This window comes from Colwellia sp. F1 (assembly GCF_056238625.1).
Map to the genome: position 1 here is coordinate 57,672 of NZ_JBWDLI010000001.1, position 57,671 is coordinate 115,342.

The 57,671-nt window shown below is 40.3% G+C and carries 59 protein-coding genes and 2 tRNA genes (2 of these 61 cut by a window edge); 51 read left to right on the forward strand and 10 right to left on the reverse strand.

The window, feature by feature from the left end; genetic code table 11:
• The 33 genes from AC0UA9_RS00275 to AC0UA9_RS00435 all read left to right on the forward strand — a co-directional run.
• Positions 1–76, forward strand: the 3' end of a protein-coding gene (locus AC0UA9_RS00275) for a gp16 family protein (RefSeq protein WP_475655700.1). It extends 548 nt beyond the left edge of the window; only the last 76 of its 624 coding nucleotides appear in the window; its start codon lies beyond the left edge, outside the window; its stop codon occupies positions 74–76.
• Complete coding sequence (locus AC0UA9_RS00280) at positions 73–591, forward strand: hypothetical protein (protein ID WP_475655701.1); 519 nt, start codon at positions 73–75, stop codon at positions 589–591. Before AC0UA9_RS00275 ends, AC0UA9_RS00280 begins: the two co-directional genes overlap by 4 nt.
• On the forward strand, positions 588–1,007 hold the full coding sequence (locus tag AC0UA9_RS00285; protein ID WP_475655702.1) for a Mor transcription activator family protein: 420 nt from the start codon (positions 588–590) through the stop codon (positions 1,005–1,007). Before AC0UA9_RS00280 ends, AC0UA9_RS00285 begins: the two co-directional genes overlap by 4 nt.
• 55 nt (positions 1,008–1,062) lie before the next feature.
• Entirely contained in the window at positions 1,063–1,419 is a 357-nt protein-coding gene (locus AC0UA9_RS00290; RefSeq protein ID WP_475655703.1) for a hypothetical protein, read from the forward strand.
• Between the two features lie 316 nt (positions 1,420–1,735).
• Positions 1,736–2,620: a DUF4760 domain-containing protein gene (locus AC0UA9_RS00295; protein ID WP_475655704.1), complete on the forward strand. Its 885-nt coding sequence runs from the start codon at positions 1,736–1,738 to the stop codon at positions 2,618–2,620.
• A 46-nt stretch (positions 2,621–2,666) separates the two neighbouring features.
• The gene (locus AC0UA9_RS00300; RefSeq protein WP_475655705.1) at positions 2,667–3,233 is read left to right on the forward strand and encodes a glycoside hydrolase family 108 protein; all 567 of its coding nucleotides are present in this window, start codon (positions 2,667–2,669) and stop codon (positions 3,231–3,233) included.
• On the forward strand, positions 3,226–3,498 hold the full coding sequence (locus tag AC0UA9_RS00305) for a hypothetical protein (protein ID WP_475655706.1): 273 nt from the start codon (positions 3,226–3,228) through the stop codon (positions 3,496–3,498). Before AC0UA9_RS00300 ends, AC0UA9_RS00305 begins: the two co-directional genes overlap by 8 nt.
• Entirely contained in the window at positions 3,495–3,899 is a 405-nt protein-coding gene (locus tag AC0UA9_RS00310; RefSeq protein ID WP_475655707.1) for a DUF1353 domain-containing protein, read from the forward strand. The genes AC0UA9_RS00305 and AC0UA9_RS00310 overlap by 4 nt, the downstream gene beginning before the upstream one ends.
• Entirely contained in the window at positions 3,896–4,144 is a 249-nt protein-coding gene (locus tag AC0UA9_RS00315; protein WP_475655708.1) for a hypothetical protein, read from the forward strand. Before AC0UA9_RS00310 ends, AC0UA9_RS00315 begins: the two co-directional genes overlap by 4 nt.
• Before the next feature lie 2 nt (positions 4,145–4,146).
• The gene (locus AC0UA9_RS00320; protein WP_475655709.1) at positions 4,147–4,377 is read left to right on the forward strand and encodes a TraR/DksA C4-type zinc finger protein; all 231 of its coding nucleotides are present in this window, start codon (positions 4,147–4,149) and stop codon (positions 4,375–4,377) included.
• Entirely contained in the window at positions 4,374–4,673 is a 300-nt protein-coding gene (locus AC0UA9_RS00325) for a DUF2730 family protein (RefSeq protein ID WP_475655710.1), read from the forward strand. Before AC0UA9_RS00320 ends, AC0UA9_RS00325 begins: the two co-directional genes overlap by 4 nt.
• Positions 4,674–4,702: 29 nt before the next feature.
• A complete protein-coding gene (locus AC0UA9_RS00330) occupies positions 4,703–4,996 on the forward strand; it encodes a VpaChn25_0724 family phage protein (RefSeq protein ID WP_475655711.1) in 294 nt (97 codons plus the stop codon).
• Positions 4,997–5,006: 10 nt separating this feature from the next.
• Complete coding sequence (locus tag AC0UA9_RS00335) at positions 5,007–5,285, forward strand: hypothetical protein (RefSeq protein ID WP_475655712.1); 279 nt, start codon at positions 5,007–5,009, stop codon at positions 5,283–5,285.
• Positions 5,272–5,844 carry a DUF3486 family protein gene (locus tag AC0UA9_RS00340; RefSeq protein ID WP_475655713.1) on the forward strand — a complete coding sequence of 191 codons (573 nt, stop codon included), beginning with the start codon at positions 5,272–5,274 and terminating at the stop codon, positions 5,842–5,844. The genes AC0UA9_RS00335 and AC0UA9_RS00340 overlap by 14 nt, the downstream gene beginning before the upstream one ends.
• On the forward strand, positions 5,844–7,439 hold the full coding sequence (locus tag AC0UA9_RS00345) for a hypothetical protein (RefSeq protein ID WP_475655714.1): 1,596 nt from the start codon (positions 5,844–5,846) through the stop codon (positions 7,437–7,439). Before AC0UA9_RS00340 ends, AC0UA9_RS00345 begins: the two co-directional genes overlap by 1 nt.
• Positions 7,439–9,067 (forward strand): DUF935 domain-containing protein, encoded by a 1,629-nt coding sequence (locus AC0UA9_RS00350; protein WP_475655715.1) that lies wholly within the window; start codon positions 7,439–7,441, stop codon positions 9,065–9,067. Before AC0UA9_RS00345 ends, AC0UA9_RS00350 begins: the two co-directional genes overlap by 1 nt.
• Positions 9,067–10,467: a phage minor head protein gene (locus AC0UA9_RS00355; RefSeq protein ID WP_475655716.1), complete on the forward strand. Its 1,401-nt coding sequence runs from the start codon at positions 9,067–9,069 to the stop codon at positions 10,465–10,467. Before AC0UA9_RS00350 ends, AC0UA9_RS00355 begins: the two co-directional genes overlap by 1 nt.
• Positions 10,467–10,697 (forward strand): hypothetical protein, encoded by a 231-nt coding sequence (locus tag AC0UA9_RS00360; protein WP_475655717.1) that lies wholly within the window; start codon positions 10,467–10,469, stop codon positions 10,695–10,697. The genes AC0UA9_RS00355 and AC0UA9_RS00360 overlap by 1 nt, the downstream gene beginning before the upstream one ends.
• Positions 10,697–11,134 (forward strand): phage virion morphogenesis protein, encoded by a 438-nt coding sequence (locus tag AC0UA9_RS00365; RefSeq protein WP_475655718.1) that lies wholly within the window; start codon positions 10,697–10,699, stop codon positions 11,132–11,134. Before AC0UA9_RS00360 ends, AC0UA9_RS00365 begins: the two co-directional genes overlap by 1 nt.
• Before the next feature lie 26 nt (positions 11,135–11,160).
• A complete protein-coding gene (locus AC0UA9_RS00370) occupies positions 11,161–11,649 on the forward strand; it encodes a hypothetical protein (RefSeq protein WP_475655719.1) in 489 nt (162 codons plus the stop codon).
• 253 nt (positions 11,650–11,902) lie between these two features.
• Positions 11,903–13,072 carry a phage protease gene (locus AC0UA9_RS00375; RefSeq protein ID WP_475655720.1) on the forward strand — a complete coding sequence of 390 codons (1,170 nt, stop codon included), beginning with the start codon at positions 11,903–11,905 and terminating at the stop codon, positions 13,070–13,072.
• Positions 13,072–13,983, forward strand: coding sequence for a Mu-like prophage major head subunit gpT family protein (locus AC0UA9_RS00380; RefSeq protein ID WP_475655721.1), 912 nt, complete (start codon positions 13,072–13,074; stop codon positions 13,981–13,983). The genes AC0UA9_RS00375 and AC0UA9_RS00380 overlap by 1 nt, the downstream gene beginning before the upstream one ends.
• A gap of 110 nt (positions 13,984–14,093) precedes the next feature.
• Complete coding sequence (locus tag AC0UA9_RS00385; RefSeq protein ID WP_475655722.1) at positions 14,094–14,609, forward strand: HI1506-related protein; 516 nt, start codon at positions 14,094–14,096, stop codon at positions 14,607–14,609.
• 5 nt (positions 14,610–14,614) lie between these two features.
• Positions 14,615–15,037 carry a gp436 family protein gene (locus tag AC0UA9_RS00390; protein WP_475655723.1) on the forward strand — a complete coding sequence of 141 codons (423 nt, stop codon included), beginning with the start codon at positions 14,615–14,617 and terminating at the stop codon, positions 15,035–15,037.
• A gap of 24 nt (positions 15,038–15,061) precedes the next feature.
• Positions 15,062–15,496, forward strand: a complete 435-nt coding sequence (locus tag AC0UA9_RS00395; RefSeq protein ID WP_475655724.1) for a phage tail terminator protein — start codon at positions 15,062–15,064, stop codon at positions 15,494–15,496.
• Between the two features lie 23 nt (positions 15,497–15,519).
• Positions 15,520–16,263: a phage tail tube protein gene (locus AC0UA9_RS00400; RefSeq protein WP_475655725.1), complete on the forward strand. Its 744-nt coding sequence runs from the start codon at positions 15,520–15,522 to the stop codon at positions 16,261–16,263.
• Positions 16,264–16,388: 125 nt separating this feature from the next.
• The gene (locus AC0UA9_RS00405; protein ID WP_475655726.1) at positions 16,389–20,267 is read left to right on the forward strand and encodes a tape measure protein; all 3,879 of its coding nucleotides are present in this window, start codon (positions 16,389–16,391) and stop codon (positions 20,265–20,267) included.
• Positions 20,264–20,626, forward strand: a complete 363-nt coding sequence (locus tag AC0UA9_RS00410; protein WP_475655727.1) for a hypothetical protein — start codon at positions 20,264–20,266, stop codon at positions 20,624–20,626. The genes AC0UA9_RS00405 and AC0UA9_RS00410 overlap by 4 nt, the downstream gene beginning before the upstream one ends.
• 52 nt (positions 20,627–20,678) lie before the next feature.
• The gene (locus AC0UA9_RS00415; protein ID WP_475655728.1) at positions 20,679–22,859 is read left to right on the forward strand and encodes a hypothetical protein; all 2,181 of its coding nucleotides are present in this window, start codon (positions 20,679–20,681) and stop codon (positions 22,857–22,859) included.
• 71 nt (positions 22,860–22,930) lie between these two features.
• A complete protein-coding gene (locus tag AC0UA9_RS00420; protein ID WP_475655729.1) occupies positions 22,931–23,905 on the forward strand; it encodes a hypothetical protein in 975 nt (324 codons plus the stop codon).
• Entirely contained in the window at positions 23,905–24,207 is a 303-nt protein-coding gene (locus tag AC0UA9_RS00425) for a hypothetical protein (protein ID WP_475655730.1), read from the forward strand. The genes AC0UA9_RS00420 and AC0UA9_RS00425 overlap by 1 nt, the downstream gene beginning before the upstream one ends.
• Positions 24,208–24,225: 18 nt before the next feature.
• A complete protein-coding gene (locus AC0UA9_RS00430) occupies positions 24,226–26,097 on the forward strand; it encodes a hypothetical protein (RefSeq protein ID WP_475655731.1) in 1,872 nt (623 codons plus the stop codon).
• A 2-nt stretch (positions 26,098–26,099) separates the two neighbouring features.
• Positions 26,100–26,324 carry a tudor domain-containing protein gene (locus tag AC0UA9_RS00435; protein WP_475655732.1) on the forward strand — a complete coding sequence of 75 codons (225 nt, stop codon included), beginning with the start codon at positions 26,100–26,102 and terminating at the stop codon, positions 26,322–26,324.
• 401 nt (positions 26,325–26,725) lie between these two features.
• On the opposite strand, the gene AC0UA9_RS00440 is transcribed toward AC0UA9_RS00435, so the two are convergent.
• Positions 26,726–26,801 (reverse strand) — tRNA-Asn (locus tag AC0UA9_RS00440).
• A 146-nt stretch (positions 26,802–26,947) separates the two neighbouring features.
• Positions 26,948–27,023 (reverse strand) — tRNA-Asn (locus AC0UA9_RS00445).
• Positions 27,024–27,590: 567 nt separating this feature from the next.
• Between AC0UA9_RS00445 and AC0UA9_RS00450 the strand changes: the two genes are divergently transcribed.
• Together AC0UA9_RS00450 and uvrB are read left to right on the forward strand one after the other, a co-directional pair.
• Positions 27,591–28,979, forward strand: a complete 1,389-nt coding sequence (locus tag AC0UA9_RS00450) for an MATE family efflux transporter (protein ID WP_475655733.1) — start codon at positions 27,591–27,593, stop codon at positions 28,977–28,979.
• A complete protein-coding gene (uvrB, locus tag AC0UA9_RS00455; RefSeq protein WP_475655734.1) occupies positions 28,976–31,003 on the forward strand; it encodes an excinuclease ABC subunit UvrB in 2,028 nt (675 codons plus the stop codon). The genes AC0UA9_RS00450 and uvrB overlap by 4 nt, the downstream gene beginning before the upstream one ends.
• A gap of 149 nt (positions 31,004–31,152) precedes the next feature.
• Here uvrB and AC0UA9_RS00460 read toward each other — a convergent pair whose 3' ends face one another.
• Entirely contained in the window at positions 31,153–31,365 is a 213-nt protein-coding gene (locus tag AC0UA9_RS00460) for a hypothetical protein (RefSeq protein WP_475655735.1), read from the reverse strand.
• Between the two features lie 224 nt (positions 31,366–31,589).
• On the reverse strand, positions 31,590–32,279 hold the full coding sequence (queC, locus tag AC0UA9_RS00465; protein ID WP_475655736.1) for a 7-cyano-7-deazaguanine synthase QueC: 690 nt from the start codon (positions 32,277–32,279) through the stop codon (positions 31,590–31,592).
• Positions 32,280–32,395: 116 nt separating this feature from the next.
• Between queC and queE the strand changes: the two genes are divergently transcribed.
• Complete coding sequence (queE, locus tag AC0UA9_RS00470; RefSeq protein WP_475655737.1) at positions 32,396–33,067, forward strand: 7-carboxy-7-deazaguanine synthase QueE; 672 nt, start codon at positions 32,396–32,398, stop codon at positions 33,065–33,067.
• Positions 33,068–33,208: 141 nt separating this feature from the next.
• Here queE and alr read toward each other — a convergent pair whose 3' ends face one another.
• Positions 33,209–34,291, reverse strand: a complete 1,083-nt coding sequence (alr, locus tag AC0UA9_RS00475) for an alanine racemase (RefSeq protein ID WP_475655738.1) — start codon at positions 34,289–34,291, stop codon at positions 33,209–33,211.
• A gap of 167 nt (positions 34,292–34,458) precedes the next feature.
• Between alr and murQ the strand changes: the two genes are divergently transcribed.
• The 14 genes from murQ to AC0UA9_RS00545 all read left to right on the forward strand — a co-directional run bounded on the left by murQ (position 34,459) and on the right by AC0UA9_RS00545 (position 51,141).
• Positions 34,459–35,409, forward strand: a complete 951-nt coding sequence (gene murQ, locus AC0UA9_RS00480; protein WP_475655739.1) for an N-acetylmuramic acid 6-phosphate etherase — start codon at positions 34,459–34,461, stop codon at positions 35,407–35,409.
• 15 nt (positions 35,410–35,424) lie between these two features.
• Positions 35,425–36,657, forward strand: a complete 1,233-nt coding sequence (locus tag AC0UA9_RS00485) for an exo-beta-N-acetylmuramidase NamZ family protein (RefSeq protein WP_475655740.1) — start codon at positions 35,425–35,427, stop codon at positions 36,655–36,657.
• A 291-nt stretch (positions 36,658–36,948) separates the two neighbouring features.
• Positions 36,949–38,538 carry a serine hydrolase gene (locus tag AC0UA9_RS00490; protein WP_475655741.1) on the forward strand — a complete coding sequence of 530 codons (1,590 nt, stop codon included), beginning with the start codon at positions 36,949–36,951 and terminating at the stop codon, positions 38,536–38,538.
• A gap of 89 nt (positions 38,539–38,627) precedes the next feature.
• On the forward strand, positions 38,628–41,735 hold the full coding sequence (gene ydiJ, locus AC0UA9_RS00495; protein ID WP_475655742.1) for a D-2-hydroxyglutarate dehydrogenase YdiJ: 3,108 nt from the start codon (positions 38,628–38,630) through the stop codon (positions 41,733–41,735).
• 65 nt (positions 41,736–41,800) lie between these two features.
• Positions 41,801–42,061 carry a hypothetical protein gene (locus AC0UA9_RS00500; protein WP_475655743.1) on the forward strand — a complete coding sequence of 87 codons (261 nt, stop codon included), beginning with the start codon at positions 41,801–41,803 and terminating at the stop codon, positions 42,059–42,061.
• 143 nt (positions 42,062–42,204) lie between these two features.
• On the forward strand, positions 42,205–42,369 hold the full coding sequence (locus AC0UA9_RS00505; protein ID WP_475655744.1) for a periplasmic nitrate reductase, NapE protein: 165 nt from the start codon (positions 42,205–42,207) through the stop codon (positions 42,367–42,369).
• 18 nt (positions 42,370–42,387) lie between these two features.
• Positions 42,388–42,990 (forward strand): ferredoxin-type protein NapF, encoded by a 603-nt coding sequence (locus tag AC0UA9_RS00510; RefSeq protein WP_475655745.1) that lies wholly within the window; start codon positions 42,388–42,390, stop codon positions 42,988–42,990.
• A 69-nt stretch (positions 42,991–43,059) separates the two neighbouring features.
• Positions 43,060–43,380, forward strand: coding sequence for a chaperone NapD (locus AC0UA9_RS00515; RefSeq protein WP_475655746.1), 321 nt, complete (start codon positions 43,060–43,062; stop codon positions 43,378–43,380).
• A gap of 125 nt (positions 43,381–43,505) precedes the next feature.
• Positions 43,506–46,004, forward strand: coding sequence for a nitrate reductase catalytic subunit NapA (gene napA, locus AC0UA9_RS00520; protein WP_475655747.1), 2,499 nt, complete (start codon positions 43,506–43,508; stop codon positions 46,002–46,004).
• Positions 46,005–46,013: 9 nt separating this feature from the next.
• Positions 46,014–46,511 (forward strand): nitrate reductase cytochrome c-type subunit, encoded by a 498-nt coding sequence (locus AC0UA9_RS00525; protein ID WP_475655748.1) that lies wholly within the window; start codon positions 46,014–46,016, stop codon positions 46,509–46,511.
• An 11-nt stretch (positions 46,512–46,522) separates the two neighbouring features.
• A complete protein-coding gene (locus AC0UA9_RS00530) occupies positions 46,523–47,110 on the forward strand; it encodes a cytochrome c3 family protein (RefSeq protein ID WP_475655749.1) in 588 nt (195 codons plus the stop codon).
• Positions 47,111–47,399: 289 nt separating this feature from the next.
• Positions 47,400–48,395, forward strand: coding sequence for a phenylalanine--tRNA ligase subunit alpha (pheS, locus tag AC0UA9_RS00535; RefSeq protein ID WP_475655750.1), 996 nt, complete (start codon positions 47,400–47,402; stop codon positions 48,393–48,395).
• Between the two features lie 10 nt (positions 48,396–48,405).
• On the forward strand, positions 48,406–50,844 hold the full coding sequence (gene pheT / locus AC0UA9_RS00540) for a phenylalanine--tRNA ligase subunit beta (protein ID WP_475655751.1): 2,439 nt from the start codon (positions 48,406–48,408) through the stop codon (positions 50,842–50,844).
• Between the two features lie 3 nt (positions 50,845–50,847).
• Entirely contained in the window at positions 50,848–51,141 is a 294-nt protein-coding gene (locus tag AC0UA9_RS00545; RefSeq protein WP_475655752.1) for an integration host factor subunit alpha, read from the forward strand.
• Between the two features lie 175 nt (positions 51,142–51,316).
• Here the strand turns inward: AC0UA9_RS00545 and AC0UA9_RS00550 are convergent, their stop codons facing one another.
• The gene (locus AC0UA9_RS00550; RefSeq protein WP_475655753.1) at positions 51,317–52,030 is read right to left on the reverse strand and encodes a TetR/AcrR family transcriptional regulator; all 714 of its coding nucleotides are present in this window, start codon (positions 52,028–52,030) and stop codon (positions 51,317–51,319) included.
• A gap of 133 nt (positions 52,031–52,163) precedes the next feature.
• Positions 52,164–54,590 (reverse strand): acyl-CoA dehydrogenase FadE, encoded by a 2,427-nt coding sequence (gene fadE, locus AC0UA9_RS00555; protein WP_475655754.1) that lies wholly within the window; start codon positions 54,588–54,590, stop codon positions 52,164–52,166.
• Positions 54,591–54,765: 175 nt separating this feature from the next.
• Between fadE and AC0UA9_RS00560 the strand changes: the two genes are divergently transcribed.
• Positions 54,766–55,557 (forward strand): class II glutamine amidotransferase, encoded by a 792-nt coding sequence (locus AC0UA9_RS00560; RefSeq protein WP_475655755.1) that lies wholly within the window; start codon positions 54,766–54,768, stop codon positions 55,555–55,557.
• 321 nt (positions 55,558–55,878) lie between these two features.
• Here the strand turns inward: AC0UA9_RS00560 and AC0UA9_RS00565 are convergent, their stop codons facing one another.
• The 3 genes in view from AC0UA9_RS00565 to purM are tightly spaced (at most 52 nt apart) and all read right to left on the reverse strand, a layout consistent with a single transcriptional unit that may run on beyond the window.
• Complete coding sequence (locus AC0UA9_RS00565; RefSeq protein WP_475655756.1) at positions 55,879–56,673, reverse strand: DUF3108 domain-containing protein; 795 nt, start codon at positions 56,671–56,673, stop codon at positions 55,879–55,881.
• Between the two features lie 52 nt (positions 56,674–56,725).
• Entirely contained in the window at positions 56,726–57,385 is a 660-nt protein-coding gene (gene purN / locus AC0UA9_RS00570) for a phosphoribosylglycinamide formyltransferase (RefSeq protein WP_475655757.1), read from the reverse strand.
• A 41-nt stretch (positions 57,386–57,426) separates the two neighbouring features.
• Positions 57,427–57,671 carry the 3' portion of a phosphoribosylformylglycinamidine cyclo-ligase gene (gene purM, locus AC0UA9_RS00575; protein WP_475655758.1) on the reverse strand. 796 nt of this gene lie beyond the right edge of the window, so the window shows 245 of its 1,041 coding nt (coding positions 797–1,041); its start codon lies beyond the right edge, outside the window; its stop codon occupies positions 57,427–57,429.

The window sequence follows — 57,671 nt, forward strand, 5'->3', positions numbered from 1 at the left end:
AAGCCCTAAAGGCGAAAGCTATCAAAACCTTTGTTTTATTTACAACGAAGCCACAGGATTAAGTAAAGAATTATGAAGTTAGGACGATGCCCAACATGCCATAGTGCGCTACACCTTGACGCCATGGTGCAAGACGAAGCAGGCCGCGAGTTAATGGCAACCCTCGCCAAACTAAACAGCAAAATATCCAGTAGTGTTTTGCAATACATTGGTTTGTTTCGCCCAGCAAAAAGTGATTTAAACAACGGTAGAGCGTTAAAACTATTAACCGAAACCCTTGAATTAACGGCTAACTTGCAATTGTTAGCGGCAGGTTGTGATGCCACGGTAAGAAATATTCATACCAAAAGGCAGCAAGGTGAAACGGTTAAGCCATTAGCCAACCACAACTATTTAAAACAAGTATTAACAGGGCTTAAAGAGCAATTTAACCACCCTGTAAATGGCATGAAAAGTAGTAATGGCTCTCGTGATATGGGACGAGCACAAATAAAACAGTCTCATCAATTAAGTGATGAAGAAAACGAGCGTTTAAGACAAGAAATGCTCGCTAAATTTAAGTTAAATAAACCAACAGGAGCAAGCGCATGAGCCAGCAAGAATTATTAGATCCTGATTTAATCCCTACCGACAACCTAAATGATTTATTAGCCCATAGCGACACCTTGGCCAATGATGAAAAAGCATGGCCTAAAATGCTAGCTGACTTAATAGCCATAAACGTAGCAGAGCTTAAAGAAGATGGCTTTGAACATAATGAAGCGTGGCGTATTGCCAAGCGTTTAATTATACGCCAAAGCCACTTTTTAGGCGGTGGTATGGTGTATTTACCGCGCAACGACAAGCTTAAAAAAGCCCTGCGTGATGCTAATTTGTATCACGATTTTACCGGGCAAAACATTCGCGAATTGATGAAAAAATACAACCTTACTCAGCAATCGGTTTACCAAATATGTGCAGAGCAACGCCAGTTGTTTATTGCTAAACGACAACCGCAGTTGTTTTAAGTAAATATACAAGCGTGACAGTCACGCAAAACACAAGAATTAACAAGGTGTCACGATGAAAAAAGAACATGCTGAACAGCAAAAACTAAGAAGTCGAGAGCAAGCACGCTTACGCAAGCAAAAGCAACGAGCTAAAAAAGCAGAATTAGCCATTAAATCATTAGTAATAAGCGCAAGTAGCACAGAAGAACAGCAACTTAATAGCCAAGCGCTCACCCGTGGCTTTGACAGTGCCAGTGAATATTTAATGACCCTCATGCGAATAGATGGTGACCGTATTAAACACGACCAAGCGGCTATTGGTACTTGTACTAGTTGCAACCTGCCTTTACCACAAGGCTGTAAGGCAGTGTTTAAAGGGCAATTTGATTGCAGTTATATTCATGGCTTGCCGTTGGTGAGTGTAAAATAGTTATAATTTCAACTTTGATTAAGTGTAACTATTTGTTGTTGAGCCTTGATCTTTATGCGCGGTTAATGGTAAATATATATTAAGTACTTAATATATATTTACTAACAAGTGTTTAAATAATTAATTATTAGGTTACTAGTTTATCTTGTTTTCTTGGCTATACTTTAGTAAAGTCCGCCGCGATTTTTACTAACTGTTTTAATATCTTTGGAGGTTCTTATGTATACTATTCATGGTTGGGGTGATGGTTAGCCTTATTCGATTTAAAACTAAAGCTTGCAGTAATGCAGGCTTTTTTTATTTAAGGAAGAAGTAAATGACAAGAACACAAGGTATTGTAGCTATTTCCATTGCTATTTTTAGCTTAATTATTGATGTTTTATTGCGGATATTCCATCCAGGATTAGCTTCTCATGTATATCATATAAGCGAAGCTTTTATTTTAATTCTTATACTTGCCGGTGCTATTCCCGTCATAAAAGCTAAGTGGGTAGGTGAAAAAAGTGATTTAGTTAAAGCCTATCCAATAATAATCAACGCCTCTATAGCATGTATAATTTCGGGTTATTATGTGTTGCGTTATGATCAAAAGCTACTGTTAGCTTTATCAGTATTAGTTTCTTCGGTTTTGATTTCAACAGGATGGTTCACGCAGGCTGTTTTACAAAAAATAGCACATCGCAGACAACACACTGTTAACACCCTTATGCAATCTAGATTAAGTGACACATATCAATCACGGCTAAACAACTTGCAAAAGAAGGTTAAAGGACAAATGTATATATCTGAAGCTACTGCTATTGCATTTTGTAAATTAGGAGTGAGTGGTGGAGCTGATCTTAATGAAGATGATGAAGAATTATTAAGGGACAGTTTATATATTGCTAATTATTTTGAATATTTGGCTATCAGTATTAAGCGCAACGATCTTGATAGTGAACTTCTTTATGATTGTTGGAGTGGTGTGTTATCTAATATAGAAAGAAAATTATTTTATTTATTGGTTAATCTTAGAAAGCGCGATCAAGATATTTTCAATCACTTTGCTTGGCTAAGTGAATATTGGCACGGAAATGAATCGTTACTTTTTAAATATAAGAAAAATTCAAGTAGTGTTACGCCTGAAATGTTAGGGACACCATATGATGGATTAAAAGTGACGGACACTAAAAATAACAATAAAAGTAAAACACAACATTAACCCCGTTGAATCTCACCTAAGTTAACCATGCCGCCATACTGGCGGCATGAACAAGAATAACCAACCCCAACAAATAATCATAGTCGATGACTCGCTACCAGCTGTAGCACGTCAGGCCATTGTACGACTTCTTGAAGAAGAAGGTGGCTATGTTTGCAACCCCGTTGATCAAGGCGGCGAAACCAAATACGGCATCTCTAGCCGTTGGTATCCGAACCTTGATATTAAAAACCTTACCACAATCAAAGCATCGCAAATTTATTACCGTGATTATTGGCGCTTTAATCAATGCCATAAACTGCCGCAAGACATTGCCTTTGTGCTATTTGACATGGCTGTTAATCAAGGTGGAACTTTTGCCCGTAAAGCGTTGCAACAAGCACTTAACGTTAAGCAAGACGGTATTATTGGCAGTAAAACCATTGCTGCCGCTTTTGCTGCACCTAGCCTGTTTTTAATTACTAAATTAACCCGTATTCGCTGCCAACATTACACCAACTTAGTGCAAAGTGACCACAGCCAAATAATCTTTATTGAAGGTTGGATTGATCGCGCGTTAGACATTCTTGTTGAGTGCCAAATGATAGCCGCCTTTGGTGGTTCAAATGCCTAACGGTACAAGTACGTCTTTAACACCAAGCAAAAGGCGCTACCGCGAAGGTAGGCAAGCTCGCTTACGTGCTGAAGTGTTTCACGCGCTGCAACAAGTACCTATTAACTATTCGTGTATTTACTTACGCGCTGAGCAAGCTAACCAATTTAAACGAGGTTGGGATAGCGTCAGCCTTATTGATATTGACGTAGCGGTTAAAAAAGTCAAAGCAGGCCAAGCCAACCTACTACCAAAAACCGCACAAGCATTAGGAGTTACCCTGTGAATACACAGAAAAAACCACCTTATTTTATTGGCCGTGTGTTAACCCAATGGTTATCACTAGAGTCTCGAAAAATGTTGCTCCAAGAAACATTCTCGTTTGTCGACAGCAATAACACTAAATGGACCGCTCCTGCAGGTTCAATTATTGATGGAGCCAGCATACCGCGAATATTTTGGTTCATATTAGGTTCACCTTTTAATGGTCATTACCGTAGAGCAAGCGTTATACACGACGTTTACTGTGTCACTAAATCGCGATCACATCAGCAAGTACATCGCATGTTTTATGAAGCAATGCGAGTAGATGGAGCAAGTAAACTCAAAGCAAAATCGATGTATTTCGCGCTAAAAATTGGCGGACCTCGTTGGAAAGTCACCTCAGAACGGAGAAAAGGTATATGAAAAAAGTATTATTAACCACGTTGTTAGCAGCAACATTAGCAATAGTTGGTGCTTGTTCAAGCTACGAGCTTGGCGATGTGTCTCGTGTGTATTGTGGCTCAACTAACCCTGAAATACGTGCTCAAATTAAAATCAGTTTAGCTGAAAAAGGTGTGAAACTCGGTGTTGATTACTGTGCAACAGTGGGTTTGGTTGACGCACTATTAATTAAAAAGCCTGTTATGGCTCAAACACCAAAGGAATAGCCGTGACCGATGTAGTAGATCAAGCCTGCGAGCTTGAAGAGCGTCAACGAGAACAGTTTTTAGCTGCAGCAAAAGCGCCAATTGAAAAACCAAATGAACTGCATGGACACCGCTATTGTCTTGATTGCGATGTTGAAGTTAACACTCAAAGATTAATTGCTAACCCTAACGCTGTACGCTGCATTGAATGCCAAACCGTGCTTGAACATAAAAACAAAAGGTTTTACTCATGATGACTTGGTTACTTAAGTATTATCCTTTAGCGTTTTTAATACTCAACGGCGTGTTTTGGCTCATTGTTTACGTGTTACATAAAACCTATGCCAAACATGAAAAAGTTGAAGCACTAGAAAAAGAAGTACTGCTTATTCAAACCAATATAAGCAATCTTCCAGATAAAGATCTAACGCATAAGTTAGAGCTACGCATTGAACAGCTTAGTGGTGATATTAAACGTATTGAACCTAGCCTTGTTTCAGTTAAAACACTATCAGACATGCTGTTAGAAAATGAGTTAAAAAGTAAATAATTAAAAAGCCCTTAAGGTTGGAGTAAAAAATGGCAATAGACAAAGTTATGAGCGAGCACGAGCGGCTATCGATTTTATTAGCATTAGCAGCAATGAGCGGTTATCAAACTAACGATTCAATGCTGCGAAGTACATGCAAACAGTACGGTCATAAAATGAGTAACGACAAAGTACTTAATCACTTAGCCTGGTTAAAAGAGCAAGGCTTAGTAACGTTAGAAAGCGTAGCCAGCTATCAATTAGCCACCTTAACCTCACGTGGCCAAGACGTTGCTGAAGGTATTGCAACCTGCCCGGGTGTTAAAAAGCCGCGCGCTAAGTAAGGGGTAAACAATGGCTAAAACTAAACCTTATTCGGCAGGTGAAAAACGCGTTATACATCAATTAGCTTTAGCAATGGTTGCTGCAGAAATAGAAAGCCAAGTGATAAAGCCTCACACCGAAAAGGAAACAGGAAAACCTTATCAAACCAAGGGTGGCTACTTAGATATCTATTTAAAAAGTGAACCAAACGTTAAGCGTGTTTGGAAAACTTTCCAAAAAGAAGTTCAAAAGGTTCGTCGTGACTATTTAATGTATGCAGAGGCAGAAAAAAATAATGAAGCAACGTAAAACCCGTGGTAAGCCGTCTAAGGTTCACCAATTGCCTGAGAACATCAAAGCCAAACTAGATCAGCTTTTGCGTGATGGCAAGCTTACCCAGTCAGCGATACTTGAAAAAGTAAATGCGCTGATTGAAGAATCAGGGCTAGGTGATGACGACAAACTCAGTAAATCAGGCATTAATCGCTACTCAACCAATATGCAAACGGTTGGGCAACGTATTGCTGAAGCCCGGGCCGTATCAGAGCAATGGGTAGCTAAATTAGGCGACAAACCTAGTGGTGACGTAAGTAAAATACTCATTGAAATGGTACGCACTATCGCCTTTGACAGCGTATTAGATGCGTCAAACTCTGCTGAGCCAGTACACCCAAAATTCATCAAAGACCTTGCCATAGGTATTGAAAAACTTGAAAAAGCGGCCACCGAATCAACCAAGCGTGAAAAAGAAATACGCCAAGCGTTTGCAGAAGAAGCGGCGGCACTAGTGGATGATGCAGCAGTACAGGCCGGTTTAACCAGCGCAGGTGCTAACGCCATTAAACGTGAAATTTTAGGTATTGCCTAATGACAGCTAATGTAGGCGGGAATTCATTCGCGCAAGGCCTCACTCCATTCAATGAAAACGAACTGTTACTCGGTTATCAAAAACGTTGGATAAGTGATGAGTCACCGTTAAAAATTGCCGAAAAATCTCGTCGTACGGGTTTAACCTGGGCAGAAGCAGCTGACGCTGTATTATGTGCCAGTAAAGCGAAAAGCGCTCATGGCACTAATCACTTTTATGTTGGCTCTAACAAAGAAATGGCGCGTGAATTTATTGACGCTGCTGCTATGTGGGCTAAAGCGTTTGATAAAGCTGCAGGTGATATTTGCGAAGAAATTTTTATTGATGCAGGGCAAGACGGTAAAGAAATACTTACCTTTGCCATTCACTTTGCATCAGGCTTTAAAATACAAGCCCTCAGCTCCAACCCGTCAAACCTTCGGGGTATGCAAGGTAACGTAACCATTGATGAAGCAGCTTTTCATGACAGATTAGATGAAGTGCTTAAAGCCGCACTGGCGCTTACTATGTGGGGCGCTAAGGTACGTTTGATCTCAACGCACAATGGCACCGACAACTTATTTAACAACCTTATTCAAGACTCGCGCGCAGGTAAAAAACGCTATAGCGTTCATCGTATCACCCTAGACGATGCGTGTAGTGAGGGTCTATACCAACGCATTTGCCAAATTAAGGGCGAACAATACAGCCCCGAGAAAGAGCAAGCTTGGAAAGACGGTTTATTAAAAGACACCGCGACAGAAGACGATGCCTTAGAGGAATACTTTTGTGTACCTAAACAAGGTGGCGGTGTTTACATAAAACGTGTACTGGTTGATGCCGCCATGAAAGCGGATATTCCTATTTTACGTTTTACTGCAGACAAAGACTTTTTAAGCTGGTCAGCACGTCACAAGCAAATGCAAATTAAAGAATGGTTTGAGGCATTAAAACCACATTTAATGGCACTTCAAACCGACTTAAATCACGCATTCGGGGAAGATTTTGCCCGAAAGGGCGACTTATCGGTATTCGTACCACTGCAAATTAATAAAGATTTAACAAAGCGCGTACCCTTCTTGCTTGAAATGAGTAACTTAACTTACGACGCCCAAAAAGAAATACTGTTTTATATTGGTGACCGATTGCCGAGGTTGCAAGGTATGGCATTTGACGCTACCGGCAACGGTGGCTATTTAGCTGAAGCAGCGGCAGAGCACTACGGCACTGAAATGGTTGAACAAGTTATGTTAACCGACAAATGGTACATGGAATGGATGCCAAAGCTAAAGGCTGAATTTGAAGACTTTAATTTAGAAATACCCCGTCACCAAGACATCCAAGATGACTTAAACCAAATTCAAACTATTCGTGGCATACCTAAAATTGACAAGGGAAGTACTAAAGGCAGTGATGGTCGTCAGCGTCATGGTGATACAGCGGTAGCAATAGTTATGGCTATACGCGCAAGTTGGATGGACGGTGGCGTAATTGAATTTACCCAATTAGAACAAAAAGCAGGTACCTGGCACCAAACGGAAAAAACCTTTAAAGACCAAATGCGCCCCGACCACAGTGGCGATTGTCAGCAAAATTACGATCAAGGAGCCTACTGATGGCTGTTACCACTAACAACAACCCAATTCAAACAGACAGCAATGGCAATAAATTTCGCATCAAGCATATTAAAAACAAACAATCAGATGATGTTAAGTTAGGGCATTTACGCACTCATTACAGTGACCACCCAAGCCGAGCATTAACCCCACAAAAACTTGCTGATATTTTACTTGGTGCAGAGCAAGGTAATATTATCGCGCAATGTGAACTCGCAGAAGATATGGAAGAAAAAGACGGTCATGTATTTGCTGAATTGCAAAAACGACGACGTTCACTGCTCGGGGTAGACTGGGAAATAGTGCCGCCACGCAATGCCAGCGCTAGCGAAATTAAAGACACTGAAATGCTACAAGAGTATTTTGAAGACATGCTGTTTTTAGATGATGTGATCTTTGATGCGTCTGATGCCATTCTAAAAGGCTTTTCGAATCAAGAAATCACCTGGAAAAAATCAGGTAGCATTTGGCTACCCGAGTCAGTTGATTTTAAAGATCCTAGTTGGTTTATGACACATCCTGCGCAAGAGCCTGGGCAAAACCGTAACGAGCTACGCTTACGTGATAACAGTGCGAATGGTGCAGCACTGCAGCCGTTCGGTTGGGTATCGCATACCCATAAAACTAAATCAGGCTATTTAGCACGCTCAGGTTTAGCCCGTGTATTAGCGTGGCCCTATTTGTTTAAAAATTACAGTGTGCGTGACTTAGCTGAGTTTTTAGAAATTTACGGCCTACCACTGCGCTTGGGTAAATACCCTACAGGCGCAAGCCAAGACGAAAAAAACACCTTACTTAATGCAGTAATGAGCATAGGTCATAATGCAGGGGGGATTATCCCCAAGGGAATGGAAATCGATTTTCAGGAAGCCGCCAAAGGCACACAACAACCGTTTGAATATATGGTTGGCCTAATGGAAAAAACCATCTCTAAAGCCATTTTAGGCGGTACATTAACAAGCCAAGCAGACGGTAAAAGCTCAACCAATGCGTTAGGTAACGTGCATAACGAAGTTCGCAAAGAGTTGCGCGACAGTGACTTAAAACAAATAGCCAATACCTTGAGCCGTGATTTAGTGCTACCCATGTATACGTTAAACGGTAAAAGTTACCAGTCGCCATTACGTAGCCCCCGTTTTGAGTTTGACACAACCGAAGCAGAAGATTTAACCGCCTTTGCAGAGTCGTTACCTAAGTTAGCCCACGTAGGCTTTAAAATACCGCTACACTGGGCACATGATAAGTTGCAAATACCCTTACCAAAAAAAGATGAAGCGGTTTTAGGCGTTACGGCCGCCAAAGAGCAAGTAACCGACAATAAGCAACCACAATTAAAAACCCTGCAAAAAATTACCGCGTTAAAAGCTCAACTTGATATTGATGACCGAGCTGAAAGAACTCAACAAGAGTACTTTAATGAAGAATTAGCGAACAACATGTCTACATCAGTAAGTGCTTTTACCAATGAAGTACAGAAGCTAGTTGAGAGCGCTACTTCGTTAGACGAGTTAAGTGAGTCATTAGCTAAGCTTGATTTAAACATTGATGAAGCCACTGAAGTAATGCAGCAAGCCTTTATGGCAAGTGAGCTTAGCGGTATGTATGACGTAGAGCAGGAAAGTAAGTAATGCCCGCACGTTATGGCTCTTTGCCGTTTACCCAAGCAATAGACTTTTTTCAAACTAAGTTAAATATACCAACTGAGCGTTGGAACGACCTGTGGAAAGAGGCGCATAACACGGGTTTTATGGTAGCAGGTGCCATGAAAGATGATTTGCTCAACGACTTTAGAAAGTCGGTTGATATGGCCATTGCCGAAGGAAAGTCGATTTCATGGTTTAAAAAAGAGTTTAATAATATTAAAAGTCGCCACGGTTGGGAGCATAATGGCAGTAACGATTGGCGCAGTCGCGTTATTTACGAAACCAACATGCGCCAAAGTTACAACGCGGGCCGCCACGAACAGCTACAGCATTTTGACTACTGGGAATACCAACACGGCGACAGCCTTAGCCCAAGGCCAATGCACTTGTCATGGGACGGTTTAGTTTTACCCAAAACCGACCCATTTTGGCAAACTCATTTTCCGCAAAACGGTTGGGGCTGCAAATGTAAAGTACGTGGTAGAACACAAGCCCAACTTCAGCGCCAAGGTAAAAAAGTTACTGCTGCGCCTAAACGTGAGTTTATAAATTGGGTAGACAAAGTAACCGGTGAAGAGCATAAAATACCAAAAGGTATTGACCCAAGCTTTGATTATGCACCACATAAACAAGCCATAACGCAAAACTTACAACAGCTAGCAATAAAAAAAGCTAAGCCCTACACGCCACCGCCCCGTATAGCGCCCACTGCTTTTAGTAGCGTACCCGGTGTAGACATACATAACTTAAATAAAAAGCTTAACGAATTTGCACCCGCTAAAGAGCGACTAGATCAGCTAGGTGAGTTTTTAACAAAGCACGACATTAAAACAGTGTTTTTAAAGCAGGCTGAAATGGGCGCTAAAACAAAAGCGTCTCGCAACTTAGCACCACAAATTGAGCCCTATTTAAACCTAGGGCGTGTAACACATCACTACTTCACTACACGTAATGCATCACGGACTAACGGCTTTACTTGGCAAAATAAAGATCACGTTGTCGTTAAAGTTAAAGCTTCAACACGCTTTAACAAAGTAAACTTTGAAGAACTCGCAGAGGCCGTAGAAAATGCTATATTGTTAATGAACGAAGGTAACAAACAACACTCGTTGTCTCATATAGTGCGTATAGCCAGTGAAAGCCGTGAGCACGGCGGCGCGCTAGTAACGTGGTTGCATGAAATTGGCCACCAAGTACACTTTAAAGCAGGCTCACCTAATATGCCTGTACCTGCTGGCCAAGGGGTTACAAAATACAGTTTAACTAATCACGTTGAATGGCACGCAGAGCACTTCGCTATGTGGTTACTTAACCGTGATGCGTTAGCAAAATGGGATGAAAGCATAGCGCTATACTTTGATAAATTAATAGAGGCAACACTTTAATGAATATGCTTGATAAACTAAGAAAACAAACGGTTACCACGGCAAATGTTGACGCCGCCATTACCGTAATTAACAACCCAGCGCTTAGTTTTAGTGAAAAAATAACACAGGTGCAAGCGCTTGAAGCAACAGCGCCAGCAACCGAGCAAGTATTATTTGCTGAGGTTTATTCAAGCTTGCATTTGCTTGCACAATCACAAGCCGACATTGATTTAATGGCAGGTATGTAATGGCGGGTAGCTTTTTAGACGTTAGCACACAAGGCAACCAAGCGGTAAGCCAAGCGTTAAACGACTTACTAGCCAATGTTGACGATATTAGTACAGCACAACGCGACATAGGTGAATACTTAATTGAAACGACCCAACAACGTTTTATTGACCAACAAGCACCAAGCGGTGAACCATGGGACCCAGTATCATTAAAAACCTTAGCCAAAAAAAGAAGGCCAGATCGCGTATTAACAGAAAGCGGCATTTTATCTGACACGTTAAACTATCAACTTGACGCACACACTCTACTGTTTGGCTCTAATTTAGAGTACGCTGCAACCCACCAATTTGGCCGTGAAGAAGACGGTATTGTAGCAAGGCCATTTTTAGGTATAGCACCATTTGAAGAAACTGAAATACTTGCTATATTACAAGACCACTTACTAGGTGGGTAACCAATACAAATTAAGGATGATTTTTCATGAACAAAGCAAACACAAAAATTAACAGTAAAGATAAAATAAAAATTTTAGTTATTATTATTGGCTTATTAGTTATTGCAAAAACCATATTTTTCCCCGCTTACGAAAGCCCGTATAAAAACGATAACAAAAACAAAACGATTGATTATAGCCAGGTTGACAGCTCAGCATCTGTTATGGAACAAATAGCACAAATTGAAAAACTAGAAGGCACCTATAAATCCCCAGCAACAATAAAAAAAGATAAAATAAAAAGCCAGTTTTCAAGTTGGAACGGCCATCATTTCAGGCTACAAAGTTTAATTAAAAGCAAAATGAATGACCCCGACAGCTACCAGCACCTTGAAACTAAACACTGGCAGCTAGCAAACCATATTGTAGTGCGAACCAGTTACCGTGGTAAAAATAGCTTTAATGCCACTGTTGTTGAATCGTTAAAAGCTAAATATAGTTTTGATGGTAATTTAATTGCGTTAGTGCCTGAATAAGTTGAATAGCGTTAACTAAATAATTAACGATAAAACGAGAGCCTGTAAAGCATTTTAAGTGCTTCTTTTTGTTTTGGCGTTAAATGATATAGGAATCAAAAGAAAGTCTGTTTAAAGAGGATTTAAACGGGTGTTAAATGCCTATGCAATAGTGTTACATAGGTATTTTTTCTTAATTACTCTAAGCATTGCACTTAAACGCATTAATACCCCTGAATCTCATCAATTAAAGTCATAGCGCCATACTGGCGTTATGAAAATTAAAAACACAAAAACAGCGCTTGCTGTACTCACTAACCAAATTACTGCAAATGGCAGTGAGTCGCTAGCGGCATTAACCTTTACCAGCTCAGCCATAAACACTGAGCAAAGCAATCGCGTGCAAATATTGCCAGACGGTTACTTTACCCCAACTGACGGCAGAGAAATTGACGTTGAAGGCGGCAAGTGGCTAATGGACGCACAAGCATTTACTAGCCTAAACGCTAATTTGGCACAACGTAGTAACGATTTATTGTTTGACTACGAACACCAAACCCTAAACAGCGACGAAAACGGCAAACCTGCCCCTGCTGCGGGTTGGTTTAAAAAATTAGACTACGTACCAGGGCAAGGTTTATTTGCGGTAGATGTAGACTGGACCGCCCCCGCTGCCCAATTTATTAAAAACAAAGAATACCGCTACACCTCAGCCGTATTTTCTTACGACAAAACAACAGGCCGCCCGCTTAAGCTAATGCACGTGGCATTAACTAACAACCCAGCGCTTGATGGCATGAACGCTATTACCGCCCTTACTTCAAAACTTTCTAACCATAACCCCAACCAAACAGGAGCCGCTATGAACGCAGCAACTCAATTGTTGGCATTACTTGGCGTTACCGTTGCCACAGATGCTGACATTACCCCCGAGCAATTAACGCAAGGTACAGCCGCTTTAAAAGCGCTGCAAACAAAAGCTGACCAAAGCGGCCAACTTGAAAAAGACTTAAACACCGCACAAACCTCAGTAACAGCACTAAAAGCAAAAGCGGCTAGTGCTGACGACAGTGTTGATTTAAGTAAATTTGTGCCAGTAGACACCTACAACGCACTTGCCACTAATTACGCCGCCTTAAAAGCCGGTAGCGATAGCAACTCAGTAGAGCAGCTATTAAAAGACAATAGCGACAAAGTGTTTGAGTCTGAAATTAGTTATTTAACTGACTTTGGTAAGCAACAAGGTTTTGCAGCACTTAAAGCCATGGTTGACGCTCGCCCAGCTATTGCCGCCCTTAAAGCCACCCAAACCCAAGGCAGAGAAAAGCCAGCAGGTAACAATACGGGAGTTGCAGTGTTAACAGTCGAGCAAAAATACACAGCAGATCAACTTGGCATGAGCCATGAAGACTTTCTAAAAAACTTACAAAAGGAAACTAAATAATGGCGACTATTACCCCAGCGCTAATTGCCGCGCTCTTTACTGGCTACAACGCTAATTTTGAAGCAGGTAAATCAGAAGCCCAACCGCAATTTAATAAAATTGCCTCGGTCATCAAATCAACCACCGCCAGTAACACCTATGGTTGGCTGGGTAAATTCCCAAGCCTTAAAAAATGGGTAGGGGATCGCGACATTCAATCAATGCAAGCCCACGGCTACACCATTGTTAATGAAGATTATGAAGCAACCGTTGGGGTTGATCGCAACGACATTGAAGACGACAACTTAGGTATTTACGCGCCTATTTTCTCTGAAATGGGTCGCTCTGCCGCCATTCACCCCGACGAAATGGTATTTCCACTGCTTAGTGCAGGGTTTGCAACTGAGTGTTACGACGGTCAATTCTTTTTTGACACCGATCACCCGGTAAATCCAGAAGCTGATGGCAGTGGTGTTGATGCCTCTGTGGCGAACATGGTTGACGACGGCGTAAGTTACACAGGCGAACCTTGGTTCTTACTTGACACCAGTAAAGCTATTAAGCCTATTATTTTTCAAGAGCGTAAAGCGCCTAAATTAATAGCGATGACTAAAACCGACGACGAAGCGGTGTTTATGAGCAAGCAATTTCGCTATGGCGTTGACTGTCGTGATGCCGCAGGCTACGGCTTTTGGCAGATGGCCTTTGCCAATAAGCGTGAGTTAACCGCCGATAACTTGTGGGATTCTATCGCTAAAATGCGCGCTTTTACTGCCGACGGTGGTCGAAAGCTTGCGATTAAACCCACGGTATTGGTTGTACCGCCTAGCTTAGAAAAAGCCGCCCGACGCTTATTAGAGCGCGAGCTAGATGCTAATAGCTCTAACGAGTTAAAAGGCAGACTGGAGATTTTGGTGGCTGACTACTTGTAACCGCAGAGTAACAGTAGCTCCCTTTGGTTGGTGGTTGTTAAATCCTATCACGCAGCTACCAACCTTTTTTATTTATTGCTTTTTATAGCAACAACTGGAGTAAACATGAAATGGCTGAATTTAAAAAATCTCTTCTTACCGTTGTTATTGTTAGTGCTATGCACACAGGTTATCGCCGTGCAGATATTGCATTCGACAAAGGCGAAAATACGGTTGAAGTTGATGAAGCACAGCTTGCGAAAATTAAACAAGATAAAAACTTGTTGGTGCAATCTGAAAACCCGATTGAACCAGGTGCGGACGATTTGTCGCAAGGGAACGTGGATGGCGGTAACTTGGACAACGGTTTAAATACTGATGGTCCGTCGCTTGATGACACTGTTATTGATTTATCTTCGGCACCTGCAGAGCTACAACCTGCTATTGCTGCAATTCATTTAATGAACTGCGAAGCGCCGTTAACTAAAAAACCTAATTGTGACCAATTAGAAGTTGGTGTACCTGATGAAGATAATCATGGTGCATTGTCCCAGTTCATAAAACCATCTGCAGCACAGCGTGATGCCGCATGGGCTTGGTATCAAGATAACGTGATCAACCACGTGCCTGATGGTAACCAAGGTTAATTGCTATGCCTTACTGCACTAAACAAGACTTAATCGACCGCTTTGGGCTTGTTGAGCTCGTTAACTTAACTGACCGCAACAATAGCGACGAAGCAAACGACACGGTAATAGAGCAAGCCATTAATGACGCCAGTGCAGAAATGGACGGCTACTTAGCAAGCCGCTATACCTTGCCACTTACGGTTGCACCAAACTCGTTAAAACCGCTGTGCTGCAACATTGCCCGTTATAAATTGTACGACGAGCACGCAACAGAGCAAGTTAACAAACATTACGATGCGGCTATTAAATTTTTGTTTAGTGTCAGCAAAGGCGAAATTAGTCTGGGTGTTGACGGTTTAGGTGCAAAAGCCACCAGTACTGATTTTGCCCAAATACAAAGCGCAGGCAGTGTGTTTGCCCGCGATAAATCAACCGGTTTTATTTAGTACGGTTTAGTAGGATTAAGCGCAATGTTTGAAATCACCGACGATTACTTTATCGCTGAGGACGTACTTGCCCAGTACCTAGAAAAAGTACCTGGCATAAAGCGCGTATACAAGTCGCGTGAAGTCGCAGATTTAACAGAGCGTAGCCAAGGCACGCCCTGCATACACCTAATTTATTATGGTGACCAACTGCCCGACACCTCTAATGGTGGTGCGTTAATGCAAATTAAACAAACCTGGTTAATTGTGTTGGCCAGTAAAACAATGCAAAAAAACCAAGGCGAATTACTCACTAAGGTTATTCAGGCGTTAGCCGGCAAAACACTCGAAACAAGCCAAGGCGGCTTGGGCGTATGGCAACGCGTAAACACGCCAATAAAGCCAAGTTTCAATAAGGGGTTTAGTTATCACCCTTTAGCCTTTACATGCCAAATGCGCATGAAAACTCAACGAAAATAAATTATTAACCACAGGAGCTTATTATGAGCGGACTACTACTAGCAGGCGATGTCTTTATTGACATATTAGACGACAAAAACCAAGCAACGGGCTTAATTGGCCCTATTAACGTGACAAAATTCACGTTAAAAAACGAGTCAGACGTAAAAACCCGACCAAGCAAGAAAAAAGCCACCTACGGCCAAGCACTAGACACAGTAACCATACCCAAGCCGGTTGAAGTGTCAATTGAGTTTGACGACCAACCTGCTGAATTAATTGCCGCACTGCTAATGGGTAATGCACAAGCGCTAAACCAAGGCGCTGGTACATTAACAGACCTTGCAGTCACACTACCAGCCAACAATCGTTGGGCTGAAATTGGCCACAGCAATATTGTTGATGATTTAGTAGTAAGTGACACTCAGCCAGTAGTACTAACCAAAGGCACTGACTATGAAATTAACTACGCGGCGGGGTTAATTCGTTCATTACCTGGCGGTGCAATGGAGGCTGGCGGTGACATTACCATTACTGGCACTTACTTAGCTACAACAGGCACACGCATTAAAGGCGGCGTTCGTTCGCAGTTAAAAGCACGTATAAAGCTAGACGGTACCAACTTAGCCAACGGCAAAGGCGCGCGAGTTGACATACAACAAGCATCGCTTAGCCCAACCAGCGAAATGGACTTTATGGCCAGTGAGTTTGTTAGCGGCAGCTTAGGCGGCACAGTTAACTTGGTAGCAGGTGAAACAGAGCCGTTTACGTATGACGAACTTGGTTAATAACATCAGTTAAGCCATTAGTATTCTTTATAAACAAAAATGGCAGTTAACCACTGCCATTTTTATACAGTTTTCAAACTGTAAAAACCATTTTCAGCTATTTAAAAACGAAGTATAGGTTTTACATGTCTAATAAAAACTTAGAAGTTGCATTAAAAATTGTTGCACAAGCAACAGGTAAACAACATATAAGTGCCATGGTTGACGAGCTAAACAACGTTGCCTCATCAAGTAAAGACGGCGGCGAAGAAGCACGTAAACTAGCAACAGAATTAGACACGTTGTCAAACCAGCAAGATTTAATTAATAATTTTCAAAAATCTGCCCAGTCATTAGAAAAACAAGAATTAGCCACGGTTGCCGCCGCACGCGCACTAGAGCAACTACAAGCCGACGCCAAAGACACTAACAAGCCGTTTGTTGACCTAGCGCGCAGCTTAGACGCTGCTGAAAAAGACTTTGGCGAAATGCGCACAGAGCTTGCTAAGCAAACAACGGCCCATAACAAACTACAAGGTGAACTAAAAGAAAGCGGCATAGACAGCACCAAGCTCACCGCTAAAAAACGTGAATTAGCACGCGACTTTACCGACACAGGTAAAAAAGTTGATACCTACACAAATAAACTAAAACAAGGCACTGCTGCTGAAAAGAAACATGCCGAGGGTTTAACTAAGCTAGCCAATAAAATAATAGCATTAACGGCGGCGTATGTTGGGTTAAACCAAGTAAGTAGTGCTATTAAAGATATATTTACTACCGGCGATAAGTTTGAGCGCCTAGGCATTCAAATGGATGCGCTAATGGGAGGCATTGAAGGTGGTGAACAAGCAACTAAGTGGGTGCAAGAATTTACTACTAAAACACCATTGCAACTTGACCAAGTTAGCCAGGCGTTTGTTAAGTTAAAGTCATTCGGATTAGATCCGATGGATGGCTCAATGCAAGCCATTACTGACCAAGCCTATAAACTTGGCGGCAGTTATCAAGAAGTGGAAGGCATTAGTTTAGCGCTTGGCCAAGCGTGGGCTAAGCAAAAATTACAAGGTGAAGAAATACTACAGCTCATTGAGCGTGGCGTACCTGTATGGGATTTACTTGAAAAAGCAACAGGTAAAAATACGGCGGAATTACAAAAAATGTCATCGGCAGGTGAGCTAGGCCGTGATGTTATTAAAGCCTTAATTGATGAAATGGGTAAAGGCTCGGTTGGTGCTGCAGAAGCAAATATGGCGTTATTGTCAGGTCAGATATCTAATGCGAAAGACAATATTGACCAGTTTTACAATCTGATATCTGAATCGGGTGCGATGGACTGGTTAAAAGCTCAGTTAACCGCTATCAATGAAAAATTTGCTGAAATGAAAAATGACGGCAGCTTGCAAGAATGGGCGCAAGCGGTTAGTGACACTATTGTTGCCACCGGTGAAGCCATTAAAAAAACTTTTACTACTATTTATGAATATAAAGATGAAATAGCGTCAGTCGCTAAGGTTTGGTTGGCACTTAAAGTAGGTAATTATTTTAGTAATGTAGTAAGCGGAGCAAGAACCGCAATTACAGCATTAAGTAGTTATACTGCGTCAATTATTGCAACAGATAAAGCCACTAAAGCGGCCACGGTTACAGCAGGAAAATGGAAAACAGCGGTTAAATTTGCTGGTCAAGCTAGCTTATACACAATACTAATAAGCCAGTTAGTTGAAGTGGGTTTTTTATATAAAGACCTAATCGTTGCAGAAACCGCTGCAGCAGAGTCTAAAGGGGTAATGGAAACCCAAGCCGCTAAACTACAAGGCCGTTTTGAATCACTTAGCGCAGAAACGCAAACCAATATAACAAACATGAAAGAGTTTGTTGCCGCAGTAGAAAGCGGTACTATCGTCTGGGATGACGCACTGAAACGTTACCAAAGCGCCGAACAAATACAGCAAAAACTAGCAGCCGCTACCAAGCTTGCTGCAGACGAAGAAAAAAACCGCCAAAGCGCAATGACCCTAACGCTAGAGCAAGCAGTGGCGACAACTGCTCAGCTAGAAAAACAAGCTGAAAGCATGGACGGCGTACGCGGTGGCGTACAGGGTTTTATTAATGCGATTGATGCCGCTAAAACCACGTTGCAAGGGGCAGGTGAAGAATACTCTCAACAAGTCGTATTGCTCGACCAATTACGTGAAAAATATGTTGCGCATAATGAATCGTTAGAACGTCAAGCGTATTTGGCAGGTGATGTGTCTTTAGCTTATGAAGAGCTAGGCATAAAATCAGCTGCGGCACTAACAGAAATGGCCGACAAACACCGGGGCGCATTTGAGCTAATACAACAAAGTAAAGAGCCAATAGAAATGCAAGAAAAAGCATTTTTAGCCTGGGCTAAATCGGCAATTCAAGCCGCTGACGCGACCGGTGAAATTGCACCAAAATCGCTAGATGCTGCCGCGGCTGCCCTAGGATTAACAGACGAACTTAAAAAACTGATTGACCAAGCAAACAAGTTAAAACCTGTTAACGACACAAACAGCGACGCTGTTAACCGCTTTACCGCTGAAATCAAAGCAACAACTGACGCTATAGCGGCAAACAAAAAAATACTTGAAAGCTCAACCGCAACCACAGCAGAAAAGGCCGAAGCACAACGGTTATTAACTATTCAGCAAGCACGCTTAAAAGACGAAACAGCAGACTTAAATAGAGTGCAAAATCTTGAAGCTGCCACAGTAAGCGGATTAATAACTGAAAAAGGAAGGCTTGAAACACAACTTGCTGACTTAAATAATCAATACGCCAGAGGCAGCATAACAGGCGGCGAATACAACGACAAAAAAGAGCGTTTAACCAATCTATTAAATATTGCAAAAAACCTATTGGGTGATTTTAAAACCGCCCAAGAAAGTGTTACCAGCGCAACAGAAAAAGGCACTAGAGCCCAAATTGACGCAAACAGCGAAATTGAAAAAACAATTGGGCTGCATGAACAACTAGCAAGCGCAGTATCAGCATCGGCATCGTCTAGTAGTGCATGGAGTGCTAGCCAGACTCAAGCGTATCAGCAGCGACAGTCAAATATAGCTAACGCGCAAACTATTGTTGCGTTTGAAGACAGCAACAACATACCGCAACACCTACGTAGTGACAGGCAAGACGTAGCCGACCTACGCAGGCAAAACGACATTGCGGCAGCACAAAAAGTAAACGACGATTACTTTAACAAAATGATGGTAAAAGCGAAATCACAAAACACATCATTAAGTGAGCTTGACGCAATAATTAAAGAAACAACAAACAAATTCACCCGCATTGGTGGCAGTTACGGCACCCAACTACGCGCGGCTATTGCGGCAAATAAAGCCGCCCGAAATAACACGGCTAAATCAAACCAACAAAGCTATACAACACAAAGCAACGTAACAAAAGAAGACCCAAGTATAAAAGCCCGTGAGCAAGAAGAGGCAAAGCAAAGGAACTTAGAGGAACTACGCGCTAGGTCTGCGGCAATTAAAGCCGAAAACGAACAAAAAGCCCGTGAGCAAGAAGAGGCAAAGCAAAGGAATTTAGAGGAACTACGCGCTAGGTCTGCGGCAATTAAAGCCGAAAACGAACAAAAAGCCCGTGAGCAAGCAGAGGAAAAAGAAAAGTTTTTACAAGAGTTACGCGACATGGTTGCAGCACGTGAGGCTGAATACGCAATCAAAGAGGCAGAAAAAGAGGCTAAAAAAGAAAAGGAAGCCCAAGTTTTTAACGCTAATTATAGAGATAAAGTTGCTGAAGCTGAGCATGCACAGCGTTATGAAGAGTACTTTAAAAAAACACAGCTACAGCAAGAGACACTACAAGCTACAACTAAACAAGCCGCAATACCAGTGCAACCAAGCACACCACAAACAACGGTTAGGTTAGAGCTAGTACTAGGCGGTGACACGTTTAAAGCAGACTTGCTAGCAGAGTTCGAAGATAAGTTTTTAAGCGCTATTGAGCAAGCGCGCAGTGTAGGAGTTAACTTTTGATTACATTTTCAACATTCAGCTTAACTGACTTTATTTGGGTAGATAAATTCGAATTTAGCGGAGTAGTTCAGCAACAAGAGCGAGCATTAAACGGAGCACCACACATTGAACAAACGCTAGTAACCATTGGTCGCCCAATTACATTAGTAAGCGAGTTCGAAAACGCTGACACATTTATTGCGCTACAAGCTCACGCGTTAGCTAATTTAGGCGCGTTTGAGTTAACTATAAATAGTACTGCTTATAATGTGTGCTGGCAACATAACCCTATTGCCGTTGCTGGTAAGCCTTATCCCGCCTTTAGTGACGCTGACCCTGAGTATTTCGAACAAGTAACGCTAAGCCTTCAAACCGCTTAATCTTAATGATGATAAAAAATTAGCAAAAATCACTTATAAATGAGTATATAAAATGACAATTTCACGTAACGATTTAAAGTTTTTCAAACCACAACGACTAGGCAATGAAAAGTTCGCCGGTGGCTATCGCACAAGTAATGAAGTCATTAATGGTAAATTAAATGATGTGTTTAGTTCAATTTCAGACATTGACTATGCGCGCTCTGCGTTTGATTTAGTCAAGCTTTACCCAGCGATTAATACAGCAGACAACTCACGACTGCAAGACGGTTATGTATATATAGCAGAGCAACCGAACGACCCGCTTGTATCTACGTTGCTTATTGAAAACCCAAACCTTACCGACGCGCACCAGCTAAGTGATATGCAAAGTTTAATTAAAAGTAGCGACACTACTTTTCACGGGTCAAGCTCAATAACAACAACTGCTGACAATAACACATTAAATGTTGCAGACGTAATGGTGCAATTAGTGCCCGGCCTTAACAAAACAGAAGGAAATTTTAACAACGTAGGCTATGAGTTTTTAGGCTCTGATACAAAAAGCTTTACGCGGAAAGTAACATTTATATCTCCAAGCGATACAGACACTAGTTTTTTTAGTGTAGACGCACCTGACTATTTTAATTTTGATATGTATTGGGGGGATCATGGTTACCAAAAAAAATGGGAGGTGCGTTATAGAGCACGAGGTTTTTTTAATTTGTTTTTTTCGTCATCATCACCTGAGTTTGCCGATGAAATAACATATGAAAACGGTAAATTTAACGTCAAATTATCGCGCGCTTTATTGCCCGGTGAAATATTCACTCTTTATTACAAATCAGTACTAGATTATCGGTTGCATCAATTTGCTATTACGAGTGTGTTAACGCTAGAGCAAAACGAATCAATAGTGCCGCGCAGTTTTAAGCTAAAAAAATTAGACACAAATGAAATATATGCAGACAACGGGGCTGGGTTGTTTGTTGATGATAGCTCAAATGTTTTTGCCCAAATTGATTATGACACTGGTGTTATCTTACCTGCCGAAGCCGTAGACACAACATCTAATCTAGAAGATGGTTTGGGTTGTGTTGTATTTAAGTCAACCACCGAAAACCAAGAGTACTCGCAAGACATCAGTTTTTATATTGAGTTAAATGAGGGGCAGTCAGTCAAGCGTGACTCTGTTTATTTATCAATCACATTAAGTAATGGCTCGGTATTTAGCGCGTCATCAGACAGCGATGGCGAGTTTCAACATGCTAATATCGCATCAAGTTTAATGAACAACTCGGGCTACGTTAGATTGATTTTCGCAGAAGGGATTAACGTTGCAAAAATAGAATATGATTTTCAAACCCTAGAGATTCAGGTGTCACAAGCAAACTGGTATGGTTTTGACGTAAGTGCATTACCTAACTACGGCCGTGTTGCAATTTTTAATAAAAACGATGTTATATCTATCGCTAATACAGAGCGCATTAACGAACAAGCGTTATCTGCAAACGATATTGTCAATGTAATGATTGACGCAGATTATATTGACATAATGGACAGCAACAGCGCGAGCTTATATAGCACCACAGATGAAAATTACAGCTACAACAAAGCCAACGGTGAATTAACAATTAACGCCGGGGTAAGTAATTTCACCCCACCGTTTGTTATAACCGCAATTCAGTCTGAGCGTGGTTTAGTCGTTGATATAATGGGCAACAACCTTACATTACTAAGCCCACTTTCAAGAGATTACCCTGCAGGCTCAAGCGTTGCGTCTGTGCAAGTATTGGGCGACTTACAAGCGTTAACACTTAACGAACGTACAGCAAGCGTGTGGCCAAGCCATGCTGATTTTGACTACAACTTAACAGGTGACGAGTATTTAGCCGACGGTAATATTAATACAACCCAATACCCCATCCAGCTTTCAAATATAGGTGCAATAAATCAAAAGTGGGTAATCGAGTTCACATCACCAACCGCTTTTAACTTACGCGGTGAAACAGTCGGATTTATCGCAAGCGGCGACACATTAAACGACTTTGCACCCGTAAACGGCCTTGTTAACTCACCGTATTTTATTATAGCAAAAGAAGCATTTGGCGTCGGCATGAGCCCAGGTAATGTTTTTCTGTTCGAGACAAGAGCAGGCAGCAAGCCAATTATGTTATCTCGCAGCGTTAGTGCAGGCCACAGCAATATTCAAAACGACCAATCAACCATAGCATTTTTTGGTAACAGCGATTAGCCAGCTCTATAGCAGACATAATTGGTTCAATAACTAAATTTTAATTAAATAGCAAAACGCAGGAGTAAACCATGGCACAACCAGTAACAGTTTTTAGATGGGACGACCCAGGTGCACCGCAAATAGTAGACGGCAAACCAAGCGAATACATGAACGTATTAAAAAAGTGCTTAGTAGACGGATATGGCGCAAAAGCCCCGCTTGGGTGGTTAACCGTGTTAGACGAACACCTAGCCGCAACGCCTTATTTAGCCTTGAAAAATGATGTTACAAAAGGCGGTAGTGGCGGTTTTATTACTTTTAGTGCAGACATAGATAGTACTGATGCATCGACAAAAGTGCAGTGTTGTCAATCCTTTGTCGATAAAAGCAACTTGCTTAATGTTGGTGCTGCGTTTTTTATGCGCCGTGCTTCCTCAGGAATTTACCTCTTGAAAAATTGGATGTTGATCGGGACTGAGGCGGCTTTTTATTTTTTTGTAGGTTCTGATGAAAAGTTAACTACAAATAGTTTTGATAGTAGGCTAAGTATTATCTTTTTCGCAGGTGACTTTAAATCGTTTTATAGCAATGATGCCGGTTTGTTTATTACTATCGCTGGAAGTAGTAATGACCAAAATTCGCATTCGAATAATTCGATGATGAATTCATTCATTAGTTATAAAGAAGCCAGCGAAGTCACAAATGTTTATTCGCTTAACGGTAGTAATGAGCGCGTCAAGCACTCGTTACGAAGTATTATTGGCAGTTCACCAGGAGTTAGAGATTATACATTTTTTGATGATACTCCTGAAATATCGGTGCTTGTTGATTGCTTTATCTGTGCCGGAGGAGCTGGTAGTCATGATGCCAATTTGAATTACTTAAATAACGTAAATTCACCGTGGATTAGAGGGAGAGTGCCAGGGTTGTTTTTTAGCACGCAAACAGGTTATAAAAATGTAGCTATGCCGCACATCAAAGCTATCTCTGGAGTTAACTACTTTCAGCTACCGAGTTATGGAAGTGCAAGCTCAAGCGTTTGGATAAATACGGAGCAATGGTGATGATAATTTCAGGGATAGCCGTTGTTAACGAGCCTGCTCGCGCAAGTGCTTTTTTAAAAGTAAACACCGATGTTGCATCAGAGCGCTTACAAATAATTAACCGCAACACCGGTGAACTGGTTTGGCATTGCAGAACCGACGGCGGCGAAACAATAAAAAGACTTTTCCCCGTCCACTTTGCTAATGACCCACTATTAACCTGTATTCTGTTTGACGACTCATTAGAAAACAATGCCGCAGTAATTGACGGCGTACAATGCGAGTTAATTGATGCCAGCACATTTGATATGAGCGCTGCATAAGGTATGGCTATTTAGTACATGAATAATTCACCTATTAACTTACAGTTTAATCGCTCATGGCAAAACGCCATGGCCGATATTAATCTTGTATTTAGTGATAATACTGAATTAACACCATTCATTGACTTGCAGTTTACTCAGCCTTGGCCTAATGCATCATCACCAATCACACTGCTTTTTGGTGATGATGGTGGTGTAATCACACCTGAGCCATCATTACCTGAAATTGGTGTTTTTGCTAACACAACTTGGCAACAAGCAACGTTAAAAAAACAAATCAACCATATTGTTTGGAGTAGCGGTTACATAGGTAAACATATTGTTTTATTAAGCCAAAGCATCATACGGCAACAGCATACTTCATTAAAATTTGAACAATTTGAATTACGTCAACAGCAACAGCTATTGAGTTTTAGGCACGGTGAATTAAAGCAAGTAGAAACAAGTGTGTTGTGGCGTAATAGTGATAATAAACAGACTATAACTACCATTTCATATTTAAAAAATGATTTGCTAAATCAATTGTCAACGTTGCATTGGAATAATCCATTACAACCATACAAACAAATTATAGCGCCATCATGGTCAGAGCCAACCAGTGCAACAATTAGCAACACATGTGCATACTTGGCTAACGACACGGTTACCGCAAATAATATAATGATAAGTTACGGGGTTTTCCCTGCGGAGCTTAAATGTCACTTTCAAAGCCACCCAGAACGCGGCCTTGTTATGCTGTCATTTAATCAAGAAGCGGTTAACACAGTATCACCACTCACTATTAACTTTAATCAATTAGACAAAGTTTGCGTGTTAGGTGAAGTGGGCGGATTAATTCGCGCAGACGATGATTTGCCCGTTATTGACTTTAAAATACCCGTTTCGCCTCAGCTTAGGAGCAGCTATATAATGACCCCAACAATTACGTGCGAACGCACAAGTGACAACATGCAAATAATAATAACAAGCTTCAGTTATCAAACTTCACGTAGTCAATTTGCAGCTACTTGCTCTATAAAATTTTGCTCAAGAATAGACTACGAACGCGCACAAGGAGAGCTACTTAAAGTAACAATTAACGGCTACACCTTTTACACATACGTTGAGGCTAGAGCTAAATCAGCTCAATTTAATAGCAACTCATACAGTGCAACAGGCCGCAGTCGCTTCGCAGAGTTAACCGAACCCTACCAACGGGCAACAAGCTACACCAACGAAGCGCCAAAAAGTCTAGTTGGCATAATGGCAGATATTGTAAGGCACACAGCTTGGGGGGTATTCAGCGAAATAATAGACTACCCAGTGCCAGCACTTGGCTTTAGCTATAAAGATAAAACCCCAGCACAAGCGTTAGCAATATGTGCCAGCGCAATAGGTGCCATGCTAAAAATAGACGATGCGAATAAAAAAATAACAATACTCCCCAAATGGCCAGTAATGCCGTGGTTAACAGACGAAGCCATCTGCGATGTAATAATAAACGAGTCGGTCATCATCACTCACAACACCTCAGACATAATACAAAGCACACACAACGCAGTAATTGTGCGCGGTGAGCAGCAAGGCGTATCTACAAAAATAAGACGACAAGGCACAATGGGCGACTTATACGCAAGTGATATAGCTGACACACTCATCACAGACAACCAAGCCGCACGGCAACGCGGTAGTGCTGTGTTGGCTGACGCAGGTAACAAAGAGCAAAGCGTAATCCGTACAAAGATACTCAACGACTTACCGCCAATTGAGCCAGGTATGTTGGTAGGTATACAGTACGAATCAGAGTTATACAAAGCGACATGCGACAGCGCAACAATCAACGCAACAGTAAGCGACAAAGGCGCGGTTACCGTTAATCAAACAATCACACTATTAAAGAGCGCAGGTTAACCATGAGCAACACACTCAACAGATTGCAAAATGCACTAGCAACACAAGGGCGATACATAGCAACAGTACATGCAGTTAACAGCAACGGCACAACAACAGTAATACACAGTGACGGTAGCAAAGAAGTTGTACTTGGTAACTCAGTAACCGAAGGGAGTGTATACATCAAAGACGGCGTAATTATCGCAACAGCAGCAGACTTGCCATATACAGAAATAGAAGTTTAATAAAACCTATATATAAGTAGAGCTATTTGATTTTTGAGAGGCGAGGCTTTTCTCATTACGCGCGGACTATTCTCGTTTTATGCGAATTATACTAGGTTAGTCTTTTCTCGTTTTACCTGCATCCATTTCTCATTTTTCGCGCGCGGCTACAGGAATAAAACTATTTTTTATAAGTGCGTACTACACCTTTCTAGTGGGTTTGCAGATTTAAATAACACGAACTTGTAAGTTCAACTAACGACAAAATAATTGCAGGCAAAAAAAAAGGCTACGATTTCTCGTAGCCTTTTTTATTATGTGGCTCCCCAAACTGGGCTTGAGAAACCAATCAGCGACACATGCTGTTATTAGAGAGTACAGTCCATCGCATGAACTTTCTCTTATTGTCGCCAATGTAAATGTGGCTCCCCAAACTGGGCTTGAACCAGTGACACATGGATTAACAGTCCATCGCTCTACCAACTGAGCTATTGGGGAATAAAACTATTTTTATGAGTGTGTTACTTCTCATTTTTAATGTGGCTCCTCAAGCAGGGCTTGAAAAACCAATCAGCGACACATGCTGTTATTAGAGAGTACAGTCCATCGCATGAACTTTCTCTTATTGTCGCCAATGTAAAATGTGGCTCCCCAAACTGGGCTTGAACCAGTGACACATGGATTAACAGTCCATCGCTCTACCAACTGAGCTATTGGGGAATAATTTTCTATTTTGTTAGGCTACATGAATTAATGCTACCTAATCACCAAACACTATAAACTAAGGTGTTTGGAATTACTTTCTTTCGTAAGCTTGTTAACCATCTTGGCTAACGGGGCGGAATATTAAAGGCCTGACGGCAAACTGTCAACACTAAAATAAGAAAAAAATGAATTATTAGTTCGTTTGCTTAAATTGCGTTCATTAATGTTAGTTTGTCAGCATTTACTGTCCGTTTTATCGTCAGCGTTTTTTAGGACGATGGAAAACATAATAAAAATGTAGTTATCCACCAAAGTTGTGGATAACTATGTTGATGGATTTGTAAAGTGTCGTTACATTATCGTTTTGCTTAGCGTGCAGGTAAGTCAACAACAAAATGAGCCTTTATTTTAACCTTTAGTTATCAATGGCTTATGTTTGATTTGTAGTTTTATTAGCACTTTGGTTTGATTTTTAACCAGATTGATATTTCATTCTATTTACTGTGAATTTCTTTTGCTTTTGATTACAATAGCTGTTGCTGTACTTATGCATTATCACTAGGAATTTTCTAAAATTTATTAATGACGCCAAATCAAATAACAAAAAATAACAAACAATCGGTCAATTTGCTCAAAGATCCCGTTGCTAGCACCTTAAAAAGAATGACCATTCCCATGATCTATGGCATGGTTTTGTTAATGACCTTTAATTTGGTTGATACATTTTTTGTTAGTATGCTAGGTACGCAACCATTAGCGGCTATTAGTTTTACTTTTCCTGTAACCTTTACAGTGATAAGTCTAATGATTGGCTTAGGTATAGGCACGTCAGCAGTTATTGCCAAATACTTAGGGAATGATGACCATCTGTCTGCCAAAGACTCAGCCACAACCGCTTTCTATATATCAGCTGTAATCGTATGTGCTTTATCTTTTGTTGGTTATTTATTTACCGATGAGCTTTTTACCTTACTTGGTGCCAAAGAGTCCTTATTGCCTTTAATTCACCAGTATATGGATATTTGGTATTTAGGCAGTGTGTTTTTAATTGGCCCTATGATAGGTAATGCGATACTAAGATCGTCTGGCGATACTAAAACACCGAGCATGGTTATGGGGGGGTCAGGGTTAGTTAATGCTGTACTTGACCCTATTTTTATTTTTGGTTTTGGTCCAGTGCCAGCGATGGGAATTGAAGGGGCTGCAATAGCTTCGTTGATTTCCTGGTTCTTTGGTTTTATTTTTATACTATTTATTTTAATCAAAAAAGAAAATTTAATTCATACTCATATTTTGCCGCTAAAACAGTTAATAGTCTCATGCAAAGGAATTTTAAAAATAGGCTTACCCGCAGCCGGAGCAAATATGTTAACGCCAGTTGCTGCTGCAATTATCACGGCGATTGCTGCAAGTTATGGTGAGTATGTGGTGGCTGGTTTTGGTGTTGGCTCTCGTATAGAGTCAATTGCTTCTTTAGTTGTATTAGCTATGTCGATGACCTTACCCCCTTTTATTAGTCAAAACTTTGGGGCAGGGAATATGAACCGTGTTGAACAAGCTTACAAAACAGCCATTAAATTTATTGTATTTTGGCAGGTACTCATTTATTTGCTCTTAATACTTGCAGCGCCTTTGATAGCCTCTGTTTTTACGAAAGATGAAAGAGTAATAGAAGTGATTGTATTATTTATGTGGATTGTCCCTTTAGGGTATGGTTTTCAAGGCATTGTTATTTTGACTAATTCATCCTTTAATGCCTTACATAAGCCCATGACGGCATTAATGTTAAGTATTATTAGGTTATTTGTATGTTATGTACCTTTAGCTTACCTAGGTAGCTACTTGTATGGTGTACACGGCTTCTTTTTTGGCGCTTTCCTTGGTAATTTGGTCATGGCTTTGCTTTCATACCGACTATTTACCAAACAGTTTAGTAACAAAGCGCTTATGGCTAAAGGACAATTGTCTTGAAAGATACATTATTTAAAGAAAACACAGTAAAGCCTTTTAAACTTGAATCAAACTATATACCTAGTGGTGACCAACCTGCCGCCATTAAACAGCTGTTAGATGGGGTTGAGTCAGGTTTAGCTCACCAAACGCTGTTAGGTGTTACTGGCTCAGGGAAAACCTTTACTATCGCCAATGTGATTAAAAACCTAAATCGTCCCACCATGATAATAGCGCCTAATAAAACTTTAGCTGCTCAACTGTACGGTGAGATGAAAGAATTCTTCCCCAACAATGCTGTTGAGTATTTCGTTTCTTATTATGATTATTATCAGCCAGAAGCCTATGTACCTACCACAGACACTTTTATTGAAAAAGATGCTTCGGTAAACGAACATATTGAACAAATGCGTTTGTCGGCAACCAAGGCCTTACTAGAGCGACGTGACGTGATTATCATCGCGTCTGTGTCTGCTATTTATGGTTTGGGTGATCCTGACTCTTATTTAAAGATGATGCTGCACATCAGTGTCGGCGATATTATTAATCAGCGTGACATTTTACGTCGTTTGGCTGAATTACAATACACAAGAAATGATGTTGCCTTTGCTCGCGCCACCTACAGAGTCCGTGGCGATGTGATTGATATTTTTCCTGCTGAATCTGATCGGCTTGCCCTTCGTGTTGAGTTATTTGATGAAGAAATTGAGCGCATTAGCCAGTTTGATCCTTTAACTGGGCAAGTAGAGCGTACTTTAGTGCGTGTTACTGTGTACCCTAAAACGCACTATGCAACACCGCGTGATAAAATTTTAGCTGCGGTAGAGCAAATTAAAGTAGAGTTAAAAGAGCGCTCACAATACCTTAAAGACAACAATCGCCTAGTTGAAGAGCAACGTATTACTCAACGTACACAATTTGACATTGAAATGATGACCGAGCTTGGTTATTGCTCAGGTGTAGAGAACTATTCACGTTACTTGTCTGGTCGCGAGGCGGGAGAGGCACCGCCAACCTTATTCGACTATTTACCCGATGATGGTTTACTTATTATAGATGAGTCACATGTTACTGTGCCACAAATTGGCGCTATGTATAAAGGCGACCGGTCACGAAAAGAAAACTTAGTAGAGTATGGTTTTCGGTTACCGTCAGCGCTTGATAACAGACCGATGAAATTTGAAGAGTTTGAGGCGCTATCCCCGCAAACTATTTATGTGTCAGCCACACCAAGTAATTATGAGGTTGAAAAGTCAGCCGGTGATGTTGCGCAACAAGTTGTCAGACCAACCGGGTTATTAGACCCTGAAATTGAAGTGCGAGAGGTAGCAACGCAAGTTGACGATTTGCTCTCAGAAATCAATAAACGACTACCGTTAAATGAACGTGTATTAGCAACCACACTAACTAAGCGTATGGCGGAAGATTTAACTGATTATTTAGATGAGCACGGCATTAAAACGCGTTATTTACATTCCGATGTTGATACCGTAGAACGTGTTGAAATTATTCGTGATTTTCGCTTAGGTAAATTTGACGTACTGGTGGGAATTAACCTATTACGTGAAGGATTAGATATGCCTGAAGTATCACTTGTGGCTATATTAGATGCTGACAAAGAAGGCTTTTTACGCTCTGAACGTTCACTTATTCAAACTATTGGCCGTGCTGCGCGTAATATTAATGGACGAGCCATCTTGTATGCCGCCAAAATAACTCAATCTATGCGCAAAGCAATTGATGTCACCGAAGAACGTAGGGAAAAGCAGCATCAATACAACCTTGACAATAATATTACGCCAAAAGGGGTTGTTCGAAAAATTACCGATGTGATGGATGTAGGCGATTTTAGTGAGTCAGAAGCATTAGACAAAGTTGCTGAAAAAACAGCAAATTATCAAAGCTTAACAACAAAAGAACTTGATACTAAAATTAAAGAGCTAGAAAAAACTATGTATGCTCAAGCGCAAAATTTAGAATTTGAACAAGCGGCGGCAACGCGTGATGCTATTGCAAAATTAAGAACCCAACAATTAACTACCTAATGCTTTTTTAATGCTTAGCTTTAATGACTAGTCTTTAATGGCTAATTTTCTTTTAATACTTAGTTGACGTATGTTTCTCGTGTATTAATGTTGGGTAGTAGAATTAAAGGGGATAGGCGCAACCCCCTTAAAACAACGGTTTGAATCGGCTATTTAAGGTCGACAATCGAATATTTACTGATTATCTGCGCAATAGCTTCACAACTGCAGTTACTTAACTGGCTAACTTCATCAATAATTTTATCTTGTATATCTACGGGCAAAAGTAATACTTGCTCAAGGTAGATATGCGCTTGAGCATTATTGTTAGCGCCAATCATTTTATTTAAATACTGCGCTTGAGGTCGGAATATAGCACTCATAAAAAATCCTTAATAATATAATGGACACTTATTGAGTGTAGACCATGTATTGCAATGAGTTAGCTGAATTTTCATCTTAAAATAAAAACACAACTAAATCAGCTGTTAAGAAGTAAATAAAAGTATATTAACGCAGTAAAGTGTTTGGATAAGGTCGCTGGGATGGTTACCCAAACCTGTAAGGATCTGCAAGCTTGGGTATATAATAGTAAATAGAGTTTTAGCTAAACTTCATATGCAATAGGGTCGACAAGGTTATTATCGCTAAACGCTTCAAGTCGCTCTTGGCAAGCAGCACACTGGCCACAGGCTTTTTCTCTACCGTTGTAACAAGTCCAAGTATTACGATAATCTAAACCCATCTTTATTCCGTCCGTTAAAATAGCAGATTTATTCACCGTTAAATAAGGGCTAAAAATCTCGACACTGTCATAATTGGCAATTAAGCAAACATCATTCATTTTTTGCACAAATTCTGGGCGACAATCAGGATAAATAGCGTGATCGCCACTATGAGCACCATAATAAACTTGTGAGGCGCCTACTGAAACTGCATAACCGACAGCTAAAGAGAGTAAAATCATATTTCGGTTCGGCACCAAGGTTGATTTCATGTTATCTGTTTCGTAGTTGCCTTCAGGAATATCAATATCATCAGTTAATGAAGAACCGGCAAGTAACTGGTTTATAGAAGTAATATCAATCACTTTATGACTAATATTTAACGATTTACATACGCTACTAGCACATTCCAGTTCTTTTACATGGCGCTGTCCATAATCAAAAGATAGTGCAAAGACTTCTTTACCATCTTTTAATGCACGATTAAGCACGGTAAATGAGTCCATTCCGCCAGAATAAATAACAACAACTTTCTCTGCTTTTATTTGTTCAGTGGATAGTTTTACAGTCATAGTGAAGTCTCTTAAAATTAAATAGGGTATAATACCAACGTTGGTAAGATCAATTTGAGATGATCAATAATCTCCATTTTACTTGAATACACTCTAAGGCAAAAGTACAAATTAAAATGATTCAATATAAAATCAATGAACTATTTGAAACAATACAAGGCGAGGGGTCTTTTACCGGCCAGCCGTCAATATTTATTCGCTTACAAGGCTGCCCAGTGGGCTGCTCTTGGTGTGACACAAAGCATACTTGGGAGGTGACGTTAAGTGAAGAAATAACACAAGCAAGTATGTTAGCTAAGTCTCAAGAAACTTCGCAATGGAGCGCACTTTCTGTGGCGCAAATACAAGCCTTAGTGCAGGAGCAAGGTTATAAAGCTAAACATATAGTGCTTACCGGTGGAGAGCCTTGCATGGTTGATTTAACACCTTTGTGTACTGCCTTTGAAGCGGCTGGTTACAGTTTGCAAGTAGAAACCTCTGGCACGTTTGAAATTTTGGTTTCACCTAAATGTTGGGTAACCGTTTCACCAAAAATAAATATGCGCGGTGGCTACCCTATTTTACCTAGTGCCATGAAGCGCGCTAATGAAATAAAACACCCAGTAGCAACGGAGCAACATGTTAACGAGCTGAAAAGGTTATTAGCAGAGCATAATATTGAAAAGACACCTATTTATTTACAGCCTATTAGCCAAAAGGCCAGGGCGACGCAATTAGCCATTGATACTTGTATTGCGAATAATTGGCGTTTGTCAGTGCAAGTGCATAAATACTTAGGCATTGAATAATTACCAGGTACCGAATAATTGATTGATATAACACTTATCAAAGCAATTATTGTTGAACGGTCACCCTTTATCGTTAAACAGTAATTGCTAGCAAGCGTGAGTCAATTAACGTAATAAATAAACTTAACATTGGCAGTATGATTATGACACATAAACCCTTGGTACCCGGTTAGAAACACGGGTAAGTAGTTCATAATTGATCGTATCAAGGTGTTCAGCCACTGTTTCAATGGCGAGGTTTTCACCCCATAGCTCTACCACATCACCTAGCTGAATATCTGCAATATCAGTAACATCAACGGTTATCATATCCATAGAAACGCGACCAGCAAGTGGCGCAATTTGTCCTCTTATAAAAACAGGTGTGCCATTTTTAGCGTTTCTAGGGTAGCCATCAGCATAACCTAAAGCAATGGTAGCAATTACGCTGGGGCGATTAGCTTGCCATATTCCACTATAACCAACAGGTTCACCAACGCTTAACTTTCTTAGTGCAATAATGGTGGATTGTAAGGTCATCACCGGGGTTAATTTAACCGGTAAACTTTTCATAGGAATGGGCGAAGCGCCGTATAAAGCAATACCAAGTCGGTTATAATCGCCATGGCTTTGTGGCCAATTAAGTATACCAGCAGAATTAGCTAAACTTTTTTTATAATGCACGGCTTGGTTAATACCGTTAAACTCTGCTATTTGTGCTACTGTTTTAGGGTTGCTTAAGTCTTCAGCGCTCGAAAAGTGCGTGCAAATCACTAAACTTTGTAATTGTTCAGCAGTTAGCTTAGTTAAAATAGCATCAACATCACTTGGCATAATACCTAAACGGCGCATGCCGGTATCAACCTTAAGCCATAGTTTGCCAGAGTAAGCAGGAGAGCATTGATTTAGCCAATCAATTTGTTGGGTATTATGTAACATTAACCAAAAATTTTCTTTTAATGCGATGGTAAAATCATTATAAGATAGTGGCCCTTCCATGATTAAAATGGGCAGTGTAATACCTGCGTCACGTAGCTTAATCGCTTCATCAATAAAAGCTACACCAAAAGCGGGTACTTGGTCACTTAAATACTTTGCGACTTCAATCGCGCCATGACCATAAGCATCAGCTTTAATTACAGCGATTGTCTTACTTGTTGGCGCCAAATTGGCAATTTCATTATAATTATGACTTAATGCGGGTAAATTAATTATAGCTTGGGTGTTTCTTGAGTGCTTATTCATGCAGTTTATTCTTTCTAAATAATCATTTTTTAGAGGCATAACCCTTTTGTAAAGTGTACCATATTTATCAAGTAATGTGAGTATTTAGTCGCTAATTTACGTCGAACTAAAGCATAAATTTATAAGAAACCTAGAGCAGAACCTTAGTAAACTAGCAAGAGAGAACTATGAGTAAATCTTTGCATAAAAAGCAACCCCAACTGATTGATGAATTGGCGCAAATTACCACTGAAAACCAAAACCCAAATACTTTAGAGATAGACTTATTAGACACGCAAGGTATTTTAGAAAAAATCAATAGTGAAGATCAGAAAGTAGCAGGCGTAGTCAAAGCGGTTATCCCTGACATTAGCAAAGCAGTTGATCAAATTGTTAACGCCTTTGCTAGGGGGGGGCGACTAGTATATATAGGAGCAGGTACCAGTGGTCGTTTGGGTATTTTAGATGCTGTAGAGTGTCCGCCGACCTTTAGTGTACCTCCCGAGCAAGTGATCGGTATTATCGCGGGTGGAAGTCATGCCATCTATAAAGCAGTAGAGGGTGCTGAAGATAATAAGTTGCAAGCTATAGAAGATTTACAAAAAATTGCGTTATCCACTAATGATGTGTTAGTGGGTATAGCCGCTAGCGGCCGAACACCTTATGTTATTTCTGCGATGCATTATGCTAAGTCGGTTGGCGCGACTGTTGTCGGGGTGAGTTGTAGCTATAATAAAAAATTTGATCAGGCTAATGATATCAACATTTGCGCTGTTGTCGGCGCTGAAGCACTAACCGGCTCAACCCGAATGAAATCAGGTACAGCACAAAAATTAATTTTAAATATGCTGAGTACGGCCAGTATGATCCGTTCAGGAAAAAGCTATAAAAACCTAATGATAGATGTTAACGCGAGTAATGAAAAGCTTTACGCACGTGCAGTGCGTATTGTTATGCAAGCAACTGAATGTGATTATGACTGTGCCAAATTAGCACTCATTCAAGCTGACAATAATGCCAAACTTGCTACCTTGATGGTCCTAACAGGGTTAACACTAGCACAAGCAAAAAACTGCTTGCTTAAAAACAATGGTTTTTTACGTACAGCTGTAGAAGAAAGTATGGCTAGCGGACACTAATTAAAAGATTTTATTATGAACTTAAACTTTAACAACAAGCAATTTCGTCTTACGGTTATTTTAATCGCCTCGACTATATTGTCTGTTTGTACCGCGTTTTCTAGTGTAGCACTTTCAGATGTTTCCCTGATGGATACTGAAAGTAAATTCACAGAAAACAAATTAGTGGTTGGTGCGGCACAAAGCCAAGTGTACTTACCTATGCTACAAAATAAGCGCGTTGGTTTGGTGGTTAATCAAACGTCCATGTTGGGGAGTACGCACCTAGTTGATTGGCTTATAGCGCATAATATTGATGTACAGACCATTTTTGCTCCTGAGCATGGCTTTCGTGGCAATTATGACGCAGGTGAAAAATTCACTTCAACGGTTGATAAAAAAACAGGGATTGCGTTAGTGTCAATTTATGGCAAAAATCGTAAACCTGCACGTCACATAATGAAAAATTTAGATGTTATTATTTTTGATATTCAAGATGTTGGTGTGCGCTTTTATACTTATATCAGTTCCATGCACTATATGATGGAAGCGGCTAGCGATGCGGGTGCGACGTTTATTGTTTTTGATCGACCAAACCCTAATGGGGCGTTTGTTGATGGCCCTCTATTAGAGCCTAAATTTACCTCATTTGTAGGTATGCATAAAATACCATTGCTTCATGGTATGACAGTAGCAGAGTTAGCGCTGATGTTCAAAGGAGAGCAATGGTTAACTACCTCAAAGCCTCTGAATTTAAAAGTAGTAAAGATGAAAAACTATCAGCGAGACGCACCTTACTCATTACCAGTAAAGCCCAGCCCAAATCTGCCCAATGATACCGCTATTCGTTTATATCCATCACTGGGTTTTTTTGAAGCAACGCCTGTAAGTATAGGCCGTGGTACTGATTTTCCTTTTCAGGTGATTGGGCACGACAAAGTATCAATTGGGCAATTTGCATTTACCCCTGTTGCTAAACCAGGCGCTGCTTCTACACCTAAATTAATGCATAAAAACCTACAAGGACAAGACTTACGCGACAGTAATAGTAGCGGCTTAAATTTAAGTTTTATTATTGAATGGCACCAAGCATTTAAAAAACAAGATCGTGAATTTTTCACTCGAGCTAGCTTTATGGACAAGCTTAGTGGCACTGATAAATTAAGAAAAGCGATTGTTGCGGGTAACACAGCAGAAGAAATTAAATTAACCTGGGCGCAAGACCTCGCTAACTTTAAACGCTTAAGAACCCCTTATTTATTGTATTAAAGTTGAAAAAGTTAGCTACAGCGATCAGTAGCAGTATTCACCTGATTCACTGCGGTCTAAATAGGCATGTATTGAGAATATAAAAGTGGTTAACCATAGTTAGGTAGGTGTAAACTTATAATGAATTTGAAGCAAACAAACATAATACTAGTGCTTTTTTCCTGTATCTTACTTACTAGTTGCACAACAAATACCAGGTCGATAGCTGATAGCGCAGATAAACATAACCACACCCAGTATGCAATCAGCAATGCACCGCATAAAAAGAAGCCAGTAAATGACAACAATCTTTTGTACAATAAAAAAGGCCAAATAGATCAATTGTTTCCACAAAAAGATCGGAGTAGCCGTGCCTGGGTCAATGACCGTGCAACATTTAAAGGTTATCAAGGTCGTGGTCACATTATTATTAATAGCCTAGAGGCCACGTCAGCCGACATAGTCATTAATGGTGAAAAACTAAATATTGCTAACCCATTACAGCCGAAACACCGTTATCATTACCGTTTAAAAAAGCGCACAAGAGATGGTACTAATACGCTAAAAGTGAATAATGTTTTACCAAAAGGCGCTAAAGTAAATATTATCATTCCTTACCCACACCTTGAGCTTAACACCACTAAGTATCAGCAAAATTTTAGTGAAGTTGATGCACTCATCAATAATGATATTGCTAACGGCTTTCCTGGGGCTGTTTTAGTTGTTGTAAAAGAAGGAGAAATAATTAAAAACACGGCCTATGGTTATGCTAGGAAATATTATGACGGCGGCGAACCACTTGAAAACCCCATGACCATGACCACAGACACACTCTTTGATCTGGCCTCTAACACGAAAATGTTTGCAACTAACCTTGCCTTAATGAAACTCGTGACCGAGGGTAAACTTAACGTCAATCTTCCTATTAATAACTACCTACCGCAATATCTTGGTGATGGTCGAGAATTACGTACGGTAAAAGACTTACTTAGCCATACTGCAGGCTATGCGCCAGAAGTGCAGTTTTATAAAAGAGCCCATAATGCAGACAAAAATGAAAATACTAAACGTGCAAAGGGCTTCACCGATATGTTAATGAGTCATTTACCGATGAATGAACGCTTATTCTCGCAAAATACAAGCGACACCAAGGCGCTGATATTAACTAAGGTTCCTTTTGTTGCAGAGCGTTTAGCTCAACAAGTTTACAGTGACACTGATTATATATTGTTAGGGATGATAATAGAAAAAATTACCAATATGCCGCTTGATTTATATACAGAGTATAATATTTTTCGTCCATTGGCGCTAGAAAACACCTTGTTTAATCCTTTAGATAAAGGGTTTAGCAAAGCGCAGTTTGCCGCAACTGAAATACACGGTACAACGCGCGGTAATCGTGTTAATTTTGACAATGTACGTACGCACGTTTTGCAGGGTGAAGTACATGATGAAAAAGCTTACCATTCACTCGGTGGAGTAGCAGGGCATGCAGGTTTATTTTCTACGGCACAAGAAATAGCCATATTAGCACAAACTCTATTAAATAAGGGGGGCTACGGCCATCATCTGTTATTTTCAGAGAGCGTGCTGGAACAGTTTATTAAACCTAACGAAGGCAACGCCACGTATGGATTAGGCTGGCGTAGAAATAATAATAGTGTATTAAAGTGGCATTTTGGCCCCTATGCCAGTAGCGCTGCTTATGGTCATACTGGCTGGACAGGCACAGTCACCGTCATTGACCCAACACATGACTTAGCCATCGTTTTACTGACAAATGCACGCCACAGCCCGATTGAAGGTGATGATAAAAAATATCACTTTAGCGGCAAGCAATTTGAAACTGGTAAGTATGGCAGTGTTGTTTCGCTCATTTATGAAGCTGTGTTAAATAAATAATCATGAATTAGCGAATAATAAGCTGCGCAAAAATCATTTTTTACATGGTATACTCAAGGCAATTTCTTCTCGTTTACAGATAAATAGTCATGTTACCTCGTATTGATCATCAAACACATCTTCCTCCTCTTTACGATAATTTTGTCGACGCTTTAAAAGTTAAAAACTTTACCGGCGATATAAGCGCTAAATATAGCGCACGGCTTGCTGTTGCAACCGACAATAGCATATACCAACAACTGCCACAGTTGGTCATTCATCCTCGCACCCAGCAAGATATTATCTTACTAGCAAAAACGGCCAATGAGGCAAACTATAGCGAAATTAAATTTAGTGCTAGGGGGGGCGGCACAGGTACCAATGGACAAAGTTTAACGCCAGGCATTGTTGTCGACTTGTCTAAGTACATGAATAAAGTTTTAGAAATTAATATTGACGAAAAGTGGGTTAAAGTTGAAGCTGGCGTAGTCAAAGACCAACTTAATGACTATTTACGTCCCCACGGATTTTTCTTTGCTCCTGATTTATCAACCAGCAATCGTGCCACTATTGGTGGTATGGTCAACACTGACGCCTCAGGGCAGGGCTCACTAGTTTATGGTAAAACTTCTGATCATGTTTTAGCTTTAACTTCTGTGCTAGCTAATGGCGACGTAATACACACTGAGCCCATGACACTGACACAAGCCAAGTCGTTGGCTACAGAAAACACCAGTCATGGCCAAATAACGAAACAAGTACTTGCCTCTTGTCTTGACAACCGCGATCTTATTCTAGAAAAATTCCCCCGGTTAAACCGCTTTTTAACCGGGTATGATTTAGAAAATGTTTTACAAGCTAATGACGAAGGCAATGATGAGTTAACGACTTTTGACTTAAGTCGCCTAATCACCGGCTCTGAAGGCTCATTAGCCTTTGTTTGCCAAGCGACATTGAATATTACGCCGATTAGCCCAGCTAAAACCTTAATTAACATTAAATACGACAGCTTTGACTCCGCGTTGCGCCACTCGCCATTTTTAGTCAATGCTAAAGCAACCTCAGTAGAAACAATTGACAGCAAAGTATTAAATCTTGCCAAACAAGATATTATTTGGCACAGCGTTAGTGATCTAATAGCCGACGTACCCAATAAAGTGATGGACGGTATTAATATTGTTGAATTTAATGGTGTGAGTGTTGAAGCCTTGGCTGAACAAGTTGCGGCCTTAACCGCGGGCTTAGATCAAACCATTGCCAATGAAAACGAAAGCGGCACTTGTGGGGTAATTGGTTATCAAGTGACGTCTGATCTAAATAGTATTAATAAACTTTATGCTATGCGTAAAAAAGCGGTGGGTTTATTAGGCAATACTGATGGTAGCAAAAAACCTTTAGCCTTTGCCGAAGACACAGCGGTACCTCCTGAAAACTTAGCTGACTTTATTGCTGAGTTTAGAGATCTACTTGATCGCTATAACTTGCATTACGGCATGTTTGGTCATGTAGACGCTGGTGTCTTACATGTACGACCAGCGCTTGATATGTGTGACCCAGAGCAAGAAAAACTGCTCAGAGTTATCTCTGACAAAGTGGTTGAATTAACCGCAAAATATGGTGGTTTAATGTGGGGGGAGCATGGTAAAGGCTATCGCAGTGAATACGGGCCTGAGTTTTTTGGTGACCACTTATTTTCTGAATTGAGAAAAATAAAAACCGCTTTTGATCCACTTAATAAAATGAACCCAGGTAAAATTTGTACTCCCATCGATTCAACAGAGCGACTGGTGAGTGTAGATGATACCAAACGCGGTTATTTTGATAGGCAAATTCCCATTGCCGTAAAAGACGCTTATAGCTCGGCTATTGATTGTAATGGCAATGGTTTATGTTTTAACTATGATGTTAACAGCCCCATGTGTCCATCAAGTAAGGTGACAAAAGACAGGCGTCATTCGCCAAAAGGCCGTGCAGGGTTAATGCGTGAATGGTTAAGGTTATTAGAACAACAAGGCGTAGATGTGTTAGCGTTAGAAACACAAGTAAATCATTGGTCAGTAAAACAACTATTAAACTCTACTTTTGCTAAACTTAAGCTGGCATTTTTTGATAAAGATGAAAACAAAGATGATTTCTCCCATGAAGTTATGGAAGCCATGCAAGGTTGCTTGGCATGCAAAGCCTGTGCTAGCCAATGCCCAGTAAAAGTTGATGTGCCAGACTTTAGAAGCCGATTTATAAACATTTATCATTCACGCTACCCAAGACCATTAAAAGATCATCTAGTCGCGAATGTTGAAATATTAGCGCCATTAATGGCAAAAGCGCCAATATTAGTCAATAGCATATTAGGCTCAAAGGCTTATGAGCAACTATCTGAAAAAACCATCGGCTACGTAAACACCCCTTTGTTAAGCGTACCTACACTGAAAAAACAAGTAAAAAAAGCAGGCTATTCAGGCTTTGATTTAGCAAAACTGCAAGGGTTAACCCAAGCTCAACGAAAAGGATATGTTTTAATTGTGCAAGATCCTTTTACTTCATTCTATGACGCCAGCACAGTAGAGAGCATGATGGCGCTTATTAGAAAGTTAGGCTTAGAGCCCATTTTATTGCCGTTTAAACCCAATGGAAAGGCGCAACATGTTAAAGGTTTCTTAGCACGTTTTGCTAGTACAGCAAAATCATCGAGCGAGTTTTTAAATCAATTAACAAGCCTTAATATACCCATGTTAGGGATGGACGCTTCTATGGTACTTTGTTACCGTGATGAATACACGAAAATATTGGGAGAACAACGCGGTAACTTTAACGTACTTCTGGCACATGAGTGGTTATTATCATTTATTAAACAAGATAAAAAATTTAAAGGGAGTGCCAATCATAACCAGCAAATATTTAAATTATTTGCCCACTGTACGGAGAAAACAGCTTTAGTTAATAGTGAAAGCGACTGGGTAACCATCTTTAATTATTTCGGTTTAAATTTAGAGAAAGTAAGCGTAGGCTGTTGTGGTATGGCAGGCACTTATGGGCATGAGAAGTCTAATGTAGAGAATTCGACATCATTGTTTAACTTAAGCTGGCAACCTAAAATAGCTAATTTAGCATCAGAGCAAATATTAGCAACCGGCTTTTCATGTCGCTCGCAAGTAAAGCGATTAACCGAGCTTAAGGCAAAACATCCCGTAGAGGCTTTATTAAATACGCTAGTATAGCTAGTATGAAAGTATACATTGTTACTTTTAAAGAGCACTTTTAGTCATTACGTTTAGGAGTAACAATGTCAAATGCACGGTTGATTAGGTTATTAAAAATATCGATAGGTATTGGCTTATGCTTGTTACTATTGGGGCTATATTTTCATACATATAGTGATTATATAGCATCATTAGGTGTAACAGGTATTATCATTAGTGCGGTCTGTATTGCATTAGGCTTAATATTCTCTTTACCGACTAAAATGTATTTAACTTTTTTACTGGTTCAACGTGAAGTTGAGCAAAAAAACAGTCAGAAAGAGCAGGAGAAAAGCGAAAATTAGCAAATAATAAGCATATGTAAATAAAGGTTTTAGTTTACAAACCTTGATCTGGATCAACCTTTTAAAAGTAGCAAAGGCTTACAATAAAGACATACAGTATTTATCACCAAATTAGCTTACTCTACTTAGACTTGGAGAGCGTCATGAATAAAGATACATCACCCGAACAGCAAAAAAAATATGAGCGAAATACCTTTATTTTTCTGACTGTTTTTCTAGCCCCTATTTTATCAGTACTTATCGTGTCTGGTTTTGGTTTTGCTATCTGGTTTAGTCAAATGTTTTTATTTGGCCCACCCACCTCATAATGTGTTGGTTATACTACTTTGTCTACTAATAGAGTTGAACGGGTAAAAGACCCTTCTCGAAGACGTTTGTTTCGTGGTCGCCTTAAAACGAAACAAACATTACGCCTACCTTGGGTTATTAATGAGGCTGTTTTCACCTCTGGCTGTACCCAGTGTGAAGATTGTATTCACAGTTGTGAAACGAATATTATTGTCAAAGATGAGGAAGGTTTTCCTAAAGTCGATTTTAATTTAGGAGAGTGTACCTTTTGCAACAAATGCATAGAAGTCTGTCAACAACCGCTTTTTCTAGGGGCTTTTTCTCATAACGCGAATACACAAGGCCAACTAACCTCAATTGCCGACACTACTAAACCAAGCGTTTCGACAGAAGGGGAAGTGCCTGATGAAAAACGCAAGGCATGGCCTGCCAGCTTAGAAATTGATAACAAATGTTTAGCTAAAAACAATATTTATTGTCAAAGCTGTCGTGATGAGTGCGAAACCAGCGCGATTAAATTCCATTATATTAATTCAAGTATTCCTGAACCAAGCCTCAGTAATATAGATTGTACACAATGTGGCGCATGTATTAGTAGTTGTCCACAAGCGGCAATTTCTTTTGTATTCGAGTCAAACTAAGGCTATAACTTAAGTCAATGCACAGGCAGTTTATCTTAACCAGCGAGTAAAAAATCTTTAAGAAGTGATATGAGCAAACAACAAGAAAGTTTATTTAATGAATACCATGTAGCAAGCTTTGTTGCTTACCCGATACTTGCGCAGTTGGCCGAAGTACAAGCAGCAATTTTAGCGCTTGATGGTACTGAAGTTCATGCGGTGAGTGAAGAGGGTAAAATTGTATTTACCATCGAAGGGAGCAGTTATCATGATATCGGTAAAAAAATGGACGCGATACGTGTGCATCACGCCATTATTAACTTATCACCAGTTTATCATCAAATTCTTGACGAAAGCAGTAACGAAGAGAGTATTGAGATTAAAGATATAACGAGCGACCATCAACTATAAGCGCTAAGGTTTTAATAAATATAAATATCAAAAGTCAGTAACATTAATAATACTTGAGCAGTGTTAAAAGTAATATTAACAATAACATTTTAACAACCGAATTAAAGAAAGAGGAAGGTGACCCAATGACCATTAATCGCCGAGAATTCATTAAAGCTAATGCTATTGCAGCTGCAGCAGCCGTTGCAGGGGTTTCTGTGCCTGTTGTGGCATCAAACTTAATTACCAGCTCAGACATTACAAAACTTAAATGGGATAAAGCACCTTGTCGTTTTTGTGGTACTGGCTGTAGCGTTAACGTTGGCGTAATGGACGGGAAAGTTGTTGCCACCCATGGCGACATAAAGTCTCCGGTAAACAAAGGCCTTAACTGTGTTAAAGGTTATTTCCTTTCTAAAATTATGTACGGTAAAGACAGGTTGACCACACCGTTATTACGGATGAGTAACGGTAAATACGACAAAGAAGGTGATTTTACGCCTGTATCATGGGAGCAAGCTTTTGATATTATGGCTGATAAAGCCAAGGCAACTTTGAAAAAAAGTGGCCCTGAAGCGGTTGGTATGTTTGGCTCAGGCCAATGGACAGTGCAAGAAGGTTATGCTGCTGTAAAGTTAATGAAGGCCGGCTTTCGTACCAATAATATAGACCCTAATGCTCGTCATTGTATGGCTTCTGCTGTGGGTGGCTTTATGCGTACTTTTGGTATTGACGAACCAATGGGGTGTTATGATGACATAGAGGCGGCTGATGCCTTTGTATTGTGGGGCTCTAATATGGCGGAAATGCATCCTATTTTATGGACGCGTTTAACTGATCGCCGTTTAAGTTCACCACATGTAAAAGTTGCTGTTTTATCGACCTTTGAACACAGAAGCTTTGACCTAGCCGACAACGGCATGGTGTTCACACCACAAACTGATTTAGCCATTTTAAACTTTATTGCTAACTATATTATTAAAACTGATCGCGTCAACAAAGATTTTGTTAACAAGCACACAAACTTCAGGTTAGGTGAAACAGATATTGGTTATGGTTTACGTCCTGAGCACCCATTAGAGCAAGCAGCTAAAAATAATGGGAAAACAGCGGGTGACTCAACCGCGATTAGTTTTGATGAATATGCAAAGTTTGTCAGTACGTATACCGCTGAATATACCGCTAAATTATCAGGAGTTCCAGCGCATAAACTAGAAGCATTAGCTGAACTTTATGCCGATCCAAAAATTAAAGTGACCTCGTTTTGGACAATGGGTTTTAACCAACATACTCGTGGCGTTTGGGCAAACAACCTTTGTTATAATATTCATTTATTGACTGGAAAAATTGCCACCCCAGGTAATAGCCCATTCTCATTAACGGGCCAACCATCAGCCTGTGGTACGGCCCGTGAAGTTGGTACTTTTTCACATCGTTTACCTGCTGATATGGTCGTTACTAACCCTGAGCATCGTGCTACTGCGGAAAAAATATGGCAATTACCAGAAGGCACAGTACCAGCAAAACCTGGTTACCATGCAGCATTACAAAACCGCATGTTAAAAGATGGCAAGTTAAACTTTTACTGGGTGCAGTGTAATAACAATATGCAGGCTGCTGCTAATATTAATGAAGAAGGTTACCCCGGTTACCGGAATCCAGATAACTTTATTGTCGTCTCTGATCCATACCCAACCGTAACAGCACAAGCAGCTGACTTAATTTTACCAACGGCAATGTGGGTAGAAAAAGAGGGCGTATATGGTAATGCAGAGCGTCGTACACAATCGTGGTATCAAATGGTAGAGGCACCCACTGGGGCTAAGTCTGATTTATGGCAACTCGTTGAATTTTCTAAACGCTTTAAAGTAGAAGATGTATGGCCAGAAGCGTTAATTGCTAAAACCCCCGCTGTGCGTGGTAAAACATTATTTGACGTGTTGTATAAAGACAGTGCAGTGGGTAAATTCTCCCTTGATGAAATCCCAGAAGAGCGCCTTAACCATGAAGCACGTGATTTTGGTTTTTATATTCAAAAAGGCTTATTTGAAGAATATGCAACCTTTGGTCGCGGCCATGCACATGATTTAGCGCCCTACGATAGATACCACCAAGAGCGTGGTTTACGTTGGCCAGTGGTAAAAGGTGAAGAAACTAAATGGCGCTTTAAAGAAGGCTCAGATCCCTACGCTAAACCAGGCAGTGGTTGGGATTTTTATGGCCACAAAGACGGCCGAGCAATTATTTTTGCTTTGCCTTATGAGCCCGCTGCAGAATCACCCGATGAAGAATATGACTTATGGTTATCAACTGGCCGTGTACTTGAGCACTGGCATTCAGGCTCAATGACTCAACGAGTACCAGAGTTATATAAAGCTATGCCTGATGCACTTGTTTATATGCACCCTGATGACGCTAAAAAACGTAACATGCGCCGAGGTGATTTAGTAAAACTGATTTCTCGCCGTGGTGAAGTACAAACTCGGGTAGAAACTAGAGGCCGTAATAAGCCACCTAAAGGCTTAGTTTATATGCCTTGGTTTGATGCTAGCCGTTTAGTTAACAAGGTTACACTAGATGCGACTGATCCGTTATCAAAGCAGACGGACTTTAAAAAGTGTGCTATTAAAATAGTGAAAGTTTAGGAGAGTACAATGAAAAATTTAACATTAAAATTAACTGTTACTAGCCTACTAGTAGCTTTGTTGGTACCAGCATTTACTGCACAGGCTAACGATAAAGCTAAAACAAATGCATTAGCGACATTGCGTGATCATACTGAAATCACAACGCAAAAAGAGCCTAATCGTATTCCTAATGTAATTAATAAAGACATTAAGCAAGCCCGTAATTACCCTATGCAACCGCCTGTTATTCCGCATACTACGCGTAGCTATGAGGTTAATAAATATAATAATAAGTGTATGTCATGTCACTCAAGACATCTTACGGAAAAGTCTCAAGCGCCCATGGTAAGTGTAACGCATTACATGAACCGTGACGGTAACTTTTTAGCAGAAATATCGCCACGTCGCTATTTCTGTAATCAGTGCCATGTAACTCAGGCAGATGCTAAGCCGTTAGTAGAAAACACCTTCATTGATATGCACAGCTTAATGAAGAATAAATCGGCTACTAACAAACAGCATTAGGAGTAGTAAAGATGAAAAATTTAATATTAATTGGCTGGCGAACCTTAACAAAGCCAAGCGGTTATTTTAGCTTAGGGGCTTTAGTTATTGGTGGTTTTGTAGCGGGTATTATCTTTTGGGGTGGTTTTAATACCGCACTAGAGGTAACAAACACCGAAGCTTTTTGTATTTCATGTCATGAAATGGAAGATAATGTCTATGAAGAGCTAAAGCCAACCATTCATTTTTCGAACCGGTCTGGCGTTAGGGCAACTTGTCCAGACTGTCATGTACCCCATAAATGGACGGATAAAATAGCCCGTAAAATGCAAGCGTCGAAAGAAGTTTGGGGAACTATTTTCGGCACGATTAATACCCGTGAAAAGTTCTTAGAGCATAGAAAACGGTTAGCTCAAAATGAGTGGACACGTTTAAAAGCGAATGACTCCTTGGAATGTCGTAACTGTCATAACTTCGATTATATGGACTTTACTGAACAAAGTGAGCGCGCTTCATATCAACATTCAACCGCGCTGGCCGCAGGTGAAAAAACCTGTATCGACTGCCATAAAGGTATTGCACACCAATTACCTGACATGAAAGGGGTAGAAGGTTGGTAACACCCCTTACTGAACCCGTTTAAACGTAATTAAACCAGTGCCTGTCACTGGTTTTTTTTATTTATTGCGAGCTAACCTTTGTCACAAGTCATTTTAATTATCTTTTTAACTTATATAGCCTAACTGTTAATAAACGCAATTATTGCGAATAAATCATCGTCTTGTAACATCTTAAGGTGGCATGGCTACAGACTTTGATGTAAAATCACCACCATTTTTAAGTTAAAATATTGAGTGGCAATTTTGCCTTTGCATAAAGGCTGTTTTAAGTCCCCTTTTAGAGGAAATCATGAGTTTAGATACCACCACCATCGATGATATTGTCGTTCAGGCAGAGCGTGCTATTAGCGAAGCAAGCGACCCTAGTGCATTAGAGCAAGTGCGCGTGAACTTTTTAGGTAAGAAAGGCCGCTTTACCGAACAAATGAAAGGTTTAGGTAAATTACCAAAAGAAGAAAAGCCTAAAATGGGGCAAGTAATCAACATTGCCAAACAACAAGTACAGAAATTATTAAGCGAACGTGAAGCCTTGTTACGTGCTGCTGAAGTGTCTAAACAGCTTGCGGCCGAGTCTATCGACGTAACTTTACCTGGACGCGGTATGCAACTTGGTGGTTTACACCCGGTATCTCGTACCATTGCGCGTATTGAAAGTTTTTTTGGTGATTTAGGCTTTGAAGTGAAAGCAGGACCAGAAGTAGAAGATGACTATCATAACTTTGACGCGTTAAACATCCCTGAACACCACCCAGCTCGACAAGATCACGATACTTTTTACTTTAACCCTAAACTGGTATTGCGTACACAAACATCTGGTGTGCAAATTCGAACCATGGAAGTTGAAAAGCCACCACTGCGAATTATATCCCCAGGTAAAGTGTATCGTAACGATTATGACCAAACACATACACCAATGTTCCATCAGGTTGAAGGTTTGATGGTGGATAAAGATGTAAGCTTTACTCACCTTAAAGGTGTTTTACATGACTTCTTACACCATTTCTTTGAAGAAGAAGTAGAAATTCGTTTTCGTCCGTCATACTTCCCTTTTACTGAGCCGTCGGCTGAGGTAGACATAATGGGTAAAAACGGCAAATGGTTAGAAGTACTAGGTTGCGGTATGGTGCACCCTAACGTACTGAAAAGTGTTGGTATCGACCCTGAGGTTTATACTGGCTTTGCTTTTGGTATGGGAGTAGAGCGTTTAACCATGCTGCGTTATGGTGTAAATGATTTACGTGCATTCTTTGAAAATGATCTTCGCTTCTTAAAACAGTTCAAGTAGGAAAACCCAAATGAAATTTAGTGAATCTTGGTTACGTGAGTGGGTAAACCCTGCACTTTCATCTGATGAATTAACCCATCAAATTACGATGGCTGGCCTTGAAGTTGATGGCACAGAGCCAGTCGCAGGTGAGTTTAGCCATGTTATTATCGGTGAAGTTGTTGAATGCGGGCCACACCCCGATGCTGATAAACTACAAGTAACAAAAATAAACCTTGGTAACTATCACTCAGCTACGGTAGCGCAAGGCGAATTGGTCAGCATTGTTTGTGGTGCAAAAAATTGTCGCACCGGGCTTAAAGTTGCTGTGGCAACTGTTGGTGCAGTTTTACCGGGTGACTTTAAAATCAAAAAAGCAAAACTACGTGGTGTGCCTTCTTTTGGTATGTTGTGTAGTGAATCGGAAATTGGCTTAAGTGATAGCGCTGACGGCATTATGGAATTACCACAAGATGCCCCCGTTGGTACTTGTTTACGTGAATATTTAGACTTAGACGATATTACAATTGATGTTGACCTAACCGCTAATCGTGGCGACTGCCTTGGGATAAAAGGCTTAGCGCGTGAAGTTGGTGTGCTTAATGCTCAAACTGTCAATGAAATAAACATTAGTGCTGTAACCCCGACAATTGACGATGTTCGTGATATTACTATAGAAGAAGGGAGCGCTTGTCCACGCTATCTAGGGCGTGTTATAAAAGGCATTAATCCTAAAGCACAAACACCACTGTGGATGGTAGAAAAGTTGCGTCGCTGTGGCACGCGGTCAATTGATCCGGTAGTTGATATCACCAATTATGTTTTATTAGAGCTTGGTCATCCGATGCATGCCTTTGATTTAGCAAAAATAGAAGGTGGAATCAAAGTACGTTATGCTAATAACAATGAAAAGTTAACTTTATTAGATGAAAACGAAGTAACCTTGAACGAAAAAACCTTAGTCATTGCGGACACTGGTACTGATGGTCAAGGTAAAGCACTGGCTATTGCGGGAATTTTTGGCGGTTTACACTCGGGTGTTACCACTGAGTCGATAGATATTTTCTTAGAAAGTGCTTTTTTTGCACCATTGGCTATATTAGGGAAAGCTCGCCAATATGGTTTACACACAGATGCATCACATCGCTATGAACGTGGTATAGACCCAAGTTTGCAACATGACGCTATGGAGCGCGCCACACAATTATTGTTAGAGATTGTAGGTGGTGAGGCAGGCCCAATTGTAGAAGCCAAATCAGCAGAGGATATTCCGCAAGTAAAAAATATATGTTTACGACGTCAACAGTTAGACAGTCGTATCGGCCATCATATCGACGATACTAAAGTCTCTGAAATTTTAACCCGCCTAGGTTTTACTGTCAGTGAAAGCTCTGCAGCAAGTGATAAAACATGGCAGGTTACAGTACCCGCTTATCGCTTTGATATTAAAATTGAAGTCGATTTAATTGAAGAAGTTGCTCGTATTTATGGCTATAACAATATTCCTAACATTGCGCCCAAAGCTAGCTTAAAAATGGTCAATAAAAAAGAAGCAACGATTGATTTAGCTAAATTAAAAAATACTTTGGTAAACCGAGATTATCAAGAAGCCATTACTTACAGCTTTGTTGACCCCAAAGTACAATCGTTAATTCATCCTGACCAAGACGTGATGACATTACCGCATCCTATTTCATCTGAAATGTCTGTAATGCGCTTAAGTTTATTAACAGGCTTATTACAGTCTGTTGCTTATAACCAAAACCGACAACAAAATAGAGTACGTTTGTTTGAAACGGGATTACGCTTTGTGCCTGATGAAAGTGCGGAAAATGGTGTACGTCAAGAAAATATGATCGCCGGTGTTATCAGCGGAAATCGCGTAGATGAGCATTGGGACATAGAAAAAGCGGCAACAGACTTTTATGACATTAAAAATGATGTTGAAGCGCTACTTTCATTAACTTGTGACAGTGCAACATTTGAGTTTTCTAAAGCAGACATTAGTGCCTTACACCCAGGGCAAACAGCACAAATTACTAAAAATGGCCAACCAATCGGTTATGTAGGCGCTTTACACCCTGAAATAAGCAGAACGCTAGGCCTAAATGGTCGTACCTTGGTTTTTGAACTATTATTAGCAGAAATATTAGAGCAAAAAATACCTCAAGCTAGCGAACTCTCTCGCTTTCCTGCAAATAGACGTGACTTGGCAGTGATAGTAAAAGATGATGTAGACGCAAAAAAAGTGTTACAACTTATTGAAAAGGTTGGCGGAAGTCTATTAATTGATCTAAACTTGTTTGATGTATACCAAGGGCAAGGTATTGAAGACGGTTTTAAGAGTCTGGCGATTGCCCTAGTATTACAAGATAGAAACAAAACGCTTGAAGACAAAGACATCACAGATGTCATTGACCGAGTCGTTGATTCTTTACAAACCGAGTTGAAAGCATCACTGAGGGACTAAGCAATGGCGCTTACTAAAGCAGAAGTAGCAGAACATTTATTTGAAAAAGTTGGGCTTAGCAAGCGTGACGCAAAAGAAATGGTTGAAATGTTTTTTGAAGATATTCGAGAAACCTTAGAAAGTGGCGAACAAGTTAAACTTTCTGGTTTTGGCAATTTCGACTTGCGTCACAAAAGCGAACGTCCTGGTAGGAACCCAAAAACAGGTGAAGATATCCCAATTTCAGCCCGTAAAGTTGTTACTTTTCGGCCGGGACAAAAATTAAAAAGCCGTGTTGAAGCCGGTAATAGCGACTAAGTTGCGATAGCATTACCGCTTGGCCGTAACATACAGTTGATATGATAGCCTCTACCCCCTTCGATTAGGGTAGAGGCTTATCATTTTTCAGTTTAAGCTTAACAGTTTAGCTGTATATAACCGTGTGTATCAGGGGGTTAGTCTAGAAACTTATTAGCTAACCTGTTGTAAACTCTTAATTCCTCAGCCCCATAACCCAACCTAATAGCTTCCTTGTTACTTTTTCTATTGCTTCAATAGAGCGTTCTTCCTCTGTTAAAGATAGTTGTTCGTGTTGTAATTGTAAAAAGATAGTACGCATCATTTGTGCGTCGACTTCTGGATCTTTCTTATTAAACAAACTTGCCAGTTTAGTTAAAGGCTCTATTTTTGATTTTTCATGGGCTAACGCTATTTTTTTTAATTCAGGACTAAATTTTGCAGCAGTACTCATTAACTGCTCAACCGCAATATTGACAGGCTCCTTTTCGATGCTGGTGAATAAATAATCGGCCGTCATTCGTGATAGCGCTTGGCAAAGCTCTCTTTTGACAGAAACCTTTCTTAAACTCGCTTTTTCTGTATTGGCTAACAAATTAAAAGCACTTTCTACTATAGCATCGCTTTTTGCCCTAAGGTAATCAGAATTTAACTGGAATGCGGCTTGTACTAGCTCAGTGATATCTTTGAAATAATACGTGGTTAAAGAAAGTTGTATATTAGCGTAGTTGGCAATAGCTCTATGCGTGGTGCCTTTTATGCCATTAACAGCGAGGATATCGAGTGTGGCTAATAATATTTTATGGCGGGTGCGTTCGCCCTTTGTACGACGCTGTACTGCTTTTTCTTTGGTTGTAGTAGGTTGAAGTATGGTCGGTGGAGGTGTTGTAAACGTTTGAGTTGTTGGCATGTATTAATCAACTAATTTAAAACAATATTAACATTTTACTTGATATTAACATTGTTTTAAATAAGGTTACAATTATGTTTTATTATAACCTTATTTTAGTCATTAATTACGGTATAACTGGCAGTTTAGGCCACTAAAGTGAAGAGGTGGCTGAGAGCTTACTACTGTCAAAATCATCCACATTAATAATAAGCTTTCTGCCTTGCTCTGCTTTGATTAATAATTGTGCTTCTGTGTCGGTAATAGCATTCGCTTCTAAACCTAATTCAGCGGCCTTGTCTAAGTTATAAAACGGTAGTTTTTTGCCAAGGGCAGTGCACACTTTTGCGAAGATTGGCTCACAGGCAATAATATCTTCTAATGTTTGCTCTAATAAACCAAAAACATTTTTACCATCACGTGCTAAATATTGCCATTTGCCTAATTTGTTTCTTGTTGCGCTAGGTGTTTGTAATATATTGGCAACGGTGTGATCTAAGTTGTCTGAAGGTTTAGTCAACCAAGTACCAAACGGAAATATTATTAGCCTTAAAGCACCAGCAAGCCAACGGTTAGGGAAATTACTCAATAAAGCATCAATCGCTTCTTGGATATTGAATAAAGAGTCTTCAACTGCCCATTGTAATAAGGGTAAGTCATCAAGGTTTCTGCCTTCATCATTAAAGCGTTTTAAGCAGGCGCTTGCAAGGTACAGGTGGCTTAACACATCTCCTAAGCGGGCTGATATACGTTCTTTTCGTTTTAAATCAGCACCAAGTGATAGCATTGCCATATCACTTAACATGGCTAAGTTGGCACTAAAGCGATTAAGTAATTGATAATACCGCTTAGTTTGATCATGGTAAGGAGCAGGCTCAAAATGAGAACCGGTTAATGAACACCATAGACTACGGCTAATATTACTAATAGCAAAGCCTACATGGCCAAACAATGCGTGATCAAAATCATCTAATGCTTGCTCTGGGTCGCTTTCGTTCGCTGCTTGTAATTCAGCTAATACATAAGGATGACAACGAATTGCGCCTTGCCCATAAATGATTAAACTGCGGGTTAGTATATTGGCCCCTTCAACGGTGATGGCAATCGGAGCGCCTTGATAACCACGTGCAAGGTAATTGCTTGGACCCATACATATCCCTTTGCCACCATGAATATCCATCGCGTCAATAATGGATGATCGCATTTTTTCTGTTAAGTGATACTTTGCGATAGCGGAAATAACTGAAGGCTTTTCCCCAAGATCAATAGCACCGGTTGAGAGGGTGGTAACAGCGTCCATCAAATAGGCATTACCACCAATGCGTGCCAATGGCTCTTCAATACCTTCCATTTTTCCAATAGGTAACTTAAATTGGCGGCGAATTCGGCTATATGCACCGGTTGCTAAAGCAATGGCTTTGATACCGCCTGTACTATTTGAGGGTAAGGTAATGGCACGCCCCACTGATAAACATTCAACTAGCATTCGCCATCCTTGACCAGCCATGTCACTACCGCCAATAATGTAATCGAGGGGGACAAACACATCTTTCCCCTGAGTTGGGCCATTTTGAAAAGGCACATTCAGCGGAAAATGCCGACGTCCGATGGTAATGCCTTTCATGTTAGTAGGAATTAAGGCACAAGTGATGCCTAAGTCTTTGTTATCACCAAGTAGTCCGTCAGGGTCTTCTAATTTAAATGCTAACCCCAGTACGGTGGCAATAGGTGCTAGTGTAATATATCGTTTGTCCCAGTTAAGGTTGATTCCCAACACCTCTGTACCTTCAAACATTCCTCGGCAAACTACTCCTGTATCAGGAATGGCGCCCGCATCTGAGCCAGCCTCAGGGCTTGTTAAAGCAAAGCAAGGTATTTCTTCGCCCGAAACCAGGCGTGGCAAGTAGTAGTCTTGCTGTTCTTTCGTGCCATATTCTTGTAGTAACTCGCCAGGGCCTAATGAATTAGGTACACCAACGGTACTAGCAAGCACAGAGCTTACCCCAGTTAACTTTTGTAAAACTCGTGACTGGGCAAAAGCAGAAAACTCTAGACCACCGTATTGTTTTTTAATGATCATGGCGAAGAATTTATTCTCTTTTAAAAACTGCCAAATTTCAGGGGGCAAGTCTGCGATTTCGTGTGTTATGTGCCAATCATCAACCATTGCACATAATTCTTCTACAGGACCTTCTAAAAAGCTTTTTTCTTCAGCACTAAGACGTGGTTGAGGGTAATTATGAAGTTTTGTCCAATTTGGATTACCGCGAAAAAGCTCAGCCTCAAACCAAGTGGTGCCGGCATCTATTGCTTGTTGCTCTGTTTCTGACATTTCAGGCATTATTTTTTTGAATAAGCTTAATAGCGGCATGCTAATAAACTGAAGGCGAATGCTATCAATATTAAGTGGTAAGGCGATCACTGCAAAAAGTAACCAAGATACAAAGCCAATAATATTAAAGAATGTACCAACAATCATTAATGCAAGGAATGCAAAAGTAAAAGCTGATAAGGAGGCCCTAGAGTAGGTCATAAACCAGGTAAGTGAAAAAGCTGTAATTAACCAGAGGAATGTATCCACAGTATGTCCTTGTTATAAAGTAAAAAAAGTAGTGCTAATAAAGTAATTGAATTTAAAATTACGTTACAATGATATAATCTAGTTATAGATTATATTAGCAAGATAACCAAGTATTTGTTTGGCTTTAGTGTTAATTGAAATTTTAGTCATTTTGTATTTTATTTAAGGTTAAGTTATGTGTGAACTTTTAGCAATGTCAGCTAATGTCCCAACAGATATATGTTTTAGTTTTAGTGGCTTGATGCAACGAGGGGGAAATACTGGCCCACATAAAGACGGTTGGGGAATAACTTTTTATGAAGGTAAAGGCTGTCGTAGTTTTAAAGATCCAAAGCCAAGTGCTCATTCACCTATTGCTGATTTGGTCACACAATACCCAATAAAAAGTGAATCCGTCGTTTGTCATATTCGACAAGCCAATTCTGGCGGTGTTTGTTTAGAAAATACCCACCCATTTATTCGGCCAATGTGGGGTAAAAACTGGACTTATGCGCATAATGGCCAATTAAAAGGTTTTAAACAAACTTTGCCAGTGAAATATCATTTACCTATTGGTACCACAGACAGTGAACATGCGTTTTGCTGGATACTCGACCAACTGCATCATAAGTTTGGTGCACAAGCGCCATCTTCAGAAATCTTATTTGCTTTTATAGCGACCCTAACTAGTAAGATTGACAGCCTAGGTGTCGCCAATATTATTATTAGTGACGGTGAGTGTTTGTTTGCTTATTGCGCTAATAATCTACATTGGATTACGCGTCGTGCGCCTTTCGGTAAGGCAAGTTTAATTGACGCCGAAATGACCGTTGATTTTCAGCAAGAAACAACTGATAAAGACATAGTAACCGTTATTGCGACTAAACCACTGACTGATGATGAAACATGGCATAAAATGAATGCAGGAGATTGGCACTTATTTCGGTTAGGTGAATCCATTTCTTGTGGTAATATCAATCCGCAATAATAACTAAATAACTTAACTAAAAGGCAGAATATTAATGCTATTTAAGTATGGTTATTTAACTAAAAAATCAACCATAACTCTACAATGGTGCCTGAGCCCGAACATGAGCAGTTAAGTGCTCCAAAATTTCGCAAATCGTTCGTCATTATATTTTTCTGTATTTATTGAAACATAAATTTCTATTTTTCTCAAATAACGAACGCTTAATATCATAGGCTTGAATTTTAATAACTTAGTAGGTGGGGGGCTTTTTTCTTTAATACCAATTCCGAGAGAATTGGCACAAAAACCCGTAAAGCAAAGTAGTAAACTGCTGCTTGATTACTTAACGCTTATTGACTGTTTATCTTTTAAAGTGTAGCTTGATAATTGTGCTTCAAATTGTTCATTACCTGCTTTTGTTTGGTAAAGTTTCACTAGTAAGTAATCAAGCTCGGGGGCGAACCAAGCATAAGTTACCCGTTCTTTTTCTTTGACTTCACGTTTAAAACGCACAGTATTAATTAAACCATAAGGAAGAATTAATTCTTCTTCACCATCATACAAATAGGTATATTCATTAACAACCCCCGATGTATTTATGACGGAATAGGTGTAGCTTTGCTCACTTGCATCTTGCATTAAGTTTAACCGGTGCTGTAAATGATAACTGAGTTTATCTTGAAGGTTATTCGAAAAGTCTACGGTATGTTGCCTTTTTCTCTGTATATCATCAGCTTTATTCTGCGATGCGCTAAAACGCCATTGGTAATATTTGTCTTTGCCTGTGCCTTCTCTACTGTGTTTGTACTCAAGGGGCGTAACCAAGTTGTTTGCTATTGTTAAGATGGAAGTCTCACTGCGAGTTTGTGAGAAAATAAGCCATTTCACTTTGGTTTTATAATGATAATCAATACTACCGTTATCTAAATAGCTTAACTGTCGAACCGCTGTGCCGACAGGATCTGACTTATGCAACACAGTATAGTGGGCTGAAAACTCGGGGATAACTTTTTTAGTTTGTACTTCATAATCACTCTCCGTTGTCTTCATCTCAGCTGTGTTAGCTAAACACGTTGATGTTAAGAGGGAAAGTAAAAGCGCAGGTACAAAAAGTAGGGGGGATTTTATTGTCACAATGTATCCTGAAAGTATAAAGGCAAAAATTAATTACCTTTATACTAGCAGCTTATTCATCGTTCGCATAACCCGAAATTGAAAGAGGGATATTATCTAAAATGGCGAGTTCACTATTATCTTTAGTTACCATGCTTAAGCGTTTTTCACAAAACCATTTAACCACAAGTGGGTAAATTCTATGTTCTTGTTCATGGACGCGTGCGGCCAAATCGTCACTGGTATCACCGTCAAATATCGGTACTTTAGCTTGTAATATCACAGGGCCGCCGTCTAATTCCTCGGTGACAAAGTGCACGCTAACGCCATGCTCCGCATCACCCGCATCAATAGCACGTTGGTGGGTATTAAGCCCTTGGTATTTTGGCAGTAAAGAAGGATGAATATTTAATAACTTCCCTTGGTAATGCTGCACAAAAGCTGGGGTTAATATACGCATAAACCCTGCGAGAACGATAACGTCAGGCGTGAATTGATCAATTTTGGCAATCAGTGCTTGGTCGTAATCTTCACGACTGGTAAAGTCTTGGTGTGATAGAACAACGGTATCAATACCTGCATCTTTAGCGCGGGTTAAACCGTAAGCATTCACTTTGTTTGAGATAACACCCACAACAGCGCCAGGATAATTGTCTAATTTACAAGCGTCGATAATCGCTTGTAAATTAGTGCCGCTACCTGAGATTAGTACCACTATTCGGCTAGTAGACATGTGTTTTCCTTAAAAAGTTAACGAGTAAATTTATACCTAACTTATGAGAAAACAACCTGTTCTGCATTATCAGCTTTATCGGCAATTGAACCAATATGCCAAGCTTTTTCACCATGGGCAGTTAATATGTCAATACTTTGCTCAACTTTATCTTGTGGTACAACAATAATCATACCAACGCCACAGTTAAAAGTGCGGTACATTTCATGTTCAGTAATATTACCGTTATCTTTTAACCAGTTGAATATTTCAGGCCACTGCCAGCTAGTACCATCAATAACCGCTT

Excerpts from the sequence above, each read along its gene's own strand:
- AC0UA9_RS00395 (WP_475655724.1), top strand. The coding sequence starts at position 15,062 with ATGTTTGAAATCACCGACGATTACTTTATCGCTGAGGACGTACTTGCC.
- AC0UA9_RS00295 (WP_475655704.1), top strand. The coding sequence starts at position 1,736 with ATGACAAGAACACAAGGTATTGTAGCTATTTCCATTGCTATTTTTAGC.
- AC0UA9_RS00525 (WP_475655748.1), top strand. The coding sequence starts at position 46,014 with ATGAAAAATTTAACATTAAAATTAACTGTTACTAGCCTACTAGTAGCT.
- AC0UA9_RS00340 (WP_475655713.1), top strand. The coding sequence starts at position 5,272 with ATGAAGCAACGTAAAACCCGTGGTAAGCCGTCTAAGGTTCACCAATTG.
- AC0UA9_RS00460 (WP_475655735.1), bottom strand. The coding sequence starts at position 31,365 with ATGAGTGCTATATTCCGACCTCAAGCGCAGTATTTAAATAAAATGATT.
- AC0UA9_RS00385 (WP_475655722.1), top strand. The coding sequence starts at position 14,094 with ATGGCTGAATTTAAAAAATCTCTTCTTACCGTTGTTATTGTTAGTGCT.
- AC0UA9_RS00485 (WP_475655740.1), top strand. The coding sequence starts at position 35,425 with ATGAACTTAAACTTTAACAACAAGCAATTTCGTCTTACGGTTATTTTA.
- AC0UA9_RS00350 (WP_475655715.1), top strand. The coding sequence starts at position 7,439 with ATGGCTGTTACCACTAACAACAACCCAATTCAAACAGACAGCAATGGC.
- AC0UA9_RS00425 (WP_475655730.1), top strand. The coding sequence starts at position 23,905 with ATGATAATTTCAGGGATAGCCGTTGTTAACGAGCCTGCTCGCGCAAGT.
- AC0UA9_RS00430 (WP_475655731.1), top strand. The coding sequence starts at position 24,226 with ATGAATAATTCACCTATTAACTTACAGTTTAATCGCTCATGGCAAAAC.
- AC0UA9_RS00390 (WP_475655723.1), top strand. The coding sequence starts at position 14,615 with ATGCCTTACTGCACTAAACAAGACTTAATCGACCGCTTTGGGCTTGTT.
- AC0UA9_RS00345 (WP_475655714.1), top strand. The coding sequence starts at position 5,844 with ATGACAGCTAATGTAGGCGGGAATTCATTCGCGCAAGGCCTCACTCCA.
- queE (WP_475655737.1), top strand. The coding sequence starts at position 32,396 with ATGATTCAATATAAAATCAATGAACTATTTGAAACAATACAAGGCGAG.
- AC0UA9_RS00330 (WP_475655711.1), top strand. The coding sequence starts at position 4,703 with ATGGCAATAGACAAAGTTATGAGCGAGCACGAGCGGCTATCGATTTTA.
- AC0UA9_RS00450 (WP_475655733.1), top strand. The coding sequence starts at position 27,591 with ATGACGCCAAATCAAATAACAAAAAATAACAAACAATCGGTCAATTTG.
- AC0UA9_RS00360 (WP_475655717.1), top strand. The coding sequence starts at position 10,467 with ATGAATATGCTTGATAAACTAAGAAAACAAACGGTTACCACGGCAAAT.
- AC0UA9_RS00500 (WP_475655743.1), top strand. The coding sequence starts at position 41,801 with ATGTCAAATGCACGGTTGATTAGGTTATTAAAAATATCGATAGGTATT.
- AC0UA9_RS00290 (WP_475655703.1), top strand. The coding sequence starts at position 1,063 with ATGAAAAAAGAACATGCTGAACAGCAAAAACTAAGAAGTCGAGAGCAA.
- AC0UA9_RS00415 (WP_475655728.1), top strand. The coding sequence starts at position 20,679 with ATGACAATTTCACGTAACGATTTAAAGTTTTTCAAACCACAACGACTA.
- AC0UA9_RS00365 (WP_475655718.1), top strand. The coding sequence starts at position 10,697 with ATGGCGGGTAGCTTTTTAGACGTTAGCACACAAGGCAACCAAGCGGTA.
- AC0UA9_RS00325 (WP_475655710.1), top strand. The coding sequence starts at position 4,374 with ATGATGACTTGGTTACTTAAGTATTATCCTTTAGCGTTTTTAATACTC.
- AC0UA9_RS00305 (WP_475655706.1), top strand. The coding sequence starts at position 3,226 with ATGCCTAACGGTACAAGTACGTCTTTAACACCAAGCAAAAGGCGCTAC.
- AC0UA9_RS00375 (WP_475655720.1), top strand. The coding sequence starts at position 11,903 with ATGAAAATTAAAAACACAAAAACAGCGCTTGCTGTACTCACTAACCAA.
- AC0UA9_RS00545 (WP_475655752.1), top strand. The coding sequence starts at position 50,848 with ATGGCGCTTACTAAAGCAGAAGTAGCAGAACATTTATTTGAAAAAGTT.
- napA (WP_475655747.1), top strand. The coding sequence starts at position 43,506 with ATGACCATTAATCGCCGAGAATTCATTAAAGCTAATGCTATTGCAGCT.
- AC0UA9_RS00550 (WP_475655753.1), bottom strand. The coding sequence starts at position 52,030 with ATGCCAACAACTCAAACGTTTACAACACCTCCACCGACCATACTTCAA.
- AC0UA9_RS00505 (WP_475655744.1), top strand. The coding sequence starts at position 42,205 with ATGAATAAAGATACATCACCCGAACAGCAAAAAAAATATGAGCGAAAT.
- AC0UA9_RS00280 (WP_475655701.1), top strand. The coding sequence starts at position 73 with ATGAAGTTAGGACGATGCCCAACATGCCATAGTGCGCTACACCTTGAC.
- ydiJ (WP_475655742.1), top strand. The coding sequence starts at position 38,628 with ATGTTACCTCGTATTGATCATCAAACACATCTTCCTCCTCTTTACGAT.
- AC0UA9_RS00530 (WP_475655749.1), top strand. The coding sequence starts at position 46,523 with ATGAAAAATTTAATATTAATTGGCTGGCGAACCTTAACAAAGCCAAGC.
- AC0UA9_RS00285 (WP_475655702.1), top strand. The coding sequence starts at position 588 with ATGAGCCAGCAAGAATTATTAGATCCTGATTTAATCCCTACCGACAAC.
- AC0UA9_RS00355 (WP_475655716.1), top strand. The coding sequence starts at position 9,067 with ATGCCCGCACGTTATGGCTCTTTGCCGTTTACCCAAGCAATAGACTTT.
- AC0UA9_RS00435 (WP_475655732.1), top strand. The coding sequence starts at position 26,100 with ATGAGCAACACACTCAACAGATTGCAAAATGCACTAGCAACACAAGGG.
- AC0UA9_RS00315 (WP_475655708.1), top strand. The coding sequence starts at position 3,896 with ATGAAAAAAGTATTATTAACCACGTTGTTAGCAGCAACATTAGCAATA.
- AC0UA9_RS00405 (WP_475655726.1), top strand. The coding sequence starts at position 16,389 with ATGTCTAATAAAAACTTAGAAGTTGCATTAAAAATTGTTGCACAAGCA.
- AC0UA9_RS00380 (WP_475655721.1), top strand. The coding sequence starts at position 13,072 with ATGGCGACTATTACCCCAGCGCTAATTGCCGCGCTCTTTACTGGCTAC.
- queC (WP_475655736.1), bottom strand. The coding sequence starts at position 32,279 with ATGACTGTAAAACTATCCACTGAACAAATAAAAGCAGAGAAAGTTGTT.
- AC0UA9_RS00335 (WP_475655712.1), top strand. The coding sequence starts at position 5,007 with ATGGCTAAAACTAAACCTTATTCGGCAGGTGAAAAACGCGTTATACAT.
- AC0UA9_RS00515 (WP_475655746.1), top strand. The coding sequence starts at position 43,060 with ATGAGCAAACAACAAGAAAGTTTATTTAATGAATACCATGTAGCAAGC.
- AC0UA9_RS00400 (WP_475655725.1), top strand. The coding sequence starts at position 15,520 with ATGAGCGGACTACTACTAGCAGGCGATGTCTTTATTGACATATTAGAC.
- AC0UA9_RS00560 (WP_475655755.1), top strand. The coding sequence starts at position 54,766 with ATGTGTGAACTTTTAGCAATGTCAGCTAATGTCCCAACAGATATATGT.
- AC0UA9_RS00370 (WP_475655719.1), top strand. The coding sequence starts at position 11,161 with ATGAACAAAGCAAACACAAAAATTAACAGTAAAGATAAAATAAAAATT.
- AC0UA9_RS00300 (WP_475655705.1), top strand. The coding sequence starts at position 2,667 with ATGAACAAGAATAACCAACCCCAACAAATAATCATAGTCGATGACTCG.
- alr (WP_475655738.1), bottom strand. The coding sequence starts at position 34,291 with ATGAATAAGCACTCAAGAAACACCCAAGCTATAATTAATTTACCCGCA.
- pheT (WP_475655751.1), top strand. The coding sequence starts at position 48,406 with ATGAAATTTAGTGAATCTTGGTTACGTGAGTGGGTAAACCCTGCACTT.
- murQ (WP_475655739.1), top strand. The coding sequence starts at position 34,459 with ATGAGTAAATCTTTGCATAAAAAGCAACCCCAACTGATTGATGAATTG.
- pheS (WP_475655750.1), top strand. The coding sequence starts at position 47,400 with ATGAGTTTAGATACCACCACCATCGATGATATTGTCGTTCAGGCAGAG.
- AC0UA9_RS00420 (WP_475655729.1), top strand. The coding sequence starts at position 22,931 with ATGGCACAACCAGTAACAGTTTTTAGATGGGACGACCCAGGTGCACCG.
- purN (WP_475655757.1), bottom strand. The coding sequence starts at position 57,385 with ATGTCTACTAGCCGAATAGTGGTACTAATCTCAGGTAGCGGCACTAAT.